Origin of the sequence: Devosia pacifica (assembly GCF_014652635.1) — a bacterium.
GTDB lineage: Bacteria > Pseudomonadota > Alphaproteobacteria > Rhizobiales > Devosiaceae > Devosia > Devosia pacifica.
The window spans coordinates 855,152-912,822 of the sequence record NZ_BMZE01000001.1 but is presented as its reverse complement, the minus strand read 5'-3'; the positions used below and the strand labels follow the sequence as shown (position 1 = coordinate 912,822).

Here is a 57,671-nt window from a genome sequence, read left to right as displayed (position 1 = left end):
GAGATCAAGCGCGGGGTGCTGCAGGCCGGTGGCCTGCCGGTGGAATTGCCGGCGATCACCATGTCGGAAACCTTCATGAAACCGACGACGATGCTCTATCGCAACTTGCTGGCGATGGAAGCCGAGGAGCAGGTGCATAGCCAGCCGATCGACGGCGTTGTGATGATGGGCGGCTGCGACAAGACCACGCCGGCGCTGATCATGGCCGGGCTGAGCGCGAAACTGCCGATGATATTCATGCCGGCCGGCCCGATGCTGCGCGGCAACTATGCCGGGCGGACGCTCGGCTCCGGGTCCGATGCATGGAAATACTGGGACGAGCGGCGCGCCGGGAATTTGAGCGAAGACGAATGGGTCGGCATCGAAGGCGGCATTGCCCGTTCGTTCGGGCACTGCATGACCATGGGCACGGCCTCGACGATGACGGCGATTGCCGAAGCGATGGGGCTGGTTCTGCCGGGCGGTTCATCGATCCCGGCGCCAGATGCTGGCCACACCCGGCTGGCGAGCGAAACCGGGCGGCGTATCGTCGAGATGGTGTGGGAGGATGCGATACCCGAGACCATCGTCACCGAGGCCTCGATCCGCAATGCGGCAATCGTTGCGATGGCGACGGGGTGCTCGACCAACGCCGTCATTCACCTGATCGCCATTGCGCGCCGAGCCGGTGTCGATTTCAGCCTCGATGATCTCGATGCACTGGGCCGCACAACCCCACTTTTGGCCAATGTCAGACCTTCCGGCAAAGGCTATCTGATGGAGGACTTTTATTACGCCGGCGGTTTGCGGGCGCTGATGGCGCAGATCGGCGACAAGCTCGATCTCGGCTGCATGACGGTGAGTGGTAAGGCCCTCGGCGAAACGCTTGAAGGCGCAACGGTCTACAATGACGACGTGATCCGCTCGCTTGATAACCCGGTGTATCACGAGGGATCGCTGGCGGTGCTGAAGGGCAATCTGGCGCCCGATGGCGCGGTGGTCAAGCCGGCGGCGTGCGACCCGAAATTTTACCTGCATGAGGGCCCGGCGATCGTCTTCGACAGCTACCCCGAGATGAAGGCGGCGGTCGAGGATGAAACGCTCGACGTAACGCCCGACCATGTGATGGTGCTGCGCAACGCGGGGCCGCTGGGTGGGCCGGGCATGCCGGAATGGGGTATGTTGCCGATGCCGAAAGCGCTGTTGAAGGCGGGGCACCGCGACATGCTGCGGATTTCGGACGCGCGGATGAGCGGCACCAGCTATGGCGCCTGCATTCTGCACGTGGCACCAGAATCGCATGTTGGCGGCCCGCTGGCGCTTCTCAAGAACGGCGATATCGTTCGGCTCGATTTGGCGAACCGCCGGCTCGACATGCTGGTCGACGATGCCGAACTCGAGACGCGGCGCGCGGCGTGGCAAAAGCCCGCCGACAAGATCGGGCGCGGCTATGGCTGGATGTATGCGCAGCATGTTTCGCAAGCCGACAAGGGCTGTGACTTCGACTATCTCGAAGAGGGTTTCGGGCCCGACGCAGACGAGCCGGAGATCTTTTGAGGATGGGAAAGATGGACGAGACGGTACGCCAGCAATTGGCAGAGGTGTCCACCGCGACACTGTGCACGGCGCTGTTCAAGCGCGGGTTGCGCAACCAGTTCCTGCAGGATGTGCACCCGGTGGGCGCCAAAGGCCGCAATATGGTCGGGCCGGCATTCACGCTGCGCTATATCCCGGCGCGTGAAGACCTCAATGGCCTCGAAGTCTTTCGCAACCCGGAGCACCCACAGCGTGCCGGGGTCGAGCAATGCCCCAAGGGCGCGGTGATGGTGATGGACAGCCGCAAGGATGCACGCGCCGCGTCAGCCGGCTCGATTCTGGTGACGCGGCTGATGCAGCGTGGCGTTGCCGGGGTGGTAACAGATGGCGGGTTTCGCGATAGCCCCGAGATCGCGGCGCTCGATATCCCTGCCTATCACCAGCGCCCGTCGGCGCCGACCAATCTGACACTGCACCAGGCGATTGACCTCGATGTGCCTATCGCCTGCGGGGACGTTGCGGTGTGGCCCGGCGATATCATCGTTGGGGACGGTGAAGGTGTCGTCGTCATCCCGGCGCATCTTGCCGGTGAGATTGCGGCCGAGGCCGTTGAAATGACGGTGTTCGAAGATTTCGTGACCGAGCAGGTCAAGGCCGGAAAGACCATAATCGGGCTTTATCCCGCCACCAAGGAGGAGACGCTGACTGCCTTTGCCGAATGGCGCAAGCAGGTTGGCCGATAACGCATGAAGGACGCGCATATGACGACCCTGACCGATGCCCTGACGGGGATCTCCGGCATTCTGGTGACGCCTTACGCGGCCGATGGAGAGATTGCCCCCGACAGGCAGAAGCCAATTATCGACCGGGCGGTTGCGGCAGGCGTTCATATCCTCGTCGCCAATGGCAATACCGGCGAATATTATGCGCTGACCAGCGAAGAAGCCGAAACGATGGTGGCGGAGAGCGCCGCCCAGATCGACGGCCGCGTGCCGCTGGTGGCCGGTGTCGGGCGCGGTATTCGCGATGCCTGCCGGCTGGCGAGGGCCTCGGCGAAGGCGGGTGCTGCGGCGCTGATGGTGCACCAGCCACCTGATCCATTCGTGTCGCCGCGTGGGCTCGTCGACTACCTCAGGGCGATCCGCGATGCCGGCGACGGGCTGCCGCTTGTACTGTATCTGCGCAATGACACCATGGGCACCGATGCCATCCGCTCCATATGCGAGATCGACGGCGTGGTCGGCGTGAAGTGGGCGACGCCCAACCCGATGAAGCTGAAAGAGGCGATCGCAGCGACAAATCCGAGCATTGTCTGGGTGGATGGGCTTGCTGAGATCTGGGCGCCGCCGCTCTACGCTGTCGGGGCGCGCGGGTTTACCTCGGGCCTGATCAATGTCTGGCCGGAGCGCTCGGTCGAGATCCACGCAGCGCTCGCTGGCGGCGATTACGACACTGCGCGCAGGCTGATCGACGAGATCGCGATCTTCGAGAAATTGCGTGCCGAAGAGATGAGCGGAACCAACGTGACGATCGTCAAGGCGGCGCTGAAGGCGATGGGCGAGGATTGCGGCGCGACACGTCCGCCATCGGCATGGCCGCCCACGGAAGCGCAGCAGCGGGCCGTCGAGGCGTTCCTAGATACGCACAGGCTGCGCTAGCGAGCGCCTTGACGCGAAGAGCTGGCGCGCTCGATCAGCCGGCCGTGAACGCGGCGCAGCGGCCGGTCGAGACCAGCCTTGCCCTTCAGCAGCACCGTCATCGCGCGTTCCGCCATTTCGGCGTGAGGCAGGGTGACACTGGTGAGGGAAGGCTCGAGATCGGCTGCGAACTCGCGATCGTCATAACCGACGATGGCGACATCCTCAGGGATGGCGACGCCGAGGCGGCGGGCGGCCGCGATGGCACCGCGCGCAATCTTGTCATTGTGGCAAAAGATGCCGTCGGGAGAATCGCTTAGGGCGAAAAGTTGAGAGGCGGAGTCATCGCCACTGTGGTGGCTCCAGTCGCCGGTTCTGACGAAGTGCTCCGGCACCGACAGGCCGGCGCGGCGCAGCGCGTGGCGGTAGCCGTGAAGGCGCGCCCGCGTTGCCTCCTGCCACGGATCGCCAGTGATGGTGGCAATGCGCTTGCATCCACGTTCGATGAGATGGCGGGTGGCCAGAAACCCGCCGGCGCGTTCGGCGGGAACAATGGCTGTGCCGACGCCGTCAGCGCGCCGGCAGTTCAGCAGCACATGGGGCAGGGCGGATAGCGCAGTCGTTGGTTCAACGATGGCGGTGAAAGTGCTGGCGTAAATGATGCCTTCGACACCGAGCACGCGCAGAGTTTCGAGCGCCGCCGCTTCCCTGTCGGCGAGGCCACCTGTGACCTGGATGATGAGTTGAACGCCCTGATCGTCGGCGAGTGTCTGCAGTCCTTCGATCAGGTCGATCGGGTAGGCGGCCGATATCTCGTTGATCAGCACCCCGAACCGGCGAAGGCTGCTTGTAGTTGGTTCGGCCAGCGACGGGCCGGGGGCGTAGCCGAGTTCGCGAGCCGCATCGAACACGCGTTGGCGCGTGTCCTCGGCAATCCGCACGTTCGGGACCCGGTTGAGAACCAGCGAGACCGTGGTCTGCGAGACGCCGGCGGTGCGAGCAATATCGAGCATGCGAACGCGTTTGGACATGACTCTCTCAAGGTTGGGCCGTGAGTGTGCTTGACAAGAACAGGTGGCGCAAGCAGGTTGCTAATAAAGTTTAGCAGCACTTCGGCGCACGCTTGCCGCACGAGTTTTCAGGAGGAATTCATGAGTCTTCTCAACGCAGAAGTCGATCAGCTTCACCCCAACCCGCAAAAGACCCGCAGCGGCTGGACTGACCTTTGCGGGACCTGGCAGTTTGCGCATGATGACGCGAATGCCGGGCTGGATGAGCGCTGGTTCTCCTCCGCTGATGCGTTCGATCGCGAGATCATCGTGCCGTTTCCGCCGGAATCGAAAGCGTCGGGTCTGCGCGAGACCGGGTTTCATCCGTATGTCTGGTATCGGCGTAGTTTCGAAGCCCCGGCGCATAAGGCAGGCGAACGGGTGATGCTGCATTTCGGTGCGGTGGATTACGCGGCAGACGTCTGGGTCAACGGCCAGCATGTGGCATCGCACACCGGTGGGCACACGCCGTTTTCAGCCGATATCACCAATTCGCTCGGCGAGGGCGAGCAGGTTGTGGTGGTGCGGGCCGAGGACCAGCCACAGGACGTGCGGTTCCCACGCGGCAAGCAGGACTGGCAGGAAAATCCGCACGCGATCTGGTACTACAGGACAACCGGCATCTGGCAGCCGGTATGGCTGGAGATCGTGCCGGACGTTCACCTGACGGACCTGCACTTCACGCCCGATATCGACAATTCCGGGATCATCTGTCAGGTGCGCCTGAACAAGGCGCCGCGCGACGCCGGGAATCTGAGCATCACTCTGACCCATAACGGCGCGGAGCTTGCGGCAACGCGTGTGCGGGTCGCAGACTCGCAACTCGAGTTCACGATTGCGCTCGGTACGTTGGCGCATGTGCAGGCGCGCAATGGCATGTTGTGGTCACCGGAACAGCCCAATCTTGTCGAAGCGTCTGCGGTTCTGGAGTGCGATGGCGGTGAAGACCGCATCGAAAGCTATGTCGGGTTGCGCACAGTCAGCGCCGGAACCGAGAGCTTCCTCCTCAATGAGCGGCCGTACTTCTTGCGAATGGCGCTCGGGCAGAACTACTGGCCCGACTCGCACCTTGCCGCCACCGGCGAGGAACTGAAGCGGGAAGTTGAGCTGATCAAGGCGATGGGCTTTAACGGTGTCCGCATCCACCAAAAGATCGAGGACCCGCGCTTCCTATACTGGTGCGATCGGCTTGGCATTATCGTCTGGGAAGAGATGCCGAGCGCCTACGCCTTCACCAATTCAGCGGTCGAGGCGCTGACGCGCGAGTGGCTGGACGTCATCCGGCGTGACAAGAGCCATCCGTGCATCGTCACATGGGTGCCGTTCAATGAAAGCTGGGGGATCGACCAGATCGCGACCCGCGAGGACCAGCAGCATTATGCCTCGGCGCTGTATCATCTGACGAAGGCCATCGATCCGAGCCGGCCTGTCATCTCCAACGATGGCTGGGAGCTGGTGGAAAGCGATATCTGGTCGATCCATGACTACTCGCCGGATGGCGAGGGGCTGGCCGAGCGCTTTCATACGCCAGAGGCGATCGAAGCCGTGCTGCGCGGCATGGGGCCAGCTCGGCGCCGGATCATTCTCGGGGACAGGCCGCATGAGGGCCAACCGGTGATGATCACCGAGTTTGGCGGGCTGAGCTACGCGCCCAAGGCCGGTGAGAACTGGCACGGCTATGCGACGGTTGAAACGGCGGAGGAGTACGAAGATCTGCTGCGCGACATGTTCGATGCTATCGCCGAAAGCCGCTATCTCTCGGGGTTCTGCTATACGCAGGTGACTGATACGGAGCAGGAGACGAACGGGCTTTTGACAGAGCGCCGTGAGCCGAAGCTGCCGCTAGAGGTCATCCGCGAAATCGTTGCGCAGCCATCCTACTCCATCCCGTCGGAACTGGTTGACCAAGCCCGCAAGCTGGCCCGCGAGAGCAAAAAGGCGAACTAGGAAAGCTTGGGCTCGCCAATGGTGAGCCCAGTTTCCTTGGTTTAGTAGCCGGCCCGTTTGTCGACGACGTTGAACAGGTCTTCTTCAGCGATGTAGCGCCGAAGGTTCTCGGCGAAGATCTGGAACCCGCGCTCTCTGGTGCCTGCGCTCGAGGCACCGTTATGCGGGGTGACGATCGTGTTGCGCAGTGTCCAGAAGCGATTTTCGGGTTCCAGCGGCTCGGTGCCGTGCGCGTCGAGGCCGGCGCCAGCGATCCAGCCTTCATCGACGGCGCGATACAAGGCGTCGTCATTGGCAATGCCGCCTCGAGAAAAGCAGATGTAGAAGGCCGAAGGCTTCATCGCGCGGAACTCGGCTTCTGCGAGCATGTTGGCGGTTTCGGGCGTGTAGGGGGCCGTCATTACCACGAAGTCGCACGCAGCGAGAAACGTGTGCAACTCGGCATGTGTATACATGCGATCAAAATTCGGGCTTGGCTTGTCGGTACGCCGAAGGCCGAGGACGTTCATGTGGAACGCCTTGCACTTGAGCGCCAGATCCGCGCCCGAGTACCCGGCGCCGATAATGCCGACGGTCATGCCATTGAGTTCGCCGTGCTGGAAGGGGTCCCAGTTGCGCTTGGCCTGAGCATCGATCCAGCGCATCGCGTCGCGGTTGAGCATCAGCATCAGCATGATGGCATGCTCTGCGAGAGGGACGGCACCATTGCCCTTGCAGCAGGTGAGGACGACATCGCTTTCGACGAAGGACTGATAAAGCTGCGGATCAGGACCCGCAGCCCAGCTCTGCACCCATTTCAACCGTGTCGCGTTTGCGAAGGCTGCCTCCGAGACTTCCCCAGCAACGATATCGGCGTCTGCGATATTGGCCTCGAGGTCGGCCTTGTGCTCGAACACCCGGATATCGGCGCCGGGCGCGATCTCCGCCAGGCGGTCCTCTCGGGCGGCATTCATGTTGCCGTTGACAAAAATTGTCAGTGACGCCCCGTTTTCAGCCATTTCCGATATCCTCCTCAAGTGCGCCTGAAGCGCAGGCCCATGCATGGTCTGTCACTGTCGCCAGCCTGGTCAAGTTCCGGGCTGGCGACGGTGTGGCTTGCCCTACCTGACGAGCGTGACGCCTGCCGGCGCAAGGCTGGCTCCATCCAGAAGAAATTCGCCTTCGGGCCACAGGGCCTTGAGATCATGCGTCTCCTGGCCGTGGTTGAAGACGAACGTGCCACTCTGGGTATGGCGCAGCCGCAGCCCTTCCGGGATCGCTTTGGCTTCAAGTCCTGCGGCATCCAGAATTGTGCGGATTATCGCGCGCTGGCCCGCTTCATCCAGCAGCCCGGCAAGGTAGTGGGTTCGGCCCGAGCGCACGTGAACTGGCTGCCCACCGGTGGTGGCCGCAAGCGTTTCGAAATCACCCTCAAGAACCTCGAACCAGGTCTCAACATTGCCGCCATTCTCAAGAGCGATGGGGCAATCAGGGGCGAGCGACGCGATGCGGGCGACGCGAAGATCGAGCCGATCGCCAGGGATCGCTGGCGGCAGAGGTACCGGGATGTGGAAATCAGGCGTCTTGGCGCCGCTGCGCGGGCCAATGACCAGTTCACCCTTGTACGCACCGAGCGCTTCACGCAACTCTGCAGTCCATGTGAAGAGAGCCGGAATAACGACCAGTTCGTAGGCCGACAGATCTGCGGTGCGCGACGAGATAATGTCGACATCCTGCCCCAGCTGGCGCAAAGCGCGATACGGGGCGAGCGCAGCCTCGAGATGCGAAAAACCCGCTGATTGCGGCTGGATCTTCCAGGCCCAGGTGCTTTCGTAATCGAAGACGATGGCACAGCGAGCCGTGCTCCTGGCGCATTCGGGCAGTGCGGTGCCAATTTCGTCATAGACCTTGCGGGCTTCGATGGCGCAAGGGGTCTCGACGTCATCCGGGCGCAGCATGCCGGCATGCATCTGTTCCTGCGCGAACGGGGCCTGGCGCCAGCGGAAATAGCTGACCGTTTCGGCACCGTGGGCCATGGCTTCCCAGGTCCACAGGCGGACCATGCCGGGGAGCGGATCGGCGTTATGCGCGGCCCAGTTCACCGGCCCGGGCTGCTGCTCCATCACCCACATGCGGCCGCGCCCGACAGCGCGGTAAAGATCGTGATGGAAGGCCTGCAGGTCCGGGTCGCCCTGGCGTGCCTGTTTCGCCTTGACCGGCGAGGTGCCGAGACGGTTCTGCAACTGTCCGAGAGGATAAGAATCCCAGCTCGCCACCTGCATCTGTTCGCCGATGGCGAAGTGATCGAAATCGGTGAAGCCGGTCATGTAGTTGTGGGTGATCGGCACGTTCGGGGTGATGCGGCGCAGCACCTGCACCTGGGCGCGATTGAAATCGAGCACCTGATCCGACGAGTAACGGTAGAAATCCATCCAGTGGCTGGGGGAGGCTTCGCAGACCGTCAGGTTCGGCAGGTCGATCTTGGAAAAATCCGAGTATTCCATCGACCAGAAGACATTACCCCAGGCGGTGTTGAGCGCGTCTATGTCCTCATACTTGCTGGCGAGCCAGGCCTGAAAGCCTGAGCGCGCCGCATCCGAATAGGACAGCACGGTGTCGTGGCAGCCATATTCATTGTCGGTCTGCCATAGGGAGAGCGCAGGGTGCTCCTTGACGGCTTCGGCCATCAGTTCGGCGATGCGCACGGATTCCTCGCGATAGCCGGTGTGCGAGAAGCAATAGTGCCGGCGCGACCCGAATTTCTTCGGTCGTCCCTCGGCATCGACTGCCAGCATGTCCGGCCATTTTTCGATCATCCAGCGCGGCGGCGTTGCGGTGGGCGTTCCGAGCACCACCGAAAGACCGTTGGCGTGCAGCGTATCCATGGCGCGAAGCAGCCAGTCGAATTGCAGGTCGCCGGGGCTGGGTTCGAGCCGACTCCAGGAAAATTCGCCGATGCGTACATATCTGATGCCAATATCGGCCATGCGTTCCGCATCGCGGCCCCAGGACGTTTCGGGCCAGTGTTCAGGGTAGTAGCAGACGCCAAGCGATGGCTTCATTGGGAAGTTCCTCCGATTTGGAGCGGACTAATAACGGCGGCACGGCAGGGTGTCGCTGCCGTGGGGAATCCGAAGTGTGCGGGAAGTAAGATCGGGTCAGACGGGCAGGGCGGGGCGGGCACGCGCTTCGCGCTTGAAATCGGACGGATTCATGCCCGACATTTTTCTGAAGCACTTGTTGAATGCCGATAGTGACCCGAACCCGCTTTCCAGTGCAACCCGCAACACGTTGGCGTCCTCATGCATCAGCATGGCCTGAGCGTATGAAAGCCGCAGCAGCGTGACATAGTCATTAAGGGTCATGCCGGTGGATTTCTTGAATACGCTCATCGCGTATTTTGGGTGGATATCGGCGGACAAGGCTATATCGGTCGAATCGATGTCGTGCCGGAAGTTCTCGGCGATGAACTCGCAGATGCGCCCGATATTGTGAAAGCTCTGCTGATCCGCCGCCTCGATGGTGCCGGCCGGGGCTGCGGGTTCAAGCAGGCGATAGGCGCCGAAGCGGATCCGCTCGATGCGCAGCAGCAATTCCTCAATGGCGTGTCGGGCCCGCGCGATGTCGCCGGACTGCATGTAATCAGACCAGCGCGTGAACGCTTGTGCGTCGTCGCTGGCGGGATCATTGGCGACGAGCGTTGCGCCGTGCATCAGCTTATGCTGGATATCCGGCTGAAGCCGCAGGCGGAAAAAGTTCATCAACGGCAGGTGGATGGCGACAAACAGGGTCTCGTCAGCAGTATCGACGACGCGGTGCGGCAGTCCGCCCCAAAAGATCGCCAACTCGCCAGCACTGAACCGCGTTGTGTGCCCGGCCATCTGGTAGTCGACATAGCCCCGGAAGACGAAGTTGATCTCGACCTGCGCATGCCAATGCGCCGTGTTCATGATGCCCGGCTGCTCATGGCTGACAACCAGCTGGTTCGGCACTCTCTCGACGGTGCTCTTCAACGGGTTCCAGTAGCGTTTGCCGCCTATTTTACCGTCCAACAATTTTTCCTTCCCAGAACGCGGGACGCCTCCACCTAGTTTGGTAGAGTAGGATCAGCCTGTCATCCGGGCAACATTGAATGGGGGGACTTTCAATGCGCGCTGATTGGTGCGGCTAGTATACGGGTTGACCGGGCATTCTTGTTCGATAATGCCGGTAAGCGATTGCGTTAATGAGACAAATATTTTCCTGCCTGGTATTAAGTGCGGCTACGATGCGTTAGCTTGGGGCCGACAGGGAGATTGACAATGAGTATGTCCGGTATTTTTGCGCGCGTGGTCGCCATGGTTGGCGCCGGTGCCATTCTTATGCGCCGCTGGGACGGTGACACACCAGAGCCAGCCTTTGGCGGGACGCCCAATATCCCCAAGGCCAAACCACAGGGCATCCCTACGCTGAAGATGCCGACGGCCAAAGGATGGACTGAGGGGCATAAGCCGAAAGCGGCACCAGGGTTCAAAGTCAATGCATTCGCCGACAAGATGGACCATCCGCGCCAGATCTACGTGCTGCCGAACGGTGACGTGCTGGTTGCGGAATCCTCTGGTGAAGCCGGTAAGCCAAAGAGCGCCTTCGATTATGCAGCAAGTGTGACGATGCGTCGTGCCGGCGCCATGGGTGAGAGCCCCAACCGCATCATCCTGCTGCGTGACGCCGATGGCGACGGGGTGGCCGAGGTGCGCGAAGTGCTGCTCGAGAACCAGCGCCAGCCCTATGGCATGGCCCTTGTCGGGGAGACGCTTTACATCGGCAATACCGATGCGGTGATGGCGTTTCCCTACAAGCTCGGACAGACGCGGATCACCGAGCCGGGTCGCAAGATGATGGACACCAAGCCGGGCGGACACTGGACCCGAAACCTGATTGTCAGCCCGGACCAGAAAAAGCTCTATGTCGCCGTTGGCTCGCTGAGCAACATTGCCGACCAGGGAATGGACGCGGAGAAGGACCGGGCTTGCATACACGAGCTTGATCTAGAGACCGGTGCGACGCGCGTGTTCGGCTCAGGGCTACGTAATCCGGTTGGCATGGCCTGGGAGCCGAATGCGGGTACGCTGTGGACCGTGGTCAACGAGCGTGATGGGCTCGGCGACGAGACTCCACCGGACTATCTCACCAAGGTCGAGGACGGGCACTTTTACGGTTGGCCCTACTGCTACTGGGACCGGGTGGTCGATGATCGCGTGCCGCAGGATGCGGAAATGGTCGCAAAGGCGACGAAGCCGGATTTCGCGCTTGGGGGCCACACAGCCTCTCTCGGCCTGAGCTGGGTACCCCAGGGTTTGCTGGCGGGCCTGCCGGCTGGCATGGCGATTGGCCAGCATGGTTCATGGAACCGCAGCAAGCTGAGTGGCTACAAGCTGGCGTTCGTGCCGTTCGAGAACGGGCATCCTGTGGGGCCGGTGCGCGATATTCTCACCGGCTTTCTTTCGCCGGACGAGAAATTCTCCTATGGGCGCCCGGTGGGTGTCGCCGTGGGTCCGGACAAGTCATCGCTGCTGATGGCAGATGATGTGGGAGATGTCATCTGGCGCGTGACCGCCGGGTAGCAGGCAAGAGGGCGGCAGCGATGCCGCCCTTTCTTATGCAGCGTCAACCGGGGCTTGCTGAATGGTGGTGCGCATAACATGGGTAACTGCCCAGCGAGCGCATCGGCGTTCAGGAACTGGCTTGGTGTGACGCGGTTAGGGCTTCAGCAATGGGTAAACGCCCATGGATGCAATGGAGTCCGCAATGCAGTCCCACTCTCAACGGCCGGTGCTCGGCCTGCTGGCCATCGGTGTAGGCGCCGCTGTCGGTATCGCACTGCTCAACCAACGCCCCTCACGCTCCTACCGGATTGCGCCGCCCGATAGCGCGCCAGGGCGCCTCGCCAAGCATGCCGACTTCGGCGACTACGCTGTTGTTGGCAAGACGGTGCTGATCGACAAGCCCCGGCAGGAGCTGTTCGACTATTGGCGCGATTTCTCCAACCTGTCGAGCTTCATGGAGAATATCGAGGCGGTAAAGCCCGGCACCAATGGAAGCTCCATCTGGACGATCGCGGCGCCTGCGGGGCAGAGCGTAGAGGTTGAAACGCAGGTGGTCGATGAACGCGCCGGCGAATTGATCGCCTGGCGCTCGGTCGAAGGCTCAAGCATCGACACAGAGGGGCGTGTGGCGTTTCGCGATGCTCCGGCGGGGCGCGGAACCTATGTCGAGGCGATCGTCGCCTACAAGCCGCCCGGTGGTGAGCTTGGACGGCTGATCGCCAAGCTGTTCCAGCGTGAACCGAACGTTCAGGGCCGCCGCGAGCTCAAGCGTTTCAAGATGCTGATGGAAACCGGCGAGATCGCCACGTCCCGCAATCGGCGCGAAGCCGCCTGAAGGAGATTACGAGATGCGCGCACTGACCTGGCACGGCACTCATGACGTTCGCGTCGACACTGTTCCCGATCCGCAGATCGTCAACCCGCGCGACGCGGTTCTGAAGGTGACCTCAACCGCAATCTGCGGCTCTGACCTGCATCTTTATGACGGCGTTATTCCCGGGATGCTCTCGGGCGATATCCTCGGCCACGAGTTCATGGGCGAAGTCGTGGATGTCGGTCCGAAATCCACACTGAAGAAAGGCCAGCGCGTGGTGGTGCCTTTCACCATCTCATGCGGCAGCTGCTACTTCTGCCAGAAACAGCAGTATTCGGCTTGCGACAATTCCAATCCAGCAGAGAAACAGGACATTTCCGAGCCGCTTTATGGCCACGCGGTGAGCGCACTGTTCGGATATTCCCACATGACCGGCGGCTACCCGGGCGGCCAGGCAGAATATGTGCGTGTCCCGTTCTCGGATGTTGGGCCGATCGTTATTCCCGATGGTATGGACGATGACGAAGTGCTGTTCCTGTCAGATATTCTTCCAACCGGATGGATGGCTGCAGAGAATTGCGACATTGAGCCTGGAGATACTGTCGCCGTGTGGGGATGTGGGCCGGTTGGTCTCTTCGCCGTGCAGAGCGCCAAGCTGATGGGAGCGGAGAGGGTGATCGCCATCGACCACTACCCGCACCGGCTTGAATTGGCGCGCAAGTTTGGCGCCGAAACCATCGACTTCAACCAGACCAAAGTGGGTGAGGCGTTGATGGAAATGACTGGCGGCATCGGCCCGGATGCGGTGATCGATGCTGTTGGCATGGAGGCACACGGATTTGCCCCGGATAACGTGCTTGAGGTGGCCAAGCAGAAGCTCGGCGTGGCTGCCGATCGTGGCCATGCACTTCGAGAGGCTATAGTCAGCGTGCGCAAAGGTGGGCGCGTGTCGATGCCAGGCGTCTATGGCGGCTTTCTCGATAAGTTTCCACTCGGGGCAATGATGGAGAAGGGCCTGCAGTGGCGGACAGGGCAGACCCATGTCCAGCGCTATACAGCGGATCTGCTGCGGCGCATTCAGGAAGGCGAGATCGACACGACCTTCCTGATCAGCCACCGCCTTCCGCTGGAAGAGGCACCCACAGGCTACAAGAACTTCCACAGCAAGCAGGATGAGTGGACGAAGGTGGTGCTGAAGCCCTAAACTACACTCACCGACCTGTCGCATGGCGACGACGCCATTTTCGCAGCCTCCGCCAGTTCGCGTCTGAACTTGGCGGAGGCTTTTTGCTGTGTCGAAAGAGCATGAGCAGGTTGAAGTGCGCACTCGGGCCGAGCTGCGGAAATGGCTTGAGCAGCACCACCAGACGTCCGGCTCGATCTGGCTGGTGACATGGAAAAAGCACACGCCGCACCATGTGCCGTGGGACGCGGTGGTGGAAGAGGCCCTGTGCTACGGCTGGATCGACAGTCAGCCACGCAAGCTCGACGAGGATCGGTCGATGATCCGGCTGTCACCGCGCAAGCCAGGAAGTGGCTGGTCTGGGATCAACAAGAAGCGCGTCGACAAATTATTGGCCGAAGATCTGATGAAACCCGCGGGGATAGCCGCCATCGAACGCGCGAAAGAAGACGGGAGTTGGCAGGCACTCGACAAGGCCACGACGCTCGACCTGCCTGACGATCTTCAAGGTGCCTTTGCCAATTATCCCGGCGCTCGCGACAAGTTTGACGAATTTCCGCCTTCCGCCCGTCGCGCCATCCTTGAATGGATCGGCATTGCCAAGCGGCCTGAAACCCGCGCTGCCCGGATAGAGGATACCGCAAGGCTGGCGCAGCAGGGCGAGCGCGCGAACCAGTGGAAGAAGCCTGCGACCAAAAATAAGCAATCATAGTGATGCGAGGCATAGCACGAGTTGGGCCGGAGCGCCGACAGTGCGACGAGCATTCCGGCAGGATGCCGAGGCGATCAGAAAAAACAGGCACATGGCGAACTTGAGCGCAATGATCACCGCTCGTGAAGGGTTGTATGACCCGGACCCTGTCTCCGGGACATAACCCGGGACGTGGATCTGAGGCGGCAGCAAAACTCTCGCTAAGTCATTGAAATATCTGGTGGGCCCACCAGGACTCGAACCTGGAACCAGACCGTTATGAGCGGTCGGCTCTAACCAATTGAGCTATAGGCCCGCCGGGTGCACTCCTTAGCAGGGGAGAGCAGGATGGCAAAGGGGTTTTGCAGCTTAGTGCTGAAGGACGACGAGGCTGGCTGCGGCGGCCATCATGGCGCCTGCCGTCTTGTTCAAACGTCCAAGCGCGCGCGGCGATTTCAGCATTTCGCGTGCCCTTGAGGCGAGCCACGCATAGCCACAACCGATCAACAGGAGGACGATCACGACCACGGCGGTCAATTCGGCGAAGGCAAGAGCCGAAATGGCGTCGAGCGGCACGACGGTTGGAAGAATGGCGAGATAAAAGACCATGGTCTTGGGGTTACCGAGGGTGAGCGAAAACCCTGCGAGGAAGGTGCGAACAGGCTTCTCGTGCTTCGGCTTGAGCCGCTCATCGCCCGGACGCGATGTCCAGAAGCGATAGGCGATGTAGAGCAGGTAGGCGGCACCGAGCCAGCGGATGACAACAAAAACGGCGCCGAAATAGTGGGCGACAGCGGCGAGCCCGAAGATTGCAAAGACGAAATAGACAAGATCGCCAGCGAGAATGCCGAACACCATCGGCAGAGCGCTGGCAAAACCGCCACCCAAGGCGCGAGCGACGACCGCCGCGACACCGGGCCCGGGCACCAGAACTGCGATGGCGTAGGCGATCGTGAAGGTGAGGAGAACGAGGGGGTCCATGGACGACGCTCACTGTGGAAGCGCGACATTAGATTGCACAGCGGTAAAAGCAAAGGCCCCGCCGGGGCGGGGCCTTCATAAGTTCATCGCATGGATCGATCAGCGCGGCAGCAGCACGTCATCGACAACGTGAATGACACCGTTCGACTGGTTAACGTCCGACTGGGTAACGAGAGCAGCACCGCCCGACTCATCGAAGATGTAGATATATGGTGAGCGCAGAACCGCTGTCAGTGCATCGCCACTGACCGTCTCCATGTTGTACCTGCCACCATGAGCACGCGCGCGGCTTGCCAGATCATCGGCTGACAAATTGCCGGGCACCACATGTGCGGTCAGCACCTTGACCAACTGGTCCCGGTTCTCTTCCATCAGCAGCGTGTCGACGGTGCCCTCGGGAAGATTCTCGAACGCGGCGTTAGTCGGCGCGAACACCGTGAAGGGGCCTTCGCCCTGGAGGGTTTCAGCGAGTCCTGCCGCCTGAACCGCTGCCACGAGGGTGGTGTGGTCAGCCGAATTCATGGCGTTTTCGACGATGTTGCGGGTTGGCAGCATGGCTGCACCGCCGACCATCGGGAAGTCACCCTCCATGGCCATATCGTCTTCAGACATTTCGCTGTCGCCCGACATGCCATCCGAGGACATATCATCCGACATGTCGTCGTTGCTCATGTCGCCTTCCATGCCGTTGTCATCCGACATATCCGCATCGTCCATGGGCTCGCTTGCCGGCAGCAGCACAGCATCGATCACATGGATGACGCCATTCGACTGACGGACATCGGCGATAGTGACAGTCGCGGTGGTGCCGTTCTGGTCAGTGACCGTGACCATGCCATCGGCAGTGGTCTCAAGCGTCAGCGTGCAGCCGCCTACGGTTTCGACGGTGTGGGCGCCTCCGTCATCCTCGACCATCGAGACGATATCGGTCGACATCGCCATTGCAGGGATGACGTGGCAGGTCAGGATTTCAGCCAGCTGATCCCGGTTCTCCGGCATCAGCAACTCCTCTAGCGTGCCGGCCGGCAGCGCATCGAAAGCAGCGTTGGTGGGGGCGAGCACCGTGAACGGGCCTTCGCCTTGAAGCGTCTCGACTAGCCCTGCTGCCTGAACGGCTGCAACGAGGGTCGTGTGATCTTCAGAATTGACGGCGTTTTCGACGATGTTGCGGTCGGGGAACATCTCCGCGCCGCCGACCATCGGATTTTCCTGCGCGAAGGCGAGGCTTGCAGACAAGCTAAGTGCTGTGGCGCCCGCTAGTGTTGCGTAGAACTTCATAGTGTCCTCCCAATATTCCTCATGGAGTTGATATCGAGAGATACGGCGCTACTCGCGGAACAGTTTCGTCAGTTCAGGGAAGTTTTTTTAGCTTTTCGATCAGAAGACAATAAAATGCTTCAGCATCAGCACTGCGCATGAAAGTCACGTTCTTGTGACGATCGGTGACATGCCAGTAATCGGCTACGGTCATGCCGCGCGTCAACTCGCTGGCAAGCTCGATCTCGACGTTGCAGAGCCGACCGGAGAAGATCTCTGGCTGGAGAAGGTAGGCGATGACGGTGGGGTCATGCAGGGGCGCGCCCTGGCTCTGGTATTTTTCGAGATCAAAGCGCTCTGAGAACTCCAGCATGCTCGCAACGGCAGCACCAGCGGCATTGCCAATAGCGGCGAGTGCATCGAGCCGGGGGCGGGTCGTCAACACCTGATGTGTCGCATCGAGGGGCAAAAGCGTCAGCGGCGCTCCGCAGCGCATGACGATATCGGCGGCCTCGGGATCGACGAAGATATTGAACTCAGCGGCCGGCGTGATGTTGCCGACCTCGAAATACGCACCGCCCATCATCACGATCTCAGCTATTCGCGACGCGATGTCGGGCGCCTTAACCAGCGCCATGGCAATATTTGTCAGCGGGCCGAGGGTGCACAGAGTGACACTTTCCGGTTCCTCCTGCCGCAGCGTTTCGATGATGAAATCGACCCCGTGCTGATCCTCAAGGGCAATTGTGGGCGAGGGGAGGTCGGGGCCGTTCAGGCCGGTTTCGCCATGCACATGCTCGGCGGTGACCAGCGGACGCCGCATCGGGCGTGCGCAACCGGCATAGACCGGTATATCTGTTCGCCCAGAAAGCTCGACGATCTTGAGCGCGTTTTCGGCGTTCTGCGCCAGGCCGACATTGCCGGCGACTGCAACAATACCGAGAACGTTCAAATCCTCCGGCGATGCGAGGGCCAGAAGAATGGCAACTGCGTCATCCTGGCCGGGGTCTGTGTCGATAATGATTTTGCGGGGCATGCGGCAGGCTCCGAAAATAGGCTTCAGTATGGTGCAGCTAAGAGCAGACGGAACGTTTCAAGGCTACCCCCGTTGTTGACGTCTGGGCACTTACATTCTGGGTAATTTATGAGCAATGGTTCGGGGGGTGTCCCCGCGGCGATGTCGGGCAGTCAGTTCGAACGCGTCCTGTCTAACATTTCCCGAATGGCGATCATACTCGTCGGCGCCGTCATCGCGCTCGTTGCCTTGCAAGCCGGGCGGGTCATTATTGCACCGGTCTTCCTTGCGATCGTGATCGGGCTGATGTTTGGGCCCGCTGCCGACAAGATGGAAAACAGAGGTGTTCCCCCTGCGCTGTCCGCCGCGACGGTAGTTTTATCCTTCCTCATATTTATCGGCGTCGGGCTGCTGCTGTTTTCAATGCCGCTGTCCGAATGGGTGGCCCGTGCTCCCGCGATCTGGCGCAATCTGCAAGCGCAGGTCGCCAACCTGCAAGAGCCACTGGAATCGATCGGAACCTTTCAGGAGCAATTCCGGGGGCTCTTGGGCAACGACCAGCGGATGGAGGTTTCTGTCGAGGACAATGGGGCCGTTACCAGCGTGGCGCTGCTCGCGCCTTCGATCTTGGCGCAAATCGGTATTTTCCTCGCAAGCCTCTACTTCTTCCTCGCCACCCGCGACCACATACGTATATCGGTGCTGAGCCTGTGCATCAGCCGCCGAATGCGCTGGCGTACGGCGCATATATTCCGCGATGTCGAGCACAAGGTCTCGCGCTATCTTCTGTCGATCACCGCAATCAATGTCTGCGTCGGCGTCGCGGTGACGCTGGTGATGTGGGCGATCGGCATGCCATCGCCGCTGCTTTGGGGCGCGCTGGCTGCGGTGCTCAACTATATCCCTTATGTCGGGCAAGCGACGATGTGGGTCATTCTCATCGCTGTCGGGCTTGGCACGCAGACCGGGTTAGAGAACATCCTGTTACCGGTCGGGTGCTATATGGCGATCAACTTCCTCGAAGGGCAGTTGCTGACGCCGCACCTGATCGGCCGGACAATGACGCTCAACCCGTTCATTATCTTCCTGTCGATTACCTTCTGGCTCTGGGCCTGGGGGCCTGTGGGCGGATTGATCGCCGTGCCGGCACTGCTGATCGGCAGTTCCATCATGTCCCATGCCTTGCCTGGTCCACCCTCGAGGCCGAAGAATCCGGTTCGCACAAGCCCCACAAAAACTGCGCACGAACTGGTTCTCGAAAACGCGGGCCAAGCTGTACGCGAAGAGCGTGAGCCGGAGGCCGAAGAAGAGAAACGAAAGAGGGAGCGTATGCTGCCGCCTGAGGGAACAGCGCCAAGCGGGGTGGAAGAAGGCGGCCGCTGAGCTGCCTTCTTGACGCAGCACCGCCATGCTGCACTGACGGTTGACGAATTCGTGCGTTAGCGGACAATGTCCGCCTTTAGTTCGTGCGGATGCATTTCATGGATCACTCATCGACCGCTGCGTCCCACGCCGCAGACGCTGCACACGGCGCCGGTTTCGATCTTGTTCCTGTTGTCATTCTTCTCGCAGCAGCAGTATTTGCCGTGCCGCTATTCAAGCGGCTGGGGCTTGGCTCGGTGCTTGGCTACCTCGCTGCCGGCCTTGTGCTTGGACCATCCGGCCTGCGTTTGATCGCGGAACCGGAAGCTGTCTTGCATGCTGCCGAACTTGGCGTGGTGCTGTTCCTTTTCATCATTGGCCTTGAAATGCAGCCGCGCCGGCTGTGGGCGCTGAGGCACCAGATCTTCGGACTTGGCATCGCCCAGGTCGCGCTCTGTGGTGCGCTGCTGACCGGGGTGGGCGTGCTGCTCGGCTACAGTCTGCCGATCGCATTCCTTTTCGGCATGGGGTTTGTTTTGACCTCCACCGCCATCGTCATGCAGATCCTGCAGGAGCGCGGCGAACTGAACTCGGAGCCGGGCCAGAAGATGGTCTCCGTGCTGTTGCTCGAGGATCTGGCAATCGTGCCGTTGCTCGCCGTGGTCGCTCTACTGTCGCCGGCAACCGGCGATCAATCACTCACCGCGCGCGTCATCGGGTTTGGCGTGGCAATTGGTGCTGTCCTGGTGCTGATCTTCCTCGGGCGGAGGATCATGAACCCGGTATTTTCGGCGCTGGCAGCCGCGAAAATTCGTGAAGTGATGACGGCTGGCGCGTTGCTGGTAGTGCTCGGTGCGGCATTGCTCATGCAGTCGGCGGGACTGTCGATGGCCATGGGCGCTTTTCTCGCGGGTGTGCTGTTGTCGACCTCGAGCTTCCGGCACCAGCTTGAAGCGGATGTGGAGCCGTTTCGCGGTATCCTGCTCGGGCTGTTCTTCCTAGCCGTTGGCATGTCGCTCGAGCTTGCCGTGGTTTTCGAGAATGCCGGGTTAATCGCAATTGGCGTTATTGGCTTCATGCTGGTCAAGTCGGTGGCGATTTATGCGCTGGCGCGGATGATGAAGAGCGACCATCAGGAAGCCATGGAGCGGGCGGTGCTGATGTCGCAAGGGGGTGAATTCGCGTTCGTGCTCTACACGACCGCAAATGCATCCGGCCTCATCGACGGGCCGACCAACGCCGTCTTTACCGCCACGGTTATCGTTTCGATGATGGTGACGCCGTTCGCGCTGATTGCCTATCGGCGTTTCATGCCGGCACGGACGCAGTCTCTCGAGGGCGTCGAGGTAGCGCATGACATGAGCGAGCGGGTGCTGCTGATCGGTTTCGGCCGGTTCGGCCAGATCGCGAGCCAAACGCTACTCGGGCAGGGGCATGCCATCTCCATCATCGACAATGATGTGGAGATGATCGAGGCGGCAGCGCGTTTCGGGTTCAAAATCTATTACGGAGACGGCCGTCGCCTTGACATCCTGCATGCAGCCGGCGCGCCGACAGCGGACCTGGTGCTGATCTGCGTCGACGACAAAGAGGCGACGAACCGGATTGCCGAACTGATCCGCGACGAGTTTCCGCTGGTAAAGGTGATGGCCCGATCCTTCGACAGGGCGCATGCGCTGGAACTGCGTCATATCGGGGTGGAATATGAGATCCGCGAACTGTTCGAGTCGGCCATAAGCTTCGGTGCCGAGGCAATACGGATACTCGGTGCCGAAGAGCACGAAATCCGCGAAGTTGTCGCCGGTGTGCGTGTGCGTGACAAGCTGCGGTTTGAAGCTCAAATGCTCGGGGATGTGCGCTCGGGCACGGATCTGCTGCTCTCCAATGCCGTCGAACAGGCAAAAGAAGGCGGCGTACGCACGCCGGCAGAGACACGACCGCGACCAGAGCCAACGAAGGCCGACACTTCTGCAGAATAGCCAAGGGCTTTCCAGGCTCAAGATTAAGTGCAAAAGTGCTGGTCGGAGGGGATTTTAAACAATGAACATGGGACTGCGTCATGTCGCAAAAGTCAGTGGTTCTCGATGCCCCGACCCCGGAGCCTCGCCAGGTAACTGTTGAAGCGCTTCAGGCGCATATCCTCGAGAAACTGACCTATTCGATCGGCAAGGATCCGATCGTTGCGCGCCCGCATGACTGGCTCGCCGCCACAATCTTTGCCGTGCGCGACCGGATCATGGATCGCTGGATGGAAAGCTCGCGCGAGACGTGGCGTACCTCCAACAAGCGGGTCTACTATCTCAGCCTTGAGTTTCTCATCGGGCGGCTGATGCGTGACGCGATGAGCAATGCCGGGCTGATGGAGCCGGTGCAGCAGGCGCTGACCAATCTTGGGGTGGATCTCGGCGATCTTATCGATCTTGAGCCGGACGCAGCACTTGGCAATGGCGGGCTTGGCCGGCTCGCCGCCTGCTTCATGGAATCCATGGCGAGCCTCAAGATCCCGGCCTATGGCTATGGGATCCGCTATGCGCACGGGCTGTTTCGCCAGGAGATGAGCGAAGGCTGGCAGGTGGAGCTGCCGGAGGAGTGGCTGGCGCACGGCAATCCGTGGGAATTCGAGCGGCGCGAGAGCGCGTATGAAATCGGCTTCGGCGGGCATGTCGAGGGCGTGACGGACCCGGACGGCGAACTGCGTCAGGAGTGGCATCCGAACGAGCACCTGCTGGCGGTGGCATTTGATACGCCGATTGTCGGGTGGCGGGCCGCGCGGGTTAACACCCTGCGCCTATGGAGCGCGCAACCGATCGATCCGATCCTGCTCGACAAGTTCAACTCCGGCGACCATATCGGCGCGCTTGAAGAAAGCGCGCGGGCCGAAGCGATTACCCGCGTGCTTTATCCGGCGGATTCAACGCCTGCCGGCCAGGAGCTTCGGCTGCGCCAGGAATACTTCTTCTCGTCAGCCTCGTTGCAGGACATCGTTCGCCGGCATTTGCAGCAATATGGCGATCTCGGCTCTTTGCCGGACAAGGTGGCGATCCAGCTCAACGACACGCACCCGGCAATCTCGATCGCCGAGATGATGCGCATCCTGATCGATATCCACGGGGTTGAATGGGACGAGGCCTGGACGCTCACCCGCGGCGTTTTCGGCTACACCAATCACACTCTGCTGCCGGAGGCGCTTGAGAGCTGGCCCGTAGCGCTGCTTGAACGGCTGCTGCCTCGCCACATGCAGATCGTCTATGCGATCAATGCCGAGATCCTTACCGAGGCGCGCAAGCGCGCCAAGTTCACCGACGAGCAGATCGCGCGCGTTTCGCTGATCGACGAGCAGAACGGCCGGCGGGTGCGGATGGGGCAACTTGCCTTTGTCGGCTCACACAAGATCAACGGGGTTTCGGCGCTCCATACCGAGCTGATGAAGCAGACGGTTTTCTCCGATCTGCACAAGCTCTACCCGGACCGGATCAACAACAAGACCAATGGCATAACGCCACGCCGATGGCTGATGCAGTGCAATCCCGGACTGACCTCGCTGCTTAGCGAGACGATTGGTGACGCGTTTCTCGATGATATCAGAAAGCTTGAAGAGCTTGGCGCCTATGCCGACGATCCCAGCTTTCAGAAGCGTTTTGCGGCCGTCAAACTCGAGAACAAGACGCGGCTTGCCGAACTCATCCGCGAGCGTCTCGGGGTGCGAGTTTCGCCCGAGGCGATGTTTGACGTGCAGATCAAGCGTATTCACGAATACAAGCGGCAATTGCTGAATATCATTCAGGCGGTTGCCGCGTATGATGAAATCCGTGCCCATCCGGAGCGCGATTTCGTACCGCGGGTGAAGATCTTCGCGGGCAAGGCGGCGCCCAGCTACTGGAATGCCAAGCTTGTCATCAAGCTGATCAACGATGTCGCGAGGGTCATCAACAATGATCCGGCGGTGCGTGGGCTGCTGAAGGTGGTGTTCCTGCCGAATTACAATGTCAGCCTTGCCGAGGTGATCGTCCCCGCGGCGGATCTTTCGGAGCAGATCTCGACGGCCGGCATGGAGGCCTCGGGTACCGGCAACATGAAGTTCATGGCAAATGGTGCGCTGACTATCGGCACGATGGATGGGGCGAATGTCGAAATGCATGAAGAAGTCGGGGACGACAACATCGTGATCTTCGGCCTCACGACGGATGAGGTGGCGGCGAAACGCGCCAAGAGTGAAGTCCCGCGCTCGGCCATTGATGCTTCGCCTGATCTTCAGGAGGCACTGAATGCCATCGCTTCGGGCGTGTTCTCTCCCGATGATCCAAACCGGTACCGCGACCTCGTCAGTGGCCTGTACGATACTGACTGGTTCATGGTGGCGCGGGATTTTGATGCATACGTCGCAGCCCAAAAGCGGGTCGATGCGTTATGGCTTGATCAATCCAGGTGGAACCGCATGGCCATCTGCAATACGGCGCATGTCGGGTTCTTCTCCTCCGACCGCACCATCAGGCAATATGCGGAAGATATCTGGGGGGTCCAAGTGCCGACGGCGTAGCAACGCGTGGGCGCGGGGGTGGATCAGTTTAGGGGCGCGCAGTGAATACCGGGACATGGCAAGCGGAGCCGGGCGACGTGGAAGCGATCGTCAACGGCAAACATCACGATCCGTTCTCGTTTCTCGGGCTACATGAAATTCAAGGCGTTTGGGTGCTTCGCGCCTTCGTGCCCCATGCCGAGACCCTTCGTGCCTTTACGCGTGACGGCACCGAACTTGGAACGCTCGAGCGGCGGCATTCTGCAGGCCTGTTCGAAGGACGTGTGAAAGTCGACGGGTATCAGCCGATCTACTACCGCGCCGGAAACGACGGTGGTGAGTGGGAGGTTCAGGATCCCTACACGTATGGCCCCGTGCTCGGGCCAATGGACGACTACTATATCGGCGAAGGCAGTCACTTACGCCTCTTCGACAAGCTCGGCGCCCATGCCATCGAGTTCGGCGGCATTGAAGGCACGCATTTCGCGGTTTGGGCGCCCAACGCCCAGCGTGTGAGTGTCGTTGGCGCCTTCAACGACTGGGACGGGCGCCGCAATCCGATGCGCAAGCGGCGCGATACCGGCATTTGGGAAGTGTTCATCCCCAAACTCGGACCCGGAACGATCTACAAGTATGAGATCGTGGGAAGTGACGGCAGTCTGCTGCCTCTGAAGGCTGACCCCTATGCCCGCCAATCTGAGATGCGGCCGCGTACAGCCTCGATCGTGCCGGATCCGGCACCGTTCGAATGGACAGATGACGCTTACATGGCGCGCCGTGCCGAGCAGGACTGGCGCCGCAGCCCGATGTCTGTCTATGAGGTGCATCTCGGCTCCTGGCGGAAGCGCCCCGATGGCAGCTTCCTCAGCTATGACCAGCTCGCCGAACAACTCGTGCCCTATGCGGCGGACATGGGCTACACCCATATCGAGCTGCTGCCAGTCAGTGAGCACCCGTTCGATCCGAGCTGGGGCTATCAGCCCACGGGATTATTCGCGCCAACCGCGCGGTTTGGAGACCCGAAGGGCTTCGCACGGTTTGTCGATGCAGCACATGCTGCAGGCATCGGGATCATTCTCGATTGGGTCCCTGCGCATTTTCCAACCGATGAGCATGGGCTGAGCCGCTTCGATGGCACCGCGCTTTATGAACATGCGGACCCGCGGCAGGGCTATCACCCCGATTGGAACACGGCGATTTATAATTTCGGGCGCAAGGAAGTTGCGGCGTATCTGCTGAACAGTGCGCTTTACTGGCTCGAAGTGTTCCATATTGACGGGCTGCGCGTCGATGCCGTCGCTTCGATGCTCTATCTCGATTATTCGCGCCAGAGCGGGCAGTGGGTGCCCAACAGGTTCGGGAGCAACGAGAACCTAGAGGCGGTTGAGTTTTTAAAGAAGGTCAATGCCGAAGCCTACCGGCTTAACCCGGGCAGCTTCATGGTGGCGGAAGAGTCGACCGCATGGCCAGGCGTGAGCGCGCCGGTGGATGTCGGCGGGCTGGGGTTCGGGTTCAAATGGAACATGGGCTTCATGAATGATAGCCTGCGTTACATGAGCCGTGAGCCGGTGCATCGCCGCTATCACCATAACGACATGACGTTCAGCACCGTCTATGCGTTCTCGGAGAACTTCGTCCTTCCGATCAGCCATGACGAGGTGGTGCACGGCAAGGGCTCGATGCTCGAGAAGATGCCGGGAGACGATTGGCAGAAGTTTGCCAATCTCCGCGCCTATTACGGTTTCATGTGGGGGCACCCGGGCAAAAAGCTGCTGTTCATGGGACAGGAGTTTGCGCAGCGTGAGGAATGGAAAGACGCGCGTGCGCTCGACTGGTACCTTTTGGATGCCAGCATGCATGAAGGTGTGCGGCGCCTGGTGGCGGATCTGAACGCTGCCTATAAGGAGTTGCCGTCCCTCTATCAGCGCGATTGCGAGCCTGACGGGTTTGAGTGGATCGTCGGAAACGATCTGGGCCATTCGGTTTTCGCGTGGCTCCGGCGCGCCCCCGATTCCGATCCGGTGGTGGTTGTGAGCAACATGACCCCGATCCCGCGTGAAAACTACACGATGCCGATGCCACTGGCGGGCCGCTGGCAGGAGCGCATAAACACGGATGCCGGCTGGTATGGCGGGTCCAACGCAGGTAACCAGGGTGCCGTGATGGCACGGGCCGTCGATGATCGGCACATGCCGGCCGAGGCCAGCCTGTTTCTGCCGCCACTTTCAACCCTGATTTTAAAGTTCGAGGGAATATGAGCTTTTCTCGAACACTGCACAAAAAGCCCGGTCAACCGGGCGCCCTGAGGAGGACAGAACATGGCTGATTACCGCATTCCATCACCACTGGCCCGTGACGCCATGGCATATGTCCTAGCGGGCGGACGCGGCACGCGCCTGATGGAGATGACCGATCGGCGTGCCAAGCCGGCTGTCTATTTTGGCGGCAAGGCGCGGATTATCGACTTCGCGCTGTCGAACGCCATCAATTCGGGTATTCGCCGCATCTCGGTCGCCACGCAATATCAGGCGCATAGCCTGATCCGCCATTTGCAGCGCGGCTGGAACTTCCTGCGAACGGAGCGTAACGAGAGCTTTGACATCCTGCCGGCAAGCCAGCGGGTCAAGGAAGATATGTGGTATGCTGGCACCGCGGATGCCGTCTACCAGAACATGGACATCATCGAGGACTACGGCGCGCGCTACATCGTCATTCTTGCGGGCGACCACGTCTACAAGATGGACTACGAAATCATGCTGCGCCAGCACGTCGACACCGGCGCCGACGTCACCATTGGCTGCCTTGAGGTGCCGCGCGCAGAAGCCACGGCATTCGGGGTAATGCATGTCGATGGTCGCGACCGGGTCGTCGACTTCGTCGAAAAGCCGAAGGACCCGCCTTCCATTCCAGACAAGCCGGACTATGCGCTGGCCTCAATGGGCATTTATGTCTTCGAGACGCGCTTTTTGATGGAGCAGTTGCGTCGCGATGCGGCGACCGAGGGCTCCAGCCGGGATTTTGGCAAGGACATCATTCCCTATCTCGTGAAGAACGGTACTGCATGGGCTCACCGGTTCCCGCGCTCATGCGTGCGTTCAGCCAATGAAGAGGTGTCGTACTGGAAGGATGTCGGAACGATCGACGCCTATTGGAAGGCCAATATCGATCTGACCGATATCACGCCGCAGCTCGATCTTTACGACCGCGACTGGCCGATCTGGACTTACGCGGAGATTACGCCGCCGGCGAAATTCGTTCATGACTTTGATGGGCGCCGGGGTTCTGCCGTGAACTCGTTGGTGTCGGGCGATTGCATCGTGTCAGGCGGCATGCTGCAGCACACGCTGCTCTCCACCGGCGGTCGCGTACATTCATATTCGGAGCTCACCGAGGCGGTGGTGCTGCCATATTGCGATATCGGGCGTGGCGCGCGGCTGAAAAAGGTCGTCGTTGACCGCGGCGTCAGCATACCGGAAGGCCTCGTCGTCGGTGAAGACCCGGAATTCGACGCCAAATGGTTCAACAGGTCGGGTGAGGGGGTGACGCTGATTACCCAAGCGATGATCGACAAATACCTGGCTAACAGATGATCGAAGTCCTCTCGGTTGCATCCGAGGTCTATCCACTGATCAAGACGGGTGGGCTGGCCGACGTTGTTGGGGCGCTGCCGCGCGCTATGGCGGAACAGGCCATAGAAATGCGCACCCTCATCCCCGGCTATCCCGCTGTGACAGAGAAGATCGGCAGCGCCCGGACTGTTGCCCGGTTTGACGATCTGTTCGGCGGACCGGCAAGCCTGTTGGCTTGCCGCGTGGCGGATCTCGATCTGATCGTTCTCGATGCAGCGCATCTGTTCGATCGCGAAGGCAATCCCTATACCGGTCCTGACGGTTGGGACTGGCCGGACAACTGGCGCCGCTTCGCCGCATTGAGCTTTGTGGCGCATCGTCTGTCTCAGGGGCTGGTGCAGGGATATCAGCCGCATATTCTGCATGCCCATGACTGGCAGGCAGGTTTGGTGCCGGCCTACCTGAAATATGGCGGGCCGAGCACGGTGCGCAGCGTCATGACGGTGCACAATCTGGCGTTCCAGGGGCGCTTTGGTTCAGATATCTTTGGTGAATTGCAGTTGCCGTCCGAGGCCTACTCGGTCAATGGCGTCGAGTATTATGGCGGCGTCGGCTATCTCAAGGCCGGGCTGGAGTGTGCCGACGTCGTCACGACGGTAAGCCCTAGCTATGCTTCAGAAATCCGCACCAGCAGCGGCGGGATGGGGCTGGAAGGATTGCTCAACAACCGTGCTGCGACCGTCCTTGGAATCCTCAACGGCATCGATATGCGCGAATGGGATCCGGCGGTCGACCCGAGCCTGACGCAGACCTTTTCGCTCAACACGCTGCACAAGCGCTATCGCAATACTGATGCGTTGCGCAGCGCGTTTTCGCTTGAGCCCAGCAAAGGGCCGTTGTTTGGAGTCGTCAGCCGTCTGACATGGCAGAAGGGCATCGATCTGCTGGCAGATGCCATCGATGATATCGTTGCGCGGGGCGGGCAGCTTGCGGTGCTCGGCTCCGGAGATGCTGCGCTAGAGACCGCGGTGCTGAGGGCCGCCGAGCGGCATCCGGGGCAGGTGGGGTTGAGCACGGGATTCAACGAGAAGCTCAGTCACCTGATGCAGGGCGGAGCCGATGTCATCCTCGTGCCGTCGCGGTTCGAACCATGCGGGCTGACACAGCTCTATGCGCTGCGCTATGGCGCGGTGCCTCTGGTCAGCCGGGTTGGCGGGCTCAACGACACGGTGATCGATGCCAATATAGCGGCAGTGAATGCCGGGGTTGCCACGGGCATACAGTTCGCGCCGCCAACCGAGCAGGCCCTAAAGGACGCGATTGCGCGGGTGTTCTCCCTGTGGGGTGACCCGGTGACGTGGCGCAAGATGCAAAGACGGGGAATGAAATCCGAGGTTTCGTGGGATGCCAGTGCCGCGCGCTATGCGGACCTTTACACGAACCTGTTGGGACTGAAGAGCGATGACCAAGAAGACGATTGAGACCAAGCCCTATCCCGACCAGAAGCCCGGAACCTCTGGGCTGCGCAAGCGGGTAAAGGTTTACCAGCAGCCGAATTATGTCGAGAACTATATACAGTCGATCTTCGACTGCCTTGAAGGGTTTGAAGGCAAGACGCTGGTGATCGGCGGCGACGGGCGATTCTATAATGAAACCGCAATCCAGAAGGCGATCAAGATCGCCGCCGCCAATGGCTTCGGCAAAGTGCTGGTAGGGCAGAACGGTTTGCTGTCGACGCCGGCAGCGTCGAACATCATTCGCCGTTACGAGGCCTTCGGGGGTCTCGTTCTTTCAGCCAGCCACAATCCGGGCGGCCCCGAGGGCGATTTCGGCATCAAGTACAACGTCGCGAATGGCGGCCCGGCACCGGAGCGGATCACCGACGCTGTGTTCCAGCGTACCCAGGTAATCGAGCAATATCAGATCATCGAGGCGCCAGATCTTGACCTCGGGGCAATCGGCACTCAGACGGTTGGCGAGATGAGCGTTGAAGTCATCGATCCGGTCGCGGATTACGCGGAACTGATGGCAGAATTGTTCGATTTCGACGCGATCTGCGATCTGTTCTCATCCGGGTTCACGATGACTTTCGATGCGCTGCATGCGGTCACCGGGCCGTATGCGCACGAAATCCTCGAGAACCGGCTTGGTGCGCCTGCGGGCACAGTCGTTAACGGCACGCCGTCGCCGGACTTCGGAAATGGCCACCCGGACCCAAACCTTGTCTACTGCAAGGATATGTATGACGCCCTGATGCAGCCCGATGGCCCGGATTTCGGTGCGGCCTCAGATGGCGATGGCGACCGGAATCTGATCATCGGGCGCGGTCGGTTCGTGACCCCTTCGGACTCGTTGGCGCTTCTAGCAGCAAATGCGCATCTGGCCCCCGCTTACAGCAAGGGTATTGCAGGTATTGCACGCTCGATGCCGACAAGCGCCGCCGCCGACCGCGTTGCGGAAAAGCGTGGCATCGAGATGCACGAGACGCCGACCGGCTGGAAGTTCTTCGGTAATCTACTCGACGCCGGGCGCGTGACGATATGCGGCGAGGAAAGTGCCGGTACCGGGTCCGACCATGTTCGTGAGAAAGACGGGCTGTGGGCCGTGCTGCTGTGGCTCAATATTGTCGCTGTACGCAAGCAAAGCGTCGACGAGATCGTGACGGAGCATTGGGCCGCATATGGGCGCAACTACTACACGCGTCACGACTATGAGGAAGTCGAGTCCGACGTGGCGAACGCCATAATGGACGATTTGCGCGGCAAACTGGATGGACTGCCGGGAACGCAAATCAATGGCGCTGAGGTAAGCAGCGCCGATGATTTTTCCTACACGGATCCGGTGGATGGCTCGACGGCACACAAGCAGGGCATCCGCATCGTGTTCAAGGACGGCTCCCGCGTCGTCATTCGCATGAGCGGAACCGGGACTGTCGGGGCGACGTTGCGCGTCTATCTCGAGCGGTACGAGCCGCCGGCGGGTCAACATGACCTCGAGACGCAAACAGCATTGGCGCAGCAGATAGAAATCGCTGAGAGCCTGAGCCAAATTCGTGCCCGCACCGGGCGAACTTCCCCTAGCGTGATCACTTGAGTTGAGAACGGCATGAAACCAGAATTGGTCCCCAATGGGGGGCGCACCCAGCATCTTGGCGCGACCGTTACAGAAGAAGGGGTCAATTTCGCTGTATATTCAGAGACGGCCTCTGTTCTTTGGGTTTCGCTCTATGACGAACTCGACAAGGAAATCGATCGCTTCGAGCTCGACGTGCACGAAGATAATATCCATGCCGGGCTGATCGCCAATGTTGTTCCCGGTGCACGATATGGTTTCAGGGCTGATGGTCGTTACGATCCTGAGCAGGGGTATTATTTCGACCCGAACAAGCTTTTGGTGGACCCCTACGCCCGCCGGCTCGACCGGGTGTTCGTGCGCTCGCCGCGCCTGCGCCTGCCGCGCGAGGACGCTGTCGATACCGCGCCGCTGATCCCGAAATCGATCGTCGTCGGAGAGCGCAACCCGCTCTCGACACCGCGGCGCAAGAATCCGTCGCTGATGTATGAGCTGAACGTGCGCGGCTATACCATGCGGCACCCGAGCGTTCAGGGGCCGCTGCGTGGCACTGTTGCCGCGCTGTCAACGCGCCGGGTGATCGATCACTTCAAGTATCTCGGTGTCGATACTGTCGAACTCATGCCGATCGCCGCGTGGATCGACGATGGACATTTGCCGGCACTCGGGCTGACCAATGCGTGGGGCTACAACCCGGTGAGCTATTTTGCCGTAGACCCGAGGCTGGCGCCGCGCGGGCCGCAGGAGTTGCGGCATCTGACGGACCTCTATCGCCGCAATGGCATCGCCGTGCTTCTGGATGTCGTTTACAACCATACGGGTGAGGGCAACGAAGAAGGCCCGGTGCTGAGCTTCAAGGGGCTCGACGCGCGCACCTATTACCGTCACGTCGAGGCCGACGGACGTCAACACATGGTTAACGATACTGGCACCGGCAATACGCTGCGCTGTGACCATCCGGCAGTGCAGCGGCTGGTGATCGAAAGCTTACGCTATTGGGTCCAGGAGATGGGCGTCGGCGGGTTTCGGTTCGATCTCGCACCGGTGCTTGGGCGCGATCCGGGGTTCAACCCCGAGGCGGAGATGCTCAACAAGATCAAGGCCGACCCGGTCCTTTCGAAATCGATCCTTGTCGCCGAACCGTGGGATCCGGGCCCGGGCGGGTACCAGCTTGGCCAGTTCGGCAAGGAATTCCGCGAGTGGAACGACACTTACCGCGACGAGATCCGCGGCTTCTGGCGCGGTGACGACCACAAGCTGGGTGCGTTGGCCGGCAAGGTCGCCGGCTCAGCCGACAACTTCAATCATGGGGGACGCCGGCCCGGGCATGGCGTCAACCTTCTGGCGGTCCATGATGGTTTCACGCTGCGCGATCTCGTGAGCTACAACGAGAAGCACAACGAGGCGAACGGCGAGAACAACAATGACGGGCACAACCACAACTCGTCATGGAACTGCGGCGTCGAGGGGGAAACGGACGATCCTGAAATCGTAGCAGCGCGGCGCCGCGATGTGCGGGCGCTACTCGCGACGCTGATGATGTCGCGCGGCACGCCGCTCATCCAGCAGGGTGACGAGATGTTCCGCACCCAGCAGGGCAACAACAATGCTTATGCCCAGGACAACGAAATCACCTGGGTGGACTGGGAGGGCGCGGATGGCGAGCTTGTCGATTATTTCGCGGGGCTCCACAAGTTTCGCAAGGCACACCCGGCGCTGACATATGACAGCTTCCTGACCGGCAAGAAGCGGCAGGGCAAGCGCGACGTGGTGTGGCTGCATCCGGAAGGCCACGAGATGAACGAGGCGGAGTGGTCCGACCCGCATGGTTCGACACTCGGCATGTGGCTGCGCAACCGGGGCGACGAGGTTCTGGTATGGTTCAACCGGCGCGCGGAAGAGGTACTGGCACGCCTGCCCGAGGGCGATTGGGAAGTCGGATTCAGTTCGGATCAGTCCGGCAACACCGATGTCACCGATGAGGGCGTCACGTTGCATCCGCGTTCGGTGATCGCGATGGTGCGCGCCGCAGCGAGGCCCGACGACCAATCTGCCGAATAGCCGGCAAACACGCTGCGGAATGGTCCATGCTATTCCGCAGCGGAACGTTGCAGACCGCCAGCCTTCTCGATGAAGGCGATGATCTCTTCAATCCCTTCATGGCGCAGTAGATCAGCAAACACGTAGGGACGTCCTGCACGTACCTTGCGGGTGTCGGCGTCCATCACCTCCAGGCTGGCGCCGACATGCGGCGCAAGATCGGTATGGGTGACGATCAGCAGGTCCGACCGGGTGATCGCTGGACCGCCCTTGCGCGGGATCTTCTCGCCTTGCGCGACCGAGATGACATAAAGCGTCATGTCCGCAAGGTCAGGAGAAAACGTCGCGGCCAGATTGTCGCCGCCGCTCTCGATCAGGATAATATCGAGATCGGGGAACTTACGGTTGAGCTCGTCGATCGCCGCGAGATTGAGCGAGGCATCTTCGCGGATCGCAGTATGCGGGCAGCCGCCGGTCTCGACACCGACGATGCGGTCTTCCGAGATCGCTTGAGCGCGCGCGAGGATCAACGCGTCTTCGCGGGTGTAGATGTCATTGGTGACGACCGCCATCGAGTAGCGGTCACGCATGGCCTTCAGAAGCATCTCGCACAGCGTTGTCTTGCCGGAACCGACGGGGCCGCCAATGCCGATGCGGAGCGGACCATTTGAAGAACTCATGTCACTGCCTTTCAGAACAAGCGGAACCAGACGAGCGCCACGAACCCGATGCCGATGGCGATACACAGGGGAGAATAGACCCGGCTGTCATTGAAGCGAAAGCTCGGCTCCGGGCGCTGCTCTTTCCAACGGCTGGTGTAGCCGATGATACCGCGTGCGAGAAAAAGCGCTGCGAATGGCAGGCCAAGAAGGCTGAGCCAGAGGCCGCCGCTATCATGGTCGGCCAAAGCCAGCGCCATGACGCCGGAAACCAGTGCCAAAGCACCGGTCGCGAACACGCGCCAGCCAGAGGGAAGCCGCTCGATGCCGGGCGTGCCGATGACCGTTTGCGCCAAAAGCTTTTCGTCCTGGATCGGCCAGGTCATGCCTGTTGCCCATAATATATGGGCAAAGCCGATCGAGAGCAGGGGAATGAACATCAGGGCAGCAATGGCCGTGGTCACGATCTGAAGATCCTCGTCGTCTGCGTTTCGTGGCGCATTTGCGCGATGTCGGCGGCATAGGACATCGTGCCGATATCCGCCAGCGTTGCATTGGTTGCCCAAGTGGATAGACGAAGGATTTCCGGCTCCAACCCGGCAAGGATCGTGAGGCCATCACTCTGGCCGATGGGCACAAGCCGCACGGCGACCGAGATCTGAGATTGAACGGTGCTGGTGGCGTGCGCTACCAAGGCCGCATCGAGCGGTACGGCTTGCGACGCGGCAATTGCGCCGATGGCGACAGGATATGGGCACTCTTCCGGAAGGTGATGCACTGCCGTCGTGTCCCACGCTGAAGCCGCACGAATAAAGGCATTGCCCATAGCGAGCGTTTCTTCGCGCCGCTCGCGCGCGGCTGTCAGGGCGAGGCACCAATCGGCCGTATCGGCCAGCGCGGCGCGGTCGTGCGACTGCCTGTGCGCCTCGGCGAGGAGCACCGCATCTACCCGTAAAGAGCCTGCGTGCAACGACGAGGCAATCCATTCGCTCGTCGTTGCTGCGTCGAAGACGTGGCCGTCAGCAATGGCTGTCTCAAGTCCGGCAGACCAGGCAAAGCCTCCAATTGGAAAGGCGGGGGAAAGCCAGGCAAGCAGCCGTTGCAGGCCCGAGGCAGAGATCATTTGTGCCGGGCCAGCGCGTGATTTGTGCTGGCGTGTTCATGCGCGTGGTAGGCGCCATGCTCCGGCGCGAACGGCGCACGAACAGGCGTGACGGTCGCGCCCAAGCCTTCGAGCATGGTCTTGAGGACGTGGTCGGCGGCGATCAGGATACGTTCAGCATCAAGCTGCGCCGGGGTATGCCGGTTGCCGATATGCCAGGCGAGCCGCACAAGATCAGCATCTGAACGCGCGCGGACCTCCAGCAGGTCTTCCTCGCTCGCCCGTACATCGACCAGACGACCATCATCGAGGACGAGCGCGCTGCCGTGCGGCAGGGTCGTGGTTGCCGGCAGATCAACGATCATCTCGCCACCACCGGCGAGATAGAGCAGCTTGCGGCGCAACCGACGCTCATCATGGTTCAGAACGACATGATCAAATCCTGCGGGCTTGTCGTGGCCGGGCGGAATGAAGGTAGTGGCGCGCAGCATTCGGGTTCTCGTCTGGACGGCTTGATGGTGTTGTCTGCTCAGGGGATGTCGTTGGCCTCGCCGCAGGTGGCCACAGGCTCTGCGTCCTCACCAAGCGTCAGATCATAAAGGCTCGCTTCCGTGCCGGAACTCCACCACACCCAGGTGGCTGCCGTGTAGCGCGCTCCGGAACCAGAGAGGACGGAGGCGAACACCAGTGTTTCGTCGTTCACCGGGACCAGCGCGAGAAAGTTCGGCGCGGCGTTGATGTACTGAACTGTCAGCGGTTCGATGGTGTCGCAGCGATAGTCGACACTCAGGACCTCGATATCACTGGGGCTGGTCAGTTCCAGGCTGAGCGACGTGCGCGCGGATACGTCGACCTGAGCCAATGCAGGAGACATGAGGGCACCGAGCACGCATAGCGCGGTGGCAGGTGAGACTATCTTCATGCGAGCGGCCTCCATTTTCGCAGGTCAGGTTGCGTGGCCAGTATGGCGCCAGTGTGGTCCGGTTCTCGTCAGAACATGAAGTAGCGTTGCGCCATCGCCAGTTCGGTTGCCGGCTCACAGGTCAGCAATTCGCCGTCCGCCCGCACTTCGTATGTTTCCGGGTCGACCTCGATATGCGGGGTCGCGCTGTTATGGATCATCGAGCGCTTGCCGATGCCGCCGCGCGTGTTCTCGACGGCCAGCAGCGTCTTTTCGAGGTTGTAGCGCTCGGCAATTCCGTCATCGAGAGCCGCGCTTGAAACGAAGCTGACGCTCGAGCGCTTGCGGGCTGCGCCATAGGCACCGAACATCATCCGATAGTGCATCGGCTGGGGCGTGGGGATCGAGGCGTTGGGGTCGCCCATCGGGGCGGCGGCAATCATGCCACCAAGCAGGACCATGTCCGGCTTCACACCGAAAAACGCGGGGTTCCACATCACGAGGTCGGCGCGCTTGCCGACTTCGATGGACCCGATGTGCTGCGAGATACCGTGGGCGATTGCCGGGTTGATCGTGTACTTGGCGATGTAGCGCCGGACCCGGAAATTGTCGTTGTCGCCGGTTTCCTCCGGCAGGCGGCCGCGCTGGCGCTTCATCTTGTCGGCGGTCTGCCAGGTGCGGATCAGCACTTCGCCGACACGGCCCATTGCCTGACTGTCTGACGCGATGATGGAGAAGGCCCCGATATCGTGCAGGATGTCCTCCGCGGCGATGGTTTCCTTGCGGATGCGGCTTTCAGCAAACGCGACGTCCTCGGGGATGGCCGGATCGAGGTGGTGGCACACCATGAGCATATCGAGATGCTCGGCAATGGTGTTGCGGGTATAAGGCCGTGTGGGATTGGTGGAGGAGGGGATGACGTTATCAAGGCCCGCGACCTTGATGATGTCGGGCGCGTGCCCGCCGCCGGCGCCTTCGGTGTGAAAGGCGTGGATGGTGCGGTTCTTGAAGGCTGCGACCGTATCCTCAACGAAACCGGACTCGTTGAGGGTATCGGTGTGGATCATCACCTGAACGTCAAAATCATCAGCGACGGCGAGGCAGTTGTCGATGGCAGCAGGTGTCGTGCCCCAGTCCTCGTGCAGTTTGAGGGCGGCGGCGCCAGCGCGCACCATTTCTTCAAGCGGCGCCGGAACTGAAGCATTGCCCTTGCCGGCCAGCGCGAGGTTCATCGGGAAGGCATCAAATGCGCCGAGCATGGTGCCGATGTGCCAGGCACCGGTGCAGGTGGTGGCGAGAGTGCCGTGCGCCGGACCCGTGCCGCCGCCGAGCATGGTGGTGACGCCACTCATCAGGGCTTCCTCGATCTGCTGCGGACAGATGAAGTGAATGTGAGAGTCGAAGCCGCCGGCTGTGATGATCTTGCCTTCGGCGGCAATCACCTCGGTCGATGGACCGATGATGATATCGACGCCTTCTTGCGTATCGGGATTGCCTGCCTTGCCGATACCGGTAATGACCCCTTCCTTGAGGCCGATATCGGCTTTGAAGATGCCTGTGTGATCGACCACCAGAGCGTTGGTGATGACCGTATCGACAGCGCCTTGTGCACGCGTCCTCTGTGACTGGCCCATGCCGTCACGGATCACCTTGCCGCCGCCGAATTTCACTTCCTCGCCATAGGTGGTGAAATCCTTTTCGACCTCAATGAAGAGTTCGGTGTCAGCCAGCCTGACGCGGTCACCAGTGGTGGGGCCGTACATATCTGCATAAGTGGCGCGGCTAATGCGGGCTGGCATGGCAATCTCCGAAGACGTGTTTCACAGGCGGCAGATTAGTCGATTTGCTTTAGGTGAGTGGCTCAAGATGATTTGGCACCCTGGCGATAGAACAGGATGGCGCGATCAATCAGCTGGTCGAGCAGATGGCCACCCTGACGCACCTGCAGGTCGGGCTGCGTCGGCGCAATCAGCGACAGCGCCAGCGCCTGGATGGCATAAGCCTGCTTGATGCGTCCTTCACGATGGTGGTGATTGCCTTCTTCCTGAAACTTGTCGATCAGCACATCATAGGTCTGGCGCGATATGCGACGCTTGGCCAATGTCCAGTTGCTGACACCGAACTCGCGCGCGAGGCCCGAGGCAATACCGCCGAGCAGCCACATGGCCTCCGGGTCGCGCCGGCCACGGCTTTCCAGGTCCTGCAACACGGATTTCATCCGCTGTTTGAAGTCGAGCTCCTTGGTGCTCATCTGGGCAAAATCCCCGGTGTTCGAAAATACTGAATGTTGTTTAGGCGAGCGTGGCGATCTCCGCCGTACGCCAGAGGCCGAACGCGGCAGCAAGGGCCATTATGCAGCCGAAGGCGATGATGGCCGAGAAGCGTTTCTCCGCGCGCTCGCGATCGTAGTCGTAACCGCGCCAGTAAAGAGCGCAGGCGACATGCACGAAGAAGGCCATGATCGCGAGGAAGTGGATGAGACTCATGGCAAGGGCGCCGGGCAGTGTTTGGTAGCCGAGGGTCGCAAAACTCAGGCCGGTATCCACACCGAATACGGTTCGCGCCAGCAGGATCGCGATGAGGTGCGCACTGATGAAGAGCGCCATGTAACCGGCGGCCAGCAATTGCAGCCAGTGCACACGGTCGTTGGCGCGGCTTGCGGCACGCCGGACCATCAGCAGTCCGAGCGCTACCTGAACCAGGACGGCAGTCACTAGAAGAAGTTCGACGATGGGCTGACGGTAGACAAGACGCAGCGCCTGCAGGATCTGGTCGTAGGGCTGTTCGCCGAATGCAGCGACCGCCTGATTGAGCAGGTGCACAAGAACGAAGCTGCCGACGATGATGCCGAGCGTAGCGTGAATGCCGCGCAGGCGAATATGGCGTGTGACCTCCCCCAAACTGATCGGCCCCCTCTGGCCCGGAATTTTGGCGGGAAACTAACATGGATTTAGCGCCATCATAGTCGTTGGCATGTCGCATGTCCGACTGTCAGTCGGCCATGGCGTCGAGCTGCAGCAGGGCGCATGACGTTTCGACATGCCGGACCCTTACAGTTCGCCCATGACGGCCTGGCGAAACCCGATGACGACGCCATTGCCGCTATAATCGATGAGGCGCACTTCACGCGTCTGGCCCGGCTCGAAACGAACGGCTGTGCCCGCGGCGATGTCGAGACGCTTGCCACGAGCCTTTTCGCGATCAAAGGCAAGCGCCGGATTGGTTTCAAAGAAGTGGTAGTGCGAGCCGACCTGGATGGGACGATCGCCGGTGTTGGCGACCTCGAGCGTGATGGCTTCGGTGCCCGCGTTCAGTTCAAGCTCGCCTTCGCGCGTGATGATTTCACCCGGAATCATGGATCGTCTCCTTAGCGGATTGGCTGATGGACGGTGACCAGCTTGGTGCCATCCGGGAACGTTGCCTCGACTTGAACGTCGTGGATCATCTCGGCGACGCCCTCCATGACCTGATCGCGTGAGACGACCTCCGCGCCAGCTTCCATGAGTTCGGCCACCGGGCGCCCATCGCGCGCGCCCTCGACAACGAAATCGGTGATCAGGGCGATCGTTTCGGGATGATTGAGCTTCACCCCACGTTCGAGCCGCCGACGCGCCACAACAGCGGCCATGGCGATCATCAGTTTGTCTTTTTCCCTAGGCGTCAGGTTCATCTTGTCTCTTTCACACGCTCAGATGTGCCAGATGCGGGGCAGGCCGGACGGCCCCAGCACGGTTTCGATAGTGGGAACGATCTGGCGGCGAAGTGCAAGGCCGTTCTCCGCCAGAAAGCGAACAACCAGACGCCCGGGGCTCGCGCTTGCGGCAGTGCCGTGGCTATTCGGCATGAGGCTGCGAAGCATCTCCAGTCGTTTCTCGGCGTCTGGCGCCAGATAGACCAGCGTCGCGAAAGCGGTATTGCCGGCCAGCAAGCCGCGGGCATCCCGGCGCGTGTCGTTGGCGCCCAGGTCTGTGGCCTCGGCATGGATCAGCTTTCCGTTGCGGCGGATGCGCCATTGGTCGCGTAACGCGGCACCAGGCGCGCGTTCGCCCATGGCACTGCGCCCGATTACGACGGCTTCAAGAAGAGCAAGGCGCGCGTCGGCGGAGAGATCGGCTTCTATTCGCCGGTTCAGGCGTGCGCCTTCAAACAGGATCGTTTCCTGCGGCAGCCAGTTCAGGACCGCGGTATCCTCAACCCTGAGGGTCACCGCGACATGTGCATCTGCGCCATCCGACCTATAGACCTTCTCACAGGCAGGTGTTGTAGCCGTCAGGTGAGCTTGCCCTGAAGCTGTGGCAGACCACTCCAGCGAATCGCCGCCGGTGATACCGCCGGAGGTATTGATCAGCGCAGCCTCCATGCCGTGGCCGTGACTGCGCGGAATGCGGATCTTGCAACACTCCTGCTGCCACAGCTTTGCAAGCCGGGTGCCAACCGCGCCGCCGGCTACACCTATGCGTCCGATGCCCGACGCGCGTTGTAGCTTCGGCCGTACCACTGCCTGTACTTTGGAGACGGGAGCGGCCGACATTTCAGCAATCACCAAATTGAGAGCATTTTTTTTGCAACGAAAGTGGAGAGGGCACGTTTTGATGCACGAGACAACGTTCTCTATAAGAACAAATAAACGGTAAGGACATATCATGCATATCAAGACTCTGGTCTCCACATTCGCCATCGGCGCTGCTCTTGCTTTTGCTGGCCCGGCTGCCGCACAGACCATGATCAACGGCACCGAGATTTCCGAAGACGATATGGCCGCAGTCGAAGCTCGCTGCGACGAGCTGTTTGTGGCTTCCGCGACGGACTCCATCGCCAACGACAATGACGACGGCATCGAGGAAGACAACGATAGCGCCGGCTCGATCGATGCGACTATCGAGGACGCTCCTGACGTGAATGACCTCGAGAATGCGACCACCACGATCGACCTCGACACCATCGACCTGCAGGCATGCATGGATGCCGGCCTTGTGGGCATGGAAGACGACGCGATGTAATTCGTAAGAAACCCTTGGGTTTCGAAGGCGCCCGACTTGGTCGGGCGCCTTTTTTTGTCACACCATCAGGTGGCGGCGCACATCCTCCCGGTCGAGGTCTTCAGCCGGCCCGGCGTGCATGATCTCGCCTCGGTCCATGACGTAAATGTCGTCTGCAATTTCGCGGCAGAAGTCGAGATATTGTTCGACCAGCAGAATGGTCATCCCTTTTTCGTCGCGCAGAAACTGCAAGGCGCGACCGATATCCTTGATGATTGAGGGCTGAATCCCCTCGGTCGGTTCATCGAGCACAAGGACCTTGGGCCGTGTGACCAGTGCCCGCGCGATTGCCAGCTGCTGTTGCTGCCCTCCCGACAGATCGCCGCCACGCCGGTTGAGCATGGTTTTCAGGACCGGGAACAGCTCGAAGATATAGTCGGGTACATTGCGCTCGGAATGCTTCAGACCGGCATAGCCCGTCTGCAGGTTTTCCCGCACTGTCAGCAATGGAAAAATTTCGCGGCCCTGCGGCACGTAGCCGATGCCCATACGGGCGCGCTTATAGGGAGGAGAGCGGCGCAGCGTTTCGTCGCCGAAGCTGATCTCTCCGGCGCTGATCGCGTTGATGCCGGTAATGGCTCGCAGGGTTGATGATTTGCCCACTCCATTGCGGCCGAGAACAGCAGTTATGCGGTTGGGGCGGCATTCGATACTGACGCGGCGCAGCGCCTGGGCTGCGCCGTAGTGAAGATCGAGCGAGTCGATAACGAGTGCGCTGGTCATGTCTAGCGTCCCAGATAACGTTCGATGACGGTTGGATTGGCGCTGACCTGCTCGAGCGAGCCTTCGGCCAGAACCGTACCCTCGGCGAGGCAGGTAACGCGGGTATCGAGATCGCGAACGAAGCTCATGTCGTGCTCAACAACGACGACCGAGCGGGTCTTCGAAATTTCGCGCAGCAGGTTGGCCGTTTCGACAGTCTCGGCATCGGTCATGCCGGCGACGGGCTCATCCACCAGCAAGAGCTTTGGGTCCTGTGCCAAGAGCATTCCGATTTCGAGCCACTGCTTCTGGCCGTGGCTCAGATTGGCGGCCAGGTCATCCTTGCGGCCGGCTAGCCGGACAGTTTCGAGGATATCGAGAATGCGGTCCTTGTCCTCGCGATCCGAGGCGTAGAACAAGGTGGAGAAGATGCCGCGTGGCTTTTTCAGCGCCATCTCGAGATTGTCCCAGACGCTCTGGCTTTCGAAGACGGTTGGCTTCTGGAATTTGCGTCCGATCCCGAGATTGGCGATTGCGGCCTCATCGAGCTTCGTGAGGTCCGTGCGCCCGTTGAAATAGACCTCGCCAGCATCGGGCCGGGTCTTGCCGGTAATGATGTCCATCATCGTCGTCTTGCCGGCGCCATTCGGGCCGATGATCGCAAGCATCTCGGCCGGCTTGACGATGATCGAGAGGCTGTTGAGCGCCTTGAAGCCATCAAAGGAGACGGAGACGCCATTGAGATACAGCATCGTGTCGAGTGCCTTGCTCATGTGCTACTCCGCAGGCTTCGGTTGTGGGGCGCGGGTGACGGTCTTGGTGTTCTCGCCGCGTTCGGCGAGATCAGAGGCATGTGCCTCGCCGGACGGCGCGCCATCGCTTGGCGGGGCGGGGCGGTTGCGCCATTCGGAATAGCCGCGCCACTGCCCGATAAGCCCCACAATCCCTTTGGGCAGGAACAGGGTCACGAACACGAACAATCCGCCAAGAGCAAACAGCCACAGTTCCGGCAGCGCTCCGGTGAAGTAGGATTTGCCCATATTGACGATAATGGCGCCGATAATCGGCCCGATAATGGTACCGCGTCCGCCGACGGCAGTCCAGATGACGACCTCGATGGAATTGGCTGGGGCGAATTCGCCCGGATTGATGATGCCGACCTGCGGCACATAGAGCGCACCGGCAATGCCGGCGATTACGGCAGAGACGACGAAGGCGAACAGCTTCACGTACTCGACGCGATAGCCGAGAAAGCGCGCGCGACTTTCCGCATCGCGAACCGCGATCATCACCTTGCCGAGCTTGGAGTTGACGATCATCGAGCAGATGAAGACCGACAGCGCGAGCGCGATGGCCGTGGCTGCGAATAGCGAGGCGCGCGTGGTTGTGGCGGTAATCGGCTGGCCGAGGATATCCTTGAAGTCGGTCAGGCCGTTATTGCCGCCGAAGCCCATATCGTTGCGAAAGAATGCGAGGAGCAGGGCGTAGGTCATCGCCTGGGTAATGATCGACAGATAGACGCCAGTAACGCGGCTGCGGAAGGCGAACCAGCCGAAGACAAAGGCCAAAAGACCCGGCACCAGCACGACCATCAGCATGGCAAACCAGAACTGGTCCATGCCCTGCCAGAACCAGGGCAGTTCGGAATAGTTCAGGAATACCATGAAGTCGGGCAGCACAGGGTCGCCGTAGACGCCCCGATCGCCGATCTGGCGCATGAGGTACATGCCCATGGCATAGCCGCCGAGTGCGAAGAAAGCACCGTGGCCGAGCGAGAGGATGCCGCAATAGCCCCACACCAGATCGAGCGCCAGCGCCAGCATTGCGTAGGTAAGGTATTTGCCGAACAAGGTGACGAGGTAGTTTGGCACGTGACCGGGTGAGCCGGGAGGGATCAATAGGTTGGCCGCGGGAACTGCGAGAGCGATGACCAGCAGGATGGCCACCACCCAGATCGCCTTCTTGTCGAGGGCGCGGAACAGGGCTTGCGTAATCATGCGTCGACCGCTCTTCCCTTGAGTGCAAAGAGGCCACGAGGACGCCTCTGGATGAACAGGATGATGAAGACGAGGATCAGGATCTTGCCGAGAACGGCTCCTGCATAGGGTTCGAGGAACTTGTTGGCGATGCCGAGCGTCAGCGCACCCACGAGAGTGCCCCAGAGATTCCCGACGCCTCCGAACACCACCACCATGAAGCTGTCGATGATGTAGCCCTGGCCGAGATTGGGCGAGACATTGTCGATCTGGCTGAGCGCCACACCGGCAAGGCCGGCGATTCCGGAGCCGAGACCGAATGTCATGGCATCAACGAAAGGCGTGCGGATGCCCATGGCCGATGCCATGCGGCGGTTCTGTGTAACGGCACGCATCTGCAGGCCGAGCGAGGTACGGTTGAGGACAACCAGCAGGGCGGCGAACACAACAATCGCAAAGACGACGATCCACATGCGGCTATAGGTGATCGACAGACCGTAGAAGTCGAACGAACCCGACATCCAGCTCGGATTGCCAACCTGGCGGTTGGTCGGCCCGAAGATCGACCGCACCGTCTGCTGAAGGATCAGCGAGAGACCCCATGTGGCCAAAAGGGTTTCGAGCGCTCTGCCGTAGAGCCAGCGGATGATCCCGCGCTCGATGGCGACGCCGATGAGCGCCGTGACGAGAAAGGCCAGCGGCAAGGCGATTGCCAGGGAATAATCGAAAAGCTCGGGTGAATTCTGGCGGATGGTCTCCTGCACCACGTAGGTCGTGTAGGCGCCGAGCATCACCATTTCGCCATGCGCCATGTTGATGACGCCCATGACGCCGAAGGTGATGGCGAGGCCGATGGCGGCCAGCAAGAGCACAGACCCCAGCGACAGGCCGAACCAGACGTTCTGCGCGGCTTGCCAAAAGGCACGCTCCTGTTCGAGCCCTGCAATGGCAGATTCAATATCGGCGCGCAGCTCTTCCGGCGTGTCTTCATTGAGTGCGCTGCGCAGGGTGACGATGGCAGCGCCGCCGGACGTGCGCGATACGATTGGCACGGCCTGGCGCTTCTGTTCGAGTGTTGCATCCGGCATGCCCAGGATGGTTACGGCGCGGGCATTTTCCATCGCGGTGCGCACGGCAGGATCGGTTTCGGCAGCGAGCGCCTCATCGAGCAGAGGAATGTTCTCTTCATCCGGAGAGGCACCCATGGTGCGGGCGGCGCTGATACGCGTCTGCGGATCGTCCGCCATCAGCGTCATGCCGCCAATAGTCGCGTCGATATCACGGCGAAGCCCGTTGTTGACCCGGATACGCGACAAATCGGTTTCGCCAACCGGCGCGATCTCTTCTTCGGTGACGGGATCGTACATGCGGTTGCGTGTGACGATGACGACATCGCCGGTTTCTTCATTGAAGTAGAGGTCGCCTTCGCCGAGCGCCTCGAGAACCGGGACGACGTCGGTATTACCCGTCGCTGCGAGGCTGGAGACGATCTCCTCGAGTTCACGCAGGCTGGCATCGGGCATGGCCGCGATCAGTTCGCGGATCTGGCTGGTATTGTCCTGGGCGCTGACTGCTATCGGCGCGAAGACGCCGGCCAGAAGGCACAGCGCTGCAGCCAGAAGGCGGAAAGCAAAAGGGGCGCGAAACATCCGGGTCATTCCTGTTCGGCCAATGGGAAAGGGCCGGGGCAATTGCTGCCCCGGCGGTAGATGGTGGGCTTACTCGGCCGAGGCGCTGCTGCCGCCGCAGGTTTCGGTCTCGGTGTTGTAGTTGCCGCACATGACCGGCTCGGTCCAATCGGCGTCGAGCATGGCGGATTCCGGCAGATAGTCGGACCACGCATCGCCAGGCACCAGGTCATCGGTCTCGGAGACCACGAAGAACTGGCCATCGTCCTGGATTTCACCGATCAGCACGGGCTTGGTGATGTGGTGGTTCGGGAGCATCTCAGCCATGCCGCCAGTCAGGTTCGGCACTTCAAGCCCGACAATGGTCTCGATGATGGCATCGGGATCGGTGGTGCCGGCTTCCTCGACGGCTGCGGCCCAAAGGTTGAAGCCAATATAGTGGGCTTCCATCGGGTCATTGGTCACGCGATCGTCGCTGCCGATGAACTCGTGCCATGCGGCAATGAACTCTTCGTTCTCGGGCGTATCGACCGACATGAAGTAGTTCCATGCAGCCAGGTGGCCGACCAGCGGTTCGGTGTCAAAACCGGACAGTTCTTCCTCACCGACGGAGAAAGCGACGACCGGAATGTCGGAGGCTTCGATGCCCTGGTTGGCGAGCTCGCGGTAGAACGGCACATTGGCATCGCCGTTGATGGTCGAGACCACGGCTGTCTTTTTGCCAGCGGAGCCGAAGGCCTCGATATCGGAGACAATCGTTTGCCAATCAGAATGACCAAACGGGGTGTAGTTGATCATGATGTCTTCAGAGGCCACGCCGTTATCCATGAGATATTGCTCAAGGATTTTGTTGGTGGTCTGCGGGTACACGTAGTCCGTGCCGGCCAGAACCCAGCGCTCAACGCCTTCTTCTTCCATCAGATAGTCGACGGCGGGAATCGCCTGCTGGTTGGGGGAGGCGCCAGTGTAAAAGACGTTGCGCTGGCTTTCCTCACCCTCGTACTGGACGGGGTAGAACAGCAGGCCATTCAGCTCTTCAAAGACCGGCAGCACCGACTTGCGGCAGACCGAGGTCCAGCAGCCGAAAACTACGTCGACATCTTCAACGGTGAGAAGTTCGCGGGCCTTTTCGGCAGCGAGCGGCCAGTCTGAGGCGATATCGACGACAACCGGCTCGAGTTCACGCCCGAGAAGGCCGCCTTCTTCGTTCTGCTGCTCGACGAGCATCAGCATCACGTCTTTCAGCGTGGTCTCGGAGATCGCCATCGTGCCGGACAGCGAGTGGAGGATGCCGACTTTGATCGGGCCTTCGTCCTGAGCGATGGCCGGTAGTGCAGTCGCCGTCATGCTGCCCGCCATTGCGGCAGCGACAAGAGCGCTCTTGGCGCCGAAGTTCTTCATGATTTCGTCCCTTGAATCTTGTTGCCCCGAGACGCCGAGAAGCGTCTGCTACGGGCAGACCTTGGGACGAGCAGCCGAAACCCCCTATACGTCGATTAACGTAACCGGCCTTCTGGACCCACAACCAGATCGACGACGCTTGAGCAAAAAGCCTGTTGGGCCGGGCCTTTGCATGCTAAGTCAGTGCTGACGATTTCTTGGGCAGTTGGCTGAACAGGTTAAGATCTAGGCGTTCGATGGCGCGGCAAAGAATACTTCCCATCAGGCGCGAGTATAATCGCTGGGTCGCCGACGAGACGCTCGAGGACTACGCGCTGCGCTTCACCGCCAAGTCGGCGCGCCGGTTTTCCGATGCGCGAATCTCGCAAACAGCGATCGGGGCGATCTCGTTTCTGGCGCTCGAGGCCATCGGCGGCGCGATAACGCTGTCATACGGCACTACCAACGCGATGATCGCGGTTCTGATCGCCTCGATCGCAATTTTGCTCGTTGGCGTGCCGATCTCGCGCTACGCGACAAGGCACGGGGTCGATGTCGACCTGCTGACGCGTGGGGCAAGTTTTGGATATATCGGCTCGACGATAACCTCGCTGATCTATGCCAGCTTCACCTTCATCCTGTTCGCCATCGAAGCCTCGATCATGTCGAGTGCGCTGCAACTGGCGTTCGGCATTCCGCTGTGGGTCGGGCATATCATCAGCGCGATCGTGGTGATTCCGCTGGTAACGCACGGTATCAGGATGATCAGCCGCTTTCAGCTGCTGACTCAGCCGGTCTGGATCATCCTCAATATCCTGCCGTTCATTTTCATTGCCTTCATGGACTGGGAAACGTTCGATGTCTGGCGCGCCTTTGCGGGCGTCGGCGCGGAGAGCGGGCCGCCGGGAAGCATCGCCCCGTTCGATATCGCGAAGTTCGGGGCGGCCTCGGCAGTGATCCTGGCGTTGATGACCCAAATCGGCGAGCAGGTGGATTTCTTGCGCTTCCTGCCGGCGAGCGGGGTGAAATCCTGGCGGGCGCGGCTTGGTGTGTTCCTCGCCGGGGCCGGCTGGGTGGTGATGGGGGCGCCGAAGCTGCTCGCAGGATCGTTCCTTGCGGTGATGGTGCTTTCATCGGGCGTTTCGGCAGAGCATGCATCCGAGCCGGCCTATATGTACGCCATCGCGTTCGGCTACATGATCCCCAATGAACTCGCGGCGCTGATGCTGATGGCCGGGTTCGTTGTCGTCAGCCAGCTCAAGATCAACGTGATGAACGCTTATGCCGGCTCGCTGGCCTGGTCGAACTTCTTCTCACGGCTGACGCACAGCCACCCCGGGCGTGTGGTCTGGCTATTCTTCAATGTCTCGATCGCGCTGTTGCTGATGCAACTCGGGATTTATCGGCTACTGGAGGAAACGCTAGGGATTTTCTCGATTGTCGCCATGGCATGGCTGTGCACGATCTCGGCAGATTTGTTCATCAACAAACCGCTTGGACTTGCACCGCCGGGCATCGAGTTCAAGCGGGCGCATCTTTATGACGTGAACCCCGTGGGAGTGGGCAGCATGACGCTGTCGACTGCGGTGGCGCTGGCGGCGCATTTCGGTGCGTTTGGGACAATGACGGCCTCGCTGGCACCGTATGTGGCGCTGGTCGTCGCATTTCTGGCGACACCCGCGCTGGCTTGGCTGACCAAGGGCAAATTCTACCTGGCGCGCAAGCCGCGCAAGCAGTGGCAGCAACGCAAGTCGCTCACGTGTTCCGTGTGCGAGCACCCGTTCGAGCCGGAGGACATGGCGTGGTGCCCGGCCTATGCCGCACCGATTTGTTCGCTATGCTGCTCGCTCGATGCGCGGTGCCACGACATGTGCAAGCCGCACGCGCATTTTCGTGCGCAGGCGAATGCGGTGGCGGCGAGCATTCTGCCCGAATGGGTGCACGACCGGCTGCGCTCACGGCTTGGGCGATACGCGATCGCGACCACTCTGGCGATCGCGATGATCGGTTCGACGCTGGCGATGATCTATTATTTCGCTGTCGGAGCGGCGCCCGCAACGGCAGATGTCGTCGGTGGCACGATCGCCGTAGTGTTCTTCGTCTTCTCCGTGGCAGCAGGTATCATCACCTGGTTCCTTGTGCTGGCACGCGACAGCCGGCTGGTGGCGGAAGAGGAGAGTTCGCGCCAGACAACGTTGTTGCTGAAGGAAATCGATGCGCACTCGCGCACTGATGCCGAGCTGCAGCGGGCGAAAGAAAAGGCGGAAGCCGCCAACCAGGCTAAGAGCCGCTACGTGGTTGGGCTGAGCCATGAATTGCGAACCCCGCTTAATGCGGTGATGGGATATGCGCAAATCCTCGAGCGCGACCGCAATCTGCCGGAAAACCGTGTCGGTTCAGTGCAGGTGATCCGGCGCAGCGCCGAGCATCTGTCCGGGCTGATCGACGGCCTGCTCGATATTTCAAAGATCGAGGCAGGACGGCTGCAGGTCTATTCCAACGAGATCAACATTCACGAGTTGCTCGACCAGATCGTCGACATGTTCCATCTGCAGGCGAAGGCGAAGGGGCTGGAGTTCAGGCACCATCGCTCGCCAGCTCTTCCTGCCGTCGTGCGGACGGACGAGAAGCGACTGCGCCAGATTCTCGTCAACCTGCTGTCCAACGCCATCAAGTTCACGCCCTCGGGGCATGTCAGGTTCGATGTCGAGTACCGGATGCAGATTGCCAGCTTCAGGATCGAGGATAGTGGTGATGGTATTGCCGCAGCCGACCTAGAGCATATTTTCGAGCCGTTCGTCCGAGGTGAGGCGCAGCGCACCAGATTTGCGCCGGGGCTTGGCTTGGGGCTGACTATTACCAAGTTGCTGACCGAGACTTTGGGCGGCGAGATCAGTGTCGAGAGCACCCAGGGCAGCGGCACGACGTTTCAGGTGCGTCTGATGCTTGCCAAGGTTGACCGGCCCGCGCCAAAGGCACGCGAGAGCAGACTTGTCACGGGCTACGCGGGCTCGCGCATGAGCGTGATGGTGGTCGACGACAATGCCGACCACCGCAACATGATGCGTGAGATGCTGGCACCGCTCGATTTCACGGTCTTCATGGCCCCGGATGCGGAAACCTGCCTCGAGATCATCGCGGTGGCTGAGCCTGACATATTTTTTCTCGATATCCGGATGCCAGGCATGAATGGCTGGCAACTTGCGGAAACTTTGCGGGAGCGTGGCATGACGGTGCCGATCGTCATGCTGTCCGCCAATATCGGCGACGGCGCACCTCAACCGACAGGCGGTTCGGGACATTCCGACACGCTGGCGAAGCCCTTCAGCATGCGCCAGTTGCTCGACAAACTTGAACTGCACCTGAAGCTGGAATGGATCGAGGAGGGGCGTGACGTCACCACTCCAAACAATAAGCCGAAGGTGAGCGCGACGCTGATCTCTCCGGGCGTCGAGCACTTGCGCGAACTTGCCAGCCTCGGCCAGATCGGCCACGTAAGGGGGATCGATACGAAACTGAACGAGCTGGCACAGGATCCGGCCAATGCGCCCCTCGTCGAGGCTTTGCGCGAGCGCATGGAGGCCTATGACTTTGCCGGGTATGCCGACCTGATCGAGAGCGTGAACGAAAGCAGATGATGACGCGGATCGAGGCCGACAAGGATATTGTGCTTCTGGTGGATGATTCCCCCGAGGCGCTCGGATTTCTGACGACCGCTCTCGAAGAGGCTGGTGTCACAGTTCTTGTGGCGCGCAGCGGGGAAATGGCTCTGCAGATCGCCGACAAGATCACGCCCGACGTGGTGCTGATGGACGCAGTCATGCCTGGGCTGGACGGCTTCGAGGCCTGCCGCCGCCTCAAGGGGTTGCCGGCCTTAGCGCATGTGCCAGTGATCTTCATGACCGGGCTGACGGAAACCGAACACATCGTGCATGCGCTCGAAGTGGGTGGCGTCGATTATCTCTCAAAGCCAATAAATGTCGACGAACTGCGCGCGCGCATCCGCGTGCATCTTGCCAATGCCCGTACGGCCCACAGTGCGCGCATTGCGCTTGATGCCGCTGGCCGGCACCTGGTGGCATTCGCCGAAGCTGGGGAATTGCTGTGGTCGACACCGCAGGCGAACAAATTGCTGGAACAGGCAGGCTATGCCAGCGCCGATCATGCAACGATCAGCTCGGGATTTGTCGACTGGCGGCGCCGGCATGCCAGCGATGGCGCAACGCCCGGTGGCGGATTCGATCTCGAGGTGATGGGCGCGAGCCTGCTGACCCTCAGCTATCTCGGCATGGTGGGTGCCGATGAATTCCTGTTCCGGCTGGTGGCGCAGCAGGAGGAGGGACAGGAAGAGGCACTGCGCAACCGGTTCGGGCTGACACAGCGCGAAAGCGAAGTGCTTCTGTGGATATCACGCGGCAAGTCCAACCGCGATATCGGCGAAATCCTTGGGCTAAGTCCGCGCACAGTCAACAAGCATCTGGAGCAGGTCTATACCAAGCTGGGGGTGGAGAACCGCGCGTCTGCCGCGATCAAGGCGGTACAAACCATGCAGTCGCCATTCGGCGTCTAGTGGCAGCGATGAGAATGTGAAGGAACGTTTAACGAAGGCGCACAGTTAGCCTGATGAACCGGCGCCGCTTGCACTCCCACTGGCGCCGGCCTCCTTACGGAGGAACGGTCGGGCGACGGCTGGAAGGGTTGACGCTCCCTTGTGGTTAGCCCGAGGGGACGCGAGGCAAGCCTCGCGTCCCTTTCGTTCGTCAGGCCGCCAGAACGGTTTCCGGTGCTGTGAATTCATAATCCTGAACCGCAGCGACCGGCGCGCAGGTGACGCGGCCATTCCAGACATTGAGACCAGCGCGCAGATGCGGATCGGCGATCAGCGCATCACGCCAGCCCATGTTGGCAAGGCGCACGACGTGCGGCAGCGTGGCGTTGTTGAGCGCATACGTCGAGGTGCGTGCGACAGCGCCAGGCATGTTGGCCACACAATAGTGCACGATGCCATCGACGAGGAACGTCGGATCGGCATGGGTCGTGGCGTGCGAGGTTTCAAAGCACCCGCCCTGATCGATCGCGACATCAACCAGCACAGCGCCCTGCTTCATGGTGGAGAGCATGTCACGCGTGACGAGCTTGGGGGCGGAAGCGCCAGGGATCAGCACTGCGCCGATGACCAGATCGGCACTGGCAACCGCATCGGCGATCGAGGCCTTGTTGGAATACAGAACGCGGGCCTTGGCGCCGAAATGACCAGAAAGGCGTTCGAGTGCGGCCGGGCTCTTGTCGAGAATCGTGACGTCGGCTGACAGGCCAACCGCGTTCTCGGCAGCGTGGTATCCGACGACACCGCCGCCGAGGACAACAACCTTGGCCGGCTGCACACCGGGGACGCCGCCCAGCAGAACGCCGCGCCCGCCGTGTGCCTTCTCAAGCGCGTTGGCGCCAGCCTGAATCGACATGCGCCCGGCAACCTGGCTCATCGGCTTGAGCAGCGGCAGGCCGCCAGAGGCATCCGTGACGGTTTCGTAAGCGATGGCAACGGCACCGGAATCGACAAGATCGCGCGTCTGGGCGGGATCAGGCGCAAGATGCAGATAGGTGAACAGCACCTGACCCTGGCGCAACATCGCCCGTTCCGAGGCCTGGGGCTCTTTTACCTTTACGATCATATCGGCGCGCTGGAAGACCGTATGCGCGTCCGGCGCGATCTCGGCGCCCGCAGCGACGTAATCCTCATCGCTGTCACCGATGCCATCGCCGGCGCCGGTCTCGATGAGCACCGAATGTCCATGATGGATGAGTTCGGCGACGCTCTCGGGCGTCAGTCCGACGCGGTACTCATGGTTCTTGATCTCTCTCGGCACACCGATCAGCATCTGAAATCCCCTCGATTGACTGTAGCCAAAGCAAACCACAGCGAGGACGAAATGTGCTTGCAAGTTTGGTGCGCAACACGCCACCATCGGGATGTAGTTCGGGAAATTTGGAGACTGGCGCAATGGCATTGCAGCTCGATCAGATCGACCGGAACTTGTTGCGGGCGCTGCAGCAGGACAGCCGCCGCAGCGTGCAGGAGCTCGGTGATGCCGTCGGGCTTTCGGCCTCGGCCTGCCATCGGCGTTTGAAGGCTCTCGAGGAGCGCGGCGCGATAGATGGCTATCGGGCGCATCTTGATGCCGACCGGCTCGGCTTCACCATGCAGTTTTTCATTGAGGTGGGGCTGACAAGCCAGAGTGAAAAGGCGCTCGACGCGTTCGAGGCAGCGGTACGCGATATTCCCGAAGTGCTCGAGTGTCAGCTGATGGCGGGACAGGCGGACTACTTGTTGCGCGTGATCTGTCGTGACCATGAGGACTTTGAACGTCTGCACCGGAGCCTCAATGCCAGGTTGCCGGGGGTCGCGCGTATCCATTCCAATCTGTGCATTCGCACTGTGAAGGATCGATCGGGCCTTCCCATTTGAAAGCTGCCCAGAGTGCTTGCCTCAACTGTGTGCACGCTGCCTATTAAGTGCGCGTGTATGGATGTTGGCTTCATATTGTGCATTTTTGCCTTGCGAAGCGCTGTTGGCTGCGCTTTGCTGGCGGAAAGCAAATGCAGCAACAATGACAAGGGGTGTGGAATGACGGGAGCCAAGGCTAAGGGTATTGCGCTGGCGGTGATCGGTTGCATGGCGGCAACGCCGGCAATGGCACAAACTGATATCCGCTTTACGCTGGATTGGCGCTTCGAGGGACCGGCAGCCGGTTTTCTTCTGGCGGAAGACAACGGCTATTTTGAAGAAGAGGGCCTCAATGTCACGATCGACACCGGCAATGGCTCGGTAGAGGCGATCCCGCGTGTGGCGACGGGCGCCTATGACATGGGGTTCGGCGACATCAACTCGCTGATCAAGTTCCTCGATGAAGACCCGTCGCAGCCTGTCGAGGCGGTGATGATGATCTACGACAAGCCGGTGTTTTCCGTTGTCGGACGCAAGTCGCTGGGTGTCACGGAAGACCCCGCATCGCTCGAAGGCAAGACACTTGGCGCCCCGCCGCCGGATGGCGCGTTTGCGCAATGGCCGGCCTTTGTTGAGGCGGCGGATATCGACACGTCCGATATCACCATCGAGAATATCGGATTTCCGGTGCGCGAGCCGATGCTGGCCAGCGGAGACGTGGATGCCGTATTCGGCTTTTCCTTCTCTGTGGTCCTGAACCTCTTGGCCAACGGCGTGCCTGAGGACGATATCTCGACCATCCTGTTTGCCGACAACGGTCTTGATCTTTACGGCAATGCCATTCTCGTCAACGAGACGTTCGCCGAAGAGAATCCTGACGCTGTTGAAGGTTTCCTCAGGGCCCTGGCCAAGGGTTTCGCTGACGCTGTGGCCGATCCTGAGGCGGGTGCCCAGGCGGTTCTCACGCGCAACGAGACGCTGAACCTCGAAACCGAAACCCGTCGTCTCGAAATGGCGAACGAGACCAATATCCGCACGCCATACGTTGTCGAGAACGGGTTCGGCGATGTGGACATGGCGCGGCTCTCGGACTCCATCGAGATGCTTGGAACGTCGATGGACCTCGAAGGCAATGTGACGGCGGAAGAGGTGTTCAATCCGGACTATCTGCCGCCCGCAGAAGAGCGCATGCTGCCATAATACTGAAGTGGCCCGGCGAAAAATGCCGGGCCGCCTCGAGCGGGGGGACGCCATGGCTCTTGTGAGCATTGAAAATGTCGACATGCGCTATGGCGGTCCGGAGGGCACGCTGGCCGTTTCGGGTCTCGATCTGTCGATTGCGCGCAGAGACTTTACCGCAGTGGTCGGCCCATCCGGTTGCGGCAAGTCGACCCTGATGAAGCTCGTTACCGGGTTGCATATCCCGCAAAAGGGTGCGGTGGTCGTGGCCGGCCACGAGGTGACCAAGCCAGTTTCCATCGTTGGCATGGCATTCCAGAACCCGACAATGCTGCCTTGGCGGACAACGCTCGACAATGTGCTGCTGCCGCTAGAGATCGTTGAGAAGCATCGACATCGGCTGCGCAAGCACAAGGACGAATATGTGGCGCAGGCCGAAGCGCTGCTGGAGACGGTCGGGCTGAAGGGGTTCGGCTCAAAATATCCCTGGCAGCTTTCCGGAGGTATGCAGCAACGCGCCAATTTGTGCCGCGCATTGATCCATGAGCCCGAGCTATTGATGCTGGACGAGCCGTTTGGTGCGCTCGATGCCTTCACGCGCGAAGAGCTATGGTGCGTAATCAGGGACCTGCATGCCAGCCGCGACGTGACGATTGTGCTGGTAACGCACGACCTGCGTGAATCAGTGTTTCTGGCCGACCGGGTGGTTGTGATGAGCGCTCGGCCCGGCAGGGTGGTAGCCGAACATCCGGTGCCGTTCGAGCGGCCGCGTGATCTCGAGATCATGTACCGGCCCGAATTCAACGAGATGGTTCAGGCGCTGCATGGCGAGATCGCCAATGCACGGGAGCTGGCATGAGTACCGTTACCGAAAACAATGCGGTTGCCGCGACCCCGCCAAAGCCCGCATTTCGCATCAACTGGATCAAGCTGGCGCCGGTTCTTTACACAATCGGGCTGTTCGTCTTGTGGGAGCTTGCGGTGATTATCTCCGGGCTGCCACACACGGTGCTGCCGGCGCCATCCCGCGTATTCCAGGCGATTGTCCAGTACTGGTCGCCAATCTGGAAGAATTCCCTGCAGACATTCTATACGACGACGCTAGGGTTTCTGATCGCGGTGGTCGCTGGAATGGCGATTGGCCTGCTGATCGGCTGGTCGCGCGCGATTTATGCAGGGCTCTATCCGATCATGGTGGGGTTCAACGCCATTCCAAAGGTGGCACTGGTGCCGATCCTCGTGATCTGGTTCGGGATTGGCACTGTTCCCGCTGTGCTGACGGCGTTCCTGATCTCGTTCTTTCCCATCGTCGTCAACGTCGCAACGGGCCTCGCGACGATAGAGCCGGAGACCGAAGACGTGCTGCGCGCGCTTGGCGCCAAGAAGATGGACATCATGTTGAAAGTGGGAATCCCGCGCTCGATGCCGTACTTCTTCGGCTCGCTGAAGGTGGCGATCACCCTGGCTTTCGTGGGCTCGGTGATTTCAGAGACCGTTGCATCGAACAATGGCCTGGGGAACATGATGGCTTCGGCACAAAGCCAGTTCAACGTGCCGCTGGTGTTCGCAGGGCTGATCATGCTCGCGGTCGAAGGCATCGCCATGTACGCACTGATGGCGTGGCTGGAGCGGCGCATGACCGGATGGGCGCACCGCTCCAGCATGGCTGCATGACGGCTTACATGCCGTCTGCAGGCTCGACCACGGCGCAGGCGACGCGCGAGCCGGCATCACCGCCCGGATCGGTCATGTAATCGTCGGCCTCGGCGTGGATCATCAGGGCGGAGCCGTCTTCGTCGAAGAGGTAGCCTTCTTCGCCCTCAATCAGCGACACGCGGTCGTTCACCACGTCTGCCGAGAGGTTCCCGTCGACATCAGCGACCTGGTTTTCCATGTCCCCAGCGTGGGGGCCCTCGGGATTATCAAAACCATGCTGATTGTCGGTCGGATTGTAGTGTCCCCCGGCAGAATCGAAGCCGTTCGAGGGGTCGCAATCGCCGGTTTCATGAATATGGAAGCCATGCTCGCCTTCCGTCAGACCGGAAACCGTCGCGGTTATCTCGACGCCGGCTTCGGTCTGCATCAGTTCGGCAGAACCCACTTCTTCGCCTTCGGTGTTCATGAAGGTGGCCATAGCAGACTGGTCCTGAGCCAGGGCAGGGGCGGTCATCAGCGCAGCGCCGCAGATACATGCCATGAGCTTGGTTTTCATTGTGCGTCTCCTTGGATGAGTGCAGTGCTGCAGAAACGGAGTGCCAACAGGTGTGTTCCTCAACGTGATCGAGGTAACCGCATTGCAGCGCTCATCCGCCGGCTGTAGCGTGTCTTGGAGTGGAGGCGAGAGTGGCGCAAAAAGAACGCAAGATAGTGGGTGGTGGCCCCAAGAAGGTGCTCTACACCCTGCAGACGGTGTCGCGCATCGGGATCGGCCGCGCTGCAAAAGCGCTCGGGGCGAAAAACGCCTGCAAGGCTTGCGCTTATGGCATGGGCGGCCAGAAGGGCGGGATGACCAACGAGCTCGGAGAGTTCCCCTCGGTCTGCAATAAGTCCGTACAGGCACAGTCAACCGACATCCAGCCGCCTATCCCGGTTGAAATCTTCAAGCATCCGCTGGCTGATATGGCCGAGCTGACGGGACGCGAGATGGAGCGTCTCGGTCGGCTCAACACACCGCTGATGAAACGCAAGGGCTCAGATCGCTACGAGCCGATTGGATGGGACGAGGCGCTTGACCTCGCGGCTGATCGTTTGCGTGATGTCGAACCGAACCGAACCTTCTTTTATTCATCGGGCCGCTCCTCGAACGAAGCCGGCTTTCTGTTCCAGCTGCTGGCTCGGGCGTATGGCACCAACAACGTCAACAACTGCTCTTATTATTGTCATCAGGCGACGAGCGAGGGGCTGGCCTCGACGATTGGCAAGGGTACGGCCACTGTTGAGCTGGCGGATCTCAAGCACGCCGACCTGATTTTCGTGATTGGCGCCAATCCATCGTCCAACCATCCGCGCTTCATCCACATGCTCAAGCATTGCCGCGACAATGGCGGGCAGGTGGTCGTCATCAACCCGGCGCGCGAGCCGGGTCTAGTGAAATTCGCGGTCCCGAAGTCGCCGGGCTCGATGCTCAAGGGCGGTACCGACATCGCTTCGGAGTACCTGCAGCCGCGTATCGGGTCCGATATTGCCCTGTTGAAGGGACTGGCCAAGGCGGTGCTGGAGGAGCGTCTCGAGGACCGCGAGTTCATAATCGCGCATACATCCGGCTTTTCAAACTATATCGCTGATCTCGAAGACCTTTCCTGGGAGCAGATCGAGGCTGCCACCGGGCTCGAGCAGGAAGACATCCGGCGGGTGGCGCGGCTTTATGGGGCCGCGCGAAATGCGGTGTTTGCCTGGGGCATGGGGATGACTCATCATCGCCATGGCGTCGAGAATGTTGAAGCCATTGCCAACCTCGCGACCCTTCGCGGGATGGTGGGGCGCCAGCATGCAGGCTTACTTCCTCTGCGCGGGCACTCGAACGTTCAGGGTATCGGCACGATTGGCGTGAAGCCGGTATTGGCCGGCGATGTTCTTGCCAAAATGGAAGCGGCATTCGGGGTGAGCTTTCCGAAGTCCAAGGGCTTCGACACCATGGCAGGCATGCAGGCCGCCGAGCGCGGCGAGATCGACGCGGCCGTAGTCATGGGTGGCAATTTGCGCGGCGCCACGCCGAATACCGAATTTGCCGATCGGGCGCTGGGACGGATCGGCTTCAAGCTGTTCCTGACGACGACGCTGAACTTGGGACATGTTCACGGTCTGGGGGATGGCGAGGTCATGGTGCTGCCGGTCACCGCGCGTGACGAGGAATGGGAGCCGACCACCCAGGAGTCGATGTTCAACTATGTTCGCCTGTCCGATGGCGGCATTCATCGGCTCGACAATGTGCGCCCTGAGAGCCAGATCATCTGCGAGATCGGCAAACGCCTGATGCCGGATGGGCCGATCGATTTCGAAGCGTTCGCCCAGCACCGGCGCGTTCGCGAGGCCATTTCAAAGATCGTGCCCGGCATGGAAGAACTTGCCGATATCGAGGTGGCGCGCAAGGAATTCCACATCAAGAACCGGATGCTTCATACGCCGAGCTTTGGCACGGCGGATGGGCTTGCGCATTTCGTCATAACGCCAATTCCTGACCTTCAGGACAACAGCTTTCGCCTGGCGACGGTGCGCTCCGAAGGCCAGTTCAATACGATCATCTACGAAGAGAACGACAGCTATCGCAACAATGCCGGGCGCGACGCGGTTTTCTTTAACCCGCGCGATATGGCTGAGCGCAATCTGAGCGAAGGCCAGCGCATTACCTTGCGATCCGCCGCCGGAACAATGTCGGCCGTGGTAACCGCGTTCGACCTGCCGCGTGGCAGCGCGATGGCGTATTACCCGGAAGCAAATGTTCTGGTGGG

The 57,671-nt window shown here is 60.8% G+C and carries 49 protein-coding genes, 1 tRNA gene and 1 pseudogene (2 of these 51 running past the window's edge); 24 read left to right on the top strand and 27 right to left on the bottom strand.

Annotation, left to right across the window (positions count from 1 at the left end):
* The 3 genes in view from araD to IE127_RS04595 are tightly spaced (at most 18 nt apart) and all read left to right on the top strand, a layout consistent with a single transcriptional unit that may run on beyond the window.
* A protein-coding gene (gene araD / locus IE127_RS04605) for an L-arabinonate dehydratase (RefSeq protein ID WP_244639927.1) crosses the window boundary here: on the top strand, positions 1–1,536 show its 3' portion. It extends 204 nt beyond the left edge of the window; the window shows 1,536 of its 1,740 coding nt (coding positions 205–1,740); the start codon falls outside the window, past its left edge; it ends in the stop codon at positions 1,534–1,536.
* 11 nt (positions 1,537–1,547) lie between these two features.
* Positions 1,548–2,258, top strand: a complete 711-nt coding sequence (locus tag IE127_RS04600; protein ID WP_189423827.1) for a ribonuclease activity regulator RraA — start codon at positions 1,548–1,550, stop codon at positions 2,256–2,258.
* A gap of 18 nt (positions 2,259–2,276) precedes the next feature.
* Positions 2,277–3,173: a dihydrodipicolinate synthase family protein gene (locus tag IE127_RS04595; protein ID WP_189423826.1), complete on the top strand. Its 897-nt coding sequence runs from the start codon at positions 2,277–2,279 to the stop codon at positions 3,171–3,173.
* On the opposite strand, the gene IE127_RS04590 is transcribed toward IE127_RS04595, so the two are convergent.
* Positions 3,170–4,183 carry a LacI family DNA-binding transcriptional regulator gene (locus IE127_RS04590; RefSeq protein ID WP_189423825.1) on the bottom strand — a complete coding sequence of 338 codons (1,014 nt, stop codon included), beginning with the start codon at positions 4,181–4,183 and terminating at the stop codon, positions 3,170–3,172. The genes IE127_RS04595 and IE127_RS04590 overlap by 4 nt on opposite strands.
* A gap of 120 nt (positions 4,184–4,303) precedes the next feature.
* Between IE127_RS04590 and IE127_RS04585 the strand changes: the two genes are divergently transcribed.
* Positions 4,304–6,148 (top strand): glycoside hydrolase family 2 protein, encoded by a 1,845-nt coding sequence (locus IE127_RS04585; RefSeq protein ID WP_189423824.1) that lies wholly within the window; start codon positions 4,304–4,306, stop codon positions 6,146–6,148.
* Positions 6,149–6,189: 41 nt separating this feature from the next.
* Here the strand turns inward: IE127_RS04585 and IE127_RS04580 are convergent, their stop codons facing one another.
* The 3 genes from IE127_RS04580 to IE127_RS04570 form a co-directional block, all read right to left on the bottom strand.
* Positions 6,190–7,146, bottom strand: coding sequence for a D-2-hydroxyacid dehydrogenase (locus tag IE127_RS04580; protein ID WP_210310413.1), 957 nt, complete (start codon positions 7,144–7,146; stop codon positions 6,190–6,192).
* 102 nt (positions 7,147–7,248) lie between these two features.
* Complete coding sequence (locus tag IE127_RS04575) at positions 7,249–9,189, bottom strand: beta-galactosidase (protein ID WP_189423822.1); 1,941 nt, start codon at positions 9,187–9,189, stop codon at positions 7,249–7,251.
* A 96-nt stretch (positions 9,190–9,285) separates the two neighbouring features.
* Positions 9,286–10,179 (bottom strand): helix-turn-helix domain-containing protein, encoded by an 894-nt coding sequence (locus IE127_RS04570; protein ID WP_373297280.1) that lies wholly within the window; start codon positions 10,177–10,179, stop codon positions 9,286–9,288.
* A 249-nt stretch (positions 10,180–10,428) separates the two neighbouring features.
* Between IE127_RS04570 and IE127_RS04565 the strand changes: the two genes are divergently transcribed.
* From IE127_RS04565 to IE127_RS04550, 4 genes are all read left to right on the top strand, one after another.
* Entirely contained in the window at positions 10,429–11,730 is a 1,302-nt protein-coding gene (locus tag IE127_RS04565) for a PQQ-dependent sugar dehydrogenase (RefSeq protein WP_189423820.1), read from the top strand.
* Between the two features lie 184 nt (positions 11,731–11,914).
* The gene (locus tag IE127_RS04560) at positions 11,915–12,547 is read left to right on the top strand and encodes an SRPBCC family protein (RefSeq protein WP_189423818.1); all 633 of its coding nucleotides are present in this window, start codon (positions 11,915–11,917) and stop codon (positions 12,545–12,547) included.
* Between the two features lie 13 nt (positions 12,548–12,560).
* Positions 12,561–13,730: a zinc-dependent alcohol dehydrogenase gene (locus IE127_RS04555; protein WP_189423816.1), complete on the top strand. Its 1,170-nt coding sequence runs from the start codon at positions 12,561–12,563 to the stop codon at positions 13,728–13,730.
* Positions 13,731–13,818: 88 nt separating this feature from the next.
* Positions 13,819–14,421: a YdeI/OmpD-associated family protein gene (locus IE127_RS04550; RefSeq protein ID WP_189423814.1), complete on the top strand. Its 603-nt coding sequence runs from the start codon at positions 13,819–13,821 to the stop codon at positions 14,419–14,421.
* 218 nt (positions 14,422–14,639) lie between these two features.
* Here IE127_RS04550 and IE127_RS04545 read toward each other — a convergent pair.
* From IE127_RS04545 to IE127_RS04530, 5 genes and pseudogenes are all read right to left on the bottom strand, one after another.
* A tRNA-Ile gene (locus IE127_RS04545) sits at positions 14,640–14,716 on the bottom strand.
* 53 nt (positions 14,717–14,769) lie between these two features.
* The gene (locus IE127_RS04540; protein WP_189423813.1) at positions 14,770–15,381 is read right to left on the bottom strand and encodes a LysE family translocator; all 612 of its coding nucleotides are present in this window, start codon (positions 15,379–15,381) and stop codon (positions 14,770–14,772) included.
* A 99-nt stretch (positions 15,382–15,480) separates the two neighbouring features.
* A complete protein-coding gene (locus IE127_RS19600; protein ID WP_244639993.1) occupies positions 15,481–16,011 on the bottom strand; it encodes a fasciclin domain-containing protein in 531 nt (176 codons plus the stop codon).
* A gap of 99 nt (positions 16,012–16,110) precedes the next feature.
* Positions 16,111–16,659 (bottom strand): annotated as a pseudogene (locus tag IE127_RS19595) (fasciclin domain-containing protein); the annotation flags it as partial.
* A gap of 73 nt (positions 16,660–16,732) precedes the next feature.
* The gene (locus IE127_RS04530; RefSeq protein ID WP_189423809.1) at positions 16,733–17,674 is read right to left on the bottom strand and encodes a nucleoside hydrolase; all 942 of its coding nucleotides are present in this window, start codon (positions 17,672–17,674) and stop codon (positions 16,733–16,735) included.
* A gap of 108 nt (positions 17,675–17,782) precedes the next feature.
* On the opposite strand from IE127_RS04530, the gene IE127_RS04525 reads away from it, so the two are divergent.
* From IE127_RS04525 to glgX, 8 genes are all read left to right on the top strand, one after another.
* Positions 17,783–19,036, top strand: a complete 1,254-nt coding sequence (locus IE127_RS04525) for an AI-2E family transporter (RefSeq protein WP_189423807.1) — start codon at positions 17,783–17,785, stop codon at positions 19,034–19,036.
* A 98-nt stretch (positions 19,037–19,134) separates the two neighbouring features.
* Positions 19,135–20,994: a monovalent cation:proton antiporter-2 (CPA2) family protein gene (locus tag IE127_RS04520; protein WP_189423805.1), complete on the top strand. Its 1,860-nt coding sequence runs from the start codon at positions 19,135–19,137 to the stop codon at positions 20,992–20,994.
* Positions 20,995–21,074: 80 nt separating this feature from the next.
* A complete protein-coding gene (locus IE127_RS04515; RefSeq protein ID WP_189423803.1) occupies positions 21,075–23,552 on the top strand; it encodes a glycogen/starch/alpha-glucan phosphorylase in 2,478 nt (825 codons plus the stop codon).
* Positions 23,553–23,593: 41 nt separating this feature from the next.
* Positions 23,594–25,789, top strand: coding sequence for a 1,4-alpha-glucan branching protein GlgB (glgB, locus tag IE127_RS04510; protein WP_189423801.1), 2,196 nt, complete (start codon positions 23,594–23,596; stop codon positions 25,787–25,789).
* A gap of 60 nt (positions 25,790–25,849) precedes the next feature.
* Positions 25,850–27,121, top strand: a complete 1,272-nt coding sequence (gene glgC / locus IE127_RS04505) for a glucose-1-phosphate adenylyltransferase (RefSeq protein WP_189423799.1) — start codon at positions 25,850–25,852, stop codon at positions 27,119–27,121.
* The gene (gene glgA / locus IE127_RS04500; RefSeq protein WP_210310442.1) at positions 27,121–28,581 is read left to right on the top strand and encodes a glycogen synthase GlgA; all 1,461 of its coding nucleotides are present in this window, start codon (positions 27,121–27,123) and stop codon (positions 28,579–28,581) included. The genes glgC and glgA overlap by 1 nt, the downstream gene beginning before the upstream one ends.
* A complete protein-coding gene (locus IE127_RS04495; protein ID WP_189423795.1) occupies positions 28,562–30,193 on the top strand; it encodes an alpha-D-glucose phosphate-specific phosphoglucomutase in 1,632 nt (543 codons plus the stop codon). Before glgA ends, IE127_RS04495 begins: the two co-directional genes overlap by 20 nt.
* Positions 30,194–30,205: 12 nt before the next feature.
* Positions 30,206–32,233: a glycogen debranching protein GlgX gene (gene glgX / locus IE127_RS04490; protein WP_189423793.1), complete on the top strand. Its 2,028-nt coding sequence runs from the start codon at positions 30,206–30,208 to the stop codon at positions 32,231–32,233.
* A 29-nt stretch (positions 32,234–32,262) separates the two neighbouring features.
* Here glgX and ureG read toward each other — a convergent pair whose 3' ends face one another.
* The 11 genes from ureG to IE127_RS04435 form a co-directional block, all read right to left on the bottom strand.
* On the bottom strand, positions 32,263–32,892 hold the full coding sequence (gene ureG / locus IE127_RS04485) for an urease accessory protein UreG (RefSeq protein WP_189423791.1): 630 nt from the start codon (positions 32,890–32,892) through the stop codon (positions 32,263–32,265).
* 11 nt (positions 32,893–32,903) lie between these two features.
* On the bottom strand, positions 32,904–33,335 hold the full coding sequence (locus IE127_RS04480) for a DUF3995 domain-containing protein (protein ID WP_189423789.1): 432 nt from the start codon (positions 33,333–33,335) through the stop codon (positions 32,904–32,906).
* On the bottom strand, positions 33,332–33,994 hold the full coding sequence (locus tag IE127_RS04475) for an urease accessory protein UreF (RefSeq protein ID WP_189423787.1): 663 nt from the start codon (positions 33,992–33,994) through the stop codon (positions 33,332–33,334). The genes IE127_RS04480 and IE127_RS04475 overlap by 4 nt, the downstream gene beginning before the upstream one ends.
* Positions 33,991–34,464, bottom strand: a complete 474-nt coding sequence (locus tag IE127_RS04470) for an urease accessory protein UreE (protein WP_189423785.1) — start codon at positions 34,462–34,464, stop codon at positions 33,991–33,993. The genes IE127_RS04475 and IE127_RS04470 overlap by 4 nt, the downstream gene beginning before the upstream one ends.
* A gap of 38 nt (positions 34,465–34,502) precedes the next feature.
* Complete coding sequence (locus IE127_RS04465; RefSeq protein WP_189423783.1) at positions 34,503–34,895, bottom strand: MliC family protein; 393 nt, start codon at positions 34,893–34,895, stop codon at positions 34,503–34,505.
* Between the two features lie 68 nt (positions 34,896–34,963).
* Positions 34,964–36,673 carry an urease subunit alpha gene (ureC, locus tag IE127_RS04460; protein ID WP_189423781.1) on the bottom strand — a complete coding sequence of 570 codons (1,710 nt, stop codon included), beginning with the start codon at positions 36,671–36,673 and terminating at the stop codon, positions 34,964–34,966.
* A 62-nt stretch (positions 36,674–36,735) separates the two neighbouring features.
* A complete protein-coding gene (locus IE127_RS04455; protein ID WP_189423772.1) occupies positions 36,736–37,125 on the bottom strand; it encodes a hypothetical protein in 390 nt (129 codons plus the stop codon).
* 40 nt (positions 37,126–37,165) lie between these two features.
* Positions 37,166–37,774: a hypothetical protein gene (locus tag IE127_RS04450; RefSeq protein WP_189423770.1), complete on the bottom strand. Its 609-nt coding sequence runs from the start codon at positions 37,772–37,774 to the stop codon at positions 37,166–37,168.
* Positions 37,775–37,924: 150 nt separating this feature from the next.
* Positions 37,925–38,230: an urease subunit beta gene (locus tag IE127_RS04445; protein ID WP_189423768.1), complete on the bottom strand. Its 306-nt coding sequence runs from the start codon at positions 38,228–38,230 to the stop codon at positions 37,925–37,927.
* Positions 38,231–38,241: 11 nt separating this feature from the next.
* Positions 38,242–38,544, bottom strand: a complete 303-nt coding sequence (locus IE127_RS04440) for an urease subunit gamma (protein ID WP_189423767.1) — start codon at positions 38,542–38,544, stop codon at positions 38,242–38,244.
* Between the two features lie 18 nt (positions 38,545–38,562).
* Positions 38,563–39,405: an urease accessory protein UreD gene (locus IE127_RS04435; protein ID WP_244639925.1), complete on the bottom strand. Its 843-nt coding sequence runs from the start codon at positions 39,403–39,405 to the stop codon at positions 38,563–38,565.
* Positions 39,406–39,517: 112 nt separating this feature from the next.
* Between IE127_RS04435 and IE127_RS04430 the strand changes: the two genes are divergently transcribed.
* The gene (locus IE127_RS04430; protein WP_189423765.1) at positions 39,518–39,874 is read left to right on the top strand and encodes a hypothetical protein; all 357 of its coding nucleotides are present in this window, start codon (positions 39,518–39,520) and stop codon (positions 39,872–39,874) included.
* A gap of 57 nt (positions 39,875–39,931) precedes the next feature.
* On the opposite strand, the gene urtE is transcribed toward IE127_RS04430, so the two are convergent.
* The 5 genes from urtE to urtA form a co-directional block, all read right to left on the bottom strand.
* Entirely contained in the window at positions 39,932–40,636 is a 705-nt protein-coding gene (gene urtE / locus IE127_RS04425; RefSeq protein ID WP_189423763.1) for an urea ABC transporter ATP-binding subunit UrtE, read from the bottom strand.
* Positions 40,637–40,638: 2 nt separating this feature from the next.
* Positions 40,639–41,388 (bottom strand): urea ABC transporter ATP-binding protein UrtD, encoded by a 750-nt coding sequence (gene urtD, locus IE127_RS04420; RefSeq protein ID WP_189423761.1) that lies wholly within the window; start codon positions 41,386–41,388, stop codon positions 40,639–40,641.
* A gap of 3 nt (positions 41,389–41,391) precedes the next feature.
* Positions 41,392–42,612 carry an urea ABC transporter permease subunit UrtC gene (gene urtC / locus IE127_RS04415; protein WP_189423759.1) on the bottom strand — a complete coding sequence of 407 codons (1,221 nt, stop codon included), beginning with the start codon at positions 42,610–42,612 and terminating at the stop codon, positions 41,392–41,394.
* Positions 42,609–44,240 (bottom strand): urea ABC transporter permease subunit UrtB, encoded by a 1,632-nt coding sequence (gene urtB / locus IE127_RS04410; RefSeq protein ID WP_189423757.1) that lies wholly within the window; start codon positions 44,238–44,240, stop codon positions 42,609–42,611. Before urtB ends, urtC begins: the two co-directional genes overlap by 4 nt.
* A 69-nt stretch (positions 44,241–44,309) precedes the next feature.
* A complete protein-coding gene (urtA, locus tag IE127_RS04405; protein ID WP_189423755.1) occupies positions 44,310–45,620 on the bottom strand; it encodes an urea ABC transporter substrate-binding protein in 1,311 nt (436 codons plus the stop codon).
* Positions 45,621–45,856: 236 nt separating this feature from the next.
* Between urtA and IE127_RS04400 the strand changes: the two genes are divergently transcribed.
* On the top strand, positions 45,857–49,237 hold the full coding sequence (locus IE127_RS04400; RefSeq protein WP_189423753.1) for an ATP-binding protein: 3,381 nt from the start codon (positions 45,857–45,859) through the stop codon (positions 49,235–49,237).
* Positions 49,237–50,169 (top strand): response regulator transcription factor, encoded by a 933-nt coding sequence (locus IE127_RS04395; protein WP_189424683.1) that lies wholly within the window; start codon positions 49,237–49,239, stop codon positions 50,167–50,169. Before IE127_RS04400 ends, IE127_RS04395 begins: the two co-directional genes overlap by 1 nt.
* A gap of 190 nt (positions 50,170–50,359) precedes the next feature.
* Here the strand turns inward: IE127_RS04395 and ald are convergent, their stop codons facing one another.
* Complete coding sequence (gene ald / locus IE127_RS04390; RefSeq protein WP_189423751.1) at positions 50,360–51,478, bottom strand: alanine dehydrogenase; 1,119 nt, start codon at positions 51,476–51,478, stop codon at positions 50,360–50,362.
* A 122-nt stretch (positions 51,479–51,600) separates the two neighbouring features.
* Here ald and IE127_RS04385 point away from each other — a divergent pair, with 122 nt between their 5' ends.
* The 4 genes from IE127_RS04385 (at position 51,601) to IE127_RS04370 (ending at position 54,897) form a co-directional block, all read left to right on the top strand.
* Positions 51,601–52,065 carry an Lrp/AsnC family transcriptional regulator gene (locus IE127_RS04385; protein ID WP_189423749.1) on the top strand — a complete coding sequence of 155 codons (465 nt, stop codon included), beginning with the start codon at positions 51,601–51,603 and terminating at the stop codon, positions 52,063–52,065.
* Between the two features lie 159 nt (positions 52,066–52,224).
* Complete coding sequence (locus IE127_RS04380) at positions 52,225–53,244, top strand: ABC transporter substrate-binding protein (RefSeq protein WP_189423747.1); 1,020 nt, start codon at positions 52,225–52,227, stop codon at positions 53,242–53,244.
* 82 nt (positions 53,245–53,326) lie between these two features.
* The gene (locus IE127_RS04375; RefSeq protein ID WP_189424681.1) at positions 53,327–54,082 is read left to right on the top strand and encodes an ABC transporter ATP-binding protein; all 756 of its coding nucleotides are present in this window, start codon (positions 53,327–53,329) and stop codon (positions 54,080–54,082) included.
* Entirely contained in the window at positions 54,079–54,897 is an 819-nt protein-coding gene (locus IE127_RS04370) for an ABC transporter permease (RefSeq protein ID WP_189423745.1), read from the top strand. Before IE127_RS04375 ends, IE127_RS04370 begins: the two co-directional genes overlap by 4 nt.
* A gap of 4 nt (positions 54,898–54,901) precedes the next feature.
* Here IE127_RS04370 and IE127_RS04365 read toward each other — a convergent pair whose 3' ends face one another.
* Positions 54,902–55,435 (bottom strand): superoxide dismutase family protein, encoded by a 534-nt coding sequence (locus tag IE127_RS04365; protein WP_189423743.1) that lies wholly within the window; start codon positions 55,433–55,435, stop codon positions 54,902–54,904.
* A 131-nt stretch (positions 55,436–55,566) separates the two neighbouring features.
* Between IE127_RS04365 and IE127_RS04360 the strand changes: the two genes are divergently transcribed.
* Positions 55,567–57,671, top strand: the 5' portion of a protein-coding gene (locus tag IE127_RS04360; protein WP_189423742.1) for an FdhF/YdeP family oxidoreductase. It continues 106 nt past the right edge of the window; the window shows 2,105 of its 2,211 coding nt (coding positions 1–2,105); the start codon lies at positions 55,567–55,569; its stop codon lies beyond the right edge, outside the window.

Coding starts and splice junctions, on each gene's coding strand:
- IE127_RS04600 (WP_189423827.1), top strand. CDS start 1,548: ATGGACGAGACGGTACGCCAGCAATTGGCAGAGGTGTCCACCGCGACA.
- IE127_RS04595 (WP_189423826.1), top strand. CDS start 2,277: ATGACGACCCTGACCGATGCCCTGACGGGGATCTCCGGCATTCTGGTG.
- IE127_RS04590 (WP_189423825.1), bottom strand. CDS start 4,183: ATGTCCAAACGCGTTCGCATGCTCGATATTGCTCGCACCGCCGGCGTC.
- IE127_RS04585 (WP_189423824.1), top strand. CDS start 4,304: ATGAGTCTTCTCAACGCAGAAGTCGATCAGCTTCACCCCAACCCGCAA.
- IE127_RS04580 (WP_210310413.1), bottom strand. CDS start 7,146: ATGGCTGAAAACGGGGCGTCACTGACAATTTTTGTCAACGGCAACATG.
- IE127_RS04575 (WP_189423822.1), bottom strand. CDS start 9,189: ATGAAGCCATCGCTTGGCGTCTGCTACTACCCTGAACACTGGCCCGAA.
- IE127_RS04565 (WP_189423820.1), top strand. CDS start 10,429: ATGAGTATGTCCGGTATTTTTGCGCGCGTGGTCGCCATGGTTGGCGCC.
- IE127_RS04560 (WP_189423818.1), top strand. CDS start 11,915: ATGCAGTCCCACTCTCAACGGCCGGTGCTCGGCCTGCTGGCCATCGGT.
- IE127_RS04555 (WP_189423816.1), top strand. CDS start 12,561: ATGCGCGCACTGACCTGGCACGGCACTCATGACGTTCGCGTCGACACT.
- IE127_RS04540 (WP_189423813.1), bottom strand. CDS start 15,381: ATGGACCCCCTCGTTCTCCTCACCTTCACGATCGCCTACGCCATCGCA.
- IE127_RS19600 (WP_244639993.1), bottom strand. CDS start 16,011: ATGTCGGGCGACAGCGAAATGTCTGAAGACGATATGGCCATGGAGGGT.
- IE127_RS04530 (WP_189423809.1), bottom strand. CDS start 17,674: ATGCCCCGCAAAATCATTATCGACACAGACCCCGGCCAGGATGACGCA.
- IE127_RS04525 (WP_189423807.1), top strand. CDS start 17,783: ATGAGCAATGGTTCGGGGGGTGTCCCCGCGGCGATGTCGGGCAGTCAG.
- IE127_RS04520 (WP_189423805.1), top strand. CDS start 19,135: ATGGATCACTCATCGACCGCTGCGTCCCACGCCGCAGACGCTGCACAC.
- IE127_RS04515 (WP_189423803.1), top strand. CDS start 21,075: ATGTCGCAAAAGTCAGTGGTTCTCGATGCCCCGACCCCGGAGCCTCGC.
- glgC (WP_189423799.1), top strand. CDS start 25,850: ATGGCTGATTACCGCATTCCATCACCACTGGCCCGTGACGCCATGGCA.
- IE127_RS04495 (WP_189423795.1), top strand. CDS start 28,562: ATGACCAAGAAGACGATTGAGACCAAGCCCTATCCCGACCAGAAGCCC.
- glgX (WP_189423793.1), top strand. CDS start 30,206: ATGAAACCAGAATTGGTCCCCAATGGGGGGCGCACCCAGCATCTTGGC.
- ureG (WP_189423791.1), bottom strand. CDS start 32,892: ATGAGTTCTTCAAATGGTCCGCTCCGCATCGGCATTGGCGGCCCCGTC.
- IE127_RS04475 (WP_189423787.1), bottom strand. CDS start 33,994: ATGATCTCTGCCTCGGGCCTGCAACGGCTGCTTGCCTGGCTTTCCCCC.
- IE127_RS04470 (WP_189423785.1), bottom strand. CDS start 34,464: ATGCTGCGCGCCACTACCTTCATTCCGCCCGGCCACGACAAGCCCGCA.
- IE127_RS04465 (WP_189423783.1), bottom strand. CDS start 34,895: ATGAAGATAGTCTCACCTGCCACCGCGCTATGCGTGCTCGGTGCCCTC.
- ureC (WP_189423781.1), bottom strand. CDS start 36,673: ATGCCAGCCCGCATTAGCCGCGCCACTTATGCAGATATGTACGGCCCC.
- IE127_RS04455 (WP_189423772.1), bottom strand. CDS start 37,125: ATGAGCACCAAGGAGCTCGACTTCAAACAGCGGATGAAATCCGTGTTG.
- IE127_RS04445 (WP_189423768.1), bottom strand. CDS start 38,230: ATGATTCCGGGTGAAATCATCACGCGCGAAGGCGAGCTTGAACTGAAC.
- IE127_RS04440 (WP_189423767.1), bottom strand. CDS start 38,544: ATGAACCTGACGCCTAGGGAAAAAGACAAACTGATGATCGCCATGGCC.
- IE127_RS04435 (WP_244639925.1), bottom strand. CDS start 39,405: ATGTCGGCCGCTCCCGTCTCCAAAGTACAGGCAGTGGTACGGCCGAAG.
- IE127_RS04430 (WP_189423765.1), top strand. CDS start 39,518: ATGCATATCAAGACTCTGGTCTCCACATTCGCCATCGGCGCTGCTCTT.
- urtE (WP_189423763.1), bottom strand. CDS start 40,636: ATGACCAGCGCACTCGTTATCGACTCGCTCGATCTTCACTACGGCGCA.
- urtD (WP_189423761.1), bottom strand. CDS start 41,388: ATGAGCAAGGCACTCGACACGATGCTGTATCTCAATGGCGTCTCCGTC.
- urtC (WP_189423759.1), bottom strand. CDS start 42,612: ATGATTACGCAAGCCCTGTTCCGCGCCCTCGACAAGAAGGCGATCTGG.
- urtB (WP_189423757.1), bottom strand. CDS start 44,240: ATGTTTCGCGCCCCTTTTGCTTTCCGCCTTCTGGCTGCAGCGCTGTGC.
- urtA (WP_189423755.1), bottom strand. CDS start 45,620: ATGAAGAACTTCGGCGCCAAGAGCGCTCTTGTCGCTGCCGCAATGGCG.
- IE127_RS04400 (WP_189423753.1), top strand. CDS start 45,857: ATGGCGCGGCAAAGAATACTTCCCATCAGGCGCGAGTATAATCGCTGG.
- IE127_RS04395 (WP_189424683.1), top strand. CDS start 49,237: ATGACGCGGATCGAGGCCGACAAGGATATTGTGCTTCTGGTGGATGAT.
- ald (WP_189423751.1), bottom strand. CDS start 51,478: ATGCTGATCGGTGTGCCGAGAGAGATCAAGAACCATGAGTACCGCGTC.
- IE127_RS04385 (WP_189423749.1), top strand. CDS start 51,601: ATGGCATTGCAGCTCGATCAGATCGACCGGAACTTGTTGCGGGCGCTG.
- IE127_RS04380 (WP_189423747.1), top strand. CDS start 52,225: ATGACGGGAGCCAAGGCTAAGGGTATTGCGCTGGCGGTGATCGGTTGC.
- IE127_RS04375 (WP_189424681.1), top strand. CDS start 53,327: ATGCGCTATGGCGGTCCGGAGGGCACGCTGGCCGTTTCGGGTCTCGAT.
- IE127_RS04370 (WP_189423745.1), top strand. CDS start 54,079: ATGAGTACCGTTACCGAAAACAATGCGGTTGCCGCGACCCCGCCAAAG.
- IE127_RS04365 (WP_189423743.1), bottom strand. CDS start 55,435: ATGAAAACCAAGCTCATGGCATGTATCTGCGGCGCTGCGCTGATGACC.